This is a genomic window from Pseudonocardia lutea (assembly GCF_042658055.1).
GTDB lineage: Bacteria > Actinomycetota > Actinomycetes > Mycobacteriales > Pseudonocardiaceae > Pseudonocardia > Pseudonocardia lutea.
In genome coordinates this window covers 1-56,993 of the sequence record NZ_JBHSQK010000108.1, presented here as the reverse complement: position 1 = coordinate 56,993, position 56,993 = coordinate 1, and the positions used below count along the sequence as shown (strand labels likewise).

The window sequence follows — 56,993 nt, the reverse complement described above, 5'->3', positions numbered from 1 at the left end:
GCCGTCGTCGGACAGCCGGAAGCCGGGCAGGCGCCCGTAGAGGATGCCCTCGGGGTTGTGCACGGTCCCGTGCCGCAGCAGGTGGACCACGGTCCGGGGGCCGGTGGGGTCCGGCGAGGTGCGGTCCCCGCCCGGGAAGGGATCGGCGGGAACGGGGTCGCCGGGGTCGACCGGCGTGGGCTCGACGGGGGTGCTCACGCCGGCTGCACCGCGGCCGCCGCCGCCCGCGCCGCGTCGGGCAGCGCCTTCTCGATCACGGCGAAGGTGTCGTCGTCGAGCGCGGCCGAGACGAACCAGGCCTCGAAGTTGCTGGGCGGCGCGTAGACCCCGCGTTCCAGCAGGGCGTGGAAGAACGGCGGGAAGCGCCAGGTCTGCGCGGCCTTCGCGGTCTCGTAGTCCACGACCTCCTCCTCGGTGAAGAAGATCGAGAACATGTTCCCGGCCGTCTGGACCCGGTGCGGCACCCCGGCCTCGCGCAGCGCGCCGCCGATCATGCCGACCAGGCGCTCGGCGTTGGCGTCGAGCGCGTCGTAGACGGCCTCGTCGGCCTGGCGCAGGGTGGCGAGCCCGGCGGCGACGGCGACCGGGTTCCCGGACAGCGTGCCCGCCTGGTAGACCGGCCCGGCCGGGGCGAGGTAGGCCATGTGCGCGGCCGGCCCGCCGAAGGCCGCGGCCGGCAGCCCGCCGGACATGACCTTGCCGAAGGTGTAGAGGTCCCCGGCCACGCCCTCGAGCCCGAACCAGCCGGCGGGCGAGACGCGGAAGCCGGTCATCACCTCGTCGATCACCAGCAGGGCGCCGTGCTCGCGGGTGACCTCGCGCAGCCCCTGGTTGAAGCCCGGCTTCGGCGCGACCGCGCCCATGTTCCCCGCGGCGGCCTCGGTGATCACGCAGGCGATCTCGCTGCCCCGCTCGGCGAAGACCTGCCGGACCGCCTCGAGGTCGTTGTACGGCAGGACGACGGTGTCGCCGGCCTGCGCGCCCGTGACGCCCGGACTGGTCGGCAGGCCCAGGGTGGCGACGCCCGAGCCGGCCTGGGCGAGCAGCGCGTCGACGTGGCCGTGGTAGCACCCGGCGAACTTCACGACGACCGTGCGGCCGGTGATGCCGCGGGCCAGCCGGATGGCGCTCATCACGGCCTCGGTGCCCGAGTTCACCAGGCGCACCTGCTCGACCGGCGCGACCCGGTCGATGATCGCCTCGGCCAGCTCGATCTCCGCGGGCGTCGGCGCGCCGAAGGAGAGGCCGGACGCGGCGGCCGACTGCACGGCGTCGACGACGGCGGGGTGCGCGTGCCCGAGGATCATCGGGCCCCACGAGGAGACCAGGTCGACGTAGCGGAGGCCGTCGGCGTCGGTGAGCCAGGGGCCCTGCGCGGAGACCATGAAGCGCGGCGTGCCGCCGACCGAGTTGAACGCGCGGACCGGCGAGTTGACGCCGCCCGGGATCACCTCGGCGGCGCGGGCGAACAGACCCGCGGAGACCTCGGGCGTGATCGGGGTGAAGGGGGCACTCACGACCCCCAGTCTCACATCCGCGCCGCGATCCGGCCCGCGGGGTCGGCGCAGGACACGGGGAGCTCGCCGGTGCGTCGTCGGCGGCCGGCGGGGGCGGGGTCAGCGCCGGGCGGCGAACCAGTCCGCGGAGGGGCGCACGAACATCAGCACCACGCCGGCGACCGCGAGCACCACGGGCGCGACCACGATCAGCGACGACGCACCGCCACCGCCCAGGTTGAGCAGCAGGAACCCGCAGAACAGCACCGTCAGCGCGGTGGCGGCGACCCGGCCCCACGACTTGCCCGCGAAGGCCGCGACCGCGATGCCGATGTAGACCAGCGCCAGCACCGCCACCAGCGCGAGCAGCAGCCGCACGGCCTGCAGGAACTGGTCGAAGGAGACGTTGTACTGGGTGAGCATCGCGTCGAGCCCGAGCTCCGGCGGGAACATGTCCTGGCTGATCGGCACGAACAGCCCGAGCACGCCGAACACGAGGAACGGCACGGCGCTGAGCACCAGCAGGACCAGCGCGCCGACCATCGTGCCGGGCCGGCGGACCTCCCGCGGGCCTGCCTCCGACGGGGTGGGGGCCTGGGAGTACGGGCTGTAGGCGAACTGGCCGGTGTACCGGCCGCCGGTGCTCGGGCCGGCCTGCGGCTCACCGCCCGGCTGGACCCCCTGCGGGTACGGGTTCTGCGGGTACTGCGCGTACTGACCCGTCGAGGGTCCGCTCGGGTAGTAGCGGGGTCCCTCACCCTGGTTGCCGGTGCTCACGGTCACCACGGTACCGGTCAGCCGCGGCGGTGGACGTCCTCCGACAGACGGACCACCGCCGTCACGAACTCGAGGACGACCCGCAGCAGGAGCAGGGCGAACACCGCGACGACGCCGCCGGCGACGAGCGCCGCGACGCCGAGCCCGAAGCCCCGCACGAAGAACCCGATCACGCCCGCGACGTAGCAGAGCGCGGTCAGCACGACGCCCACGACGTAGACGAACCTGACCACCGAGGGCGTGGCGAACCGCTCGAAGTTCAGGTCGGTGAGGGCGCCGAGCACGCCGGGCTCCTGGTCGGTCCGCATGGGATCAGTCCAGCAGACCCGCGACCTCGGTCGCCCAGTAGGTCAGCACCACGTCCGCGCCGGCGCGGCGCAGCGAGGTCAGCGTCTCGACGATCGTCCGCTCGCGCTCCAGCCAGCCCTGCGCGGCGGCGGCCTCGATCATCGCGTACTCGCCGGAGACCTGGTACGCGGCGACCGGGACGTCGGCGGTGTCGGCGACGGTCCGCAGCACGTCCAGGTACGGGAGCGCGGGCTTGACCATCACCATGTCCGCGCCCTCCTCCAGGTCCAGCGCGAGCTCGCGCATCGCCTCGCGGAGGTTCGCGCCGTCCTGCTGGTAGGTCTTGCGGTCGCCCTTCAGCTGGCTCTCGACGGCCTCGCGGAACGGCCCGTAGAAGGCGCTGGCGTACTTGGCGGTGTAGGCGAGGATGCCGGTGTCGGCGAAGCCCGCCTCGTCGAGCGCCTCGCGGATCACCCCGACCTGCCCGTCCATCATGCCGCTGGGCGCCACGAGGTGGGCCCCGGACTCGGCCTGCACCACGCCCATCCGCGCGTAGATCTCGAGCGTGGCGTCGTTGTCGACGCAGCCCCGCTCGTCGACCACCCCGCAGTGCCCGTGGTCGGTGAACTCGTCCAGGCACAGGTCGGACATCAGCACCGTGGAGTCGCCCAGCTCGGCGCGCAGGTCCTTGAGCGCGACGTTCAGGATCCCCTCGGGGTCGGTCGCCCCGGACCCGACGGCGTCGTGGTGCTCGGGCACGCCGAACAGCATGATCCCGCCCACCCCCGCCTGCACGGCCTCGGTGGCCGCCTTGCGCAGGGTGTCGCGGGTGTGCTGGACGACCCCCGGCATCGACGAGATGGGCGTCGGCTCCGCGGCGCCCTCCTTCACGAACATCGGCAGGACCAGGTGCCGGGGCCGCAGCTCGGTCTCGGCCACCAGCCTGCGCAGCGCCGGGGTGGAACGCAGCCGGCGGGGACGCTGGGCGGGATAGGCCATGGGCCCAGGGTACGACCGGGATGGTGGGGTTGGTCGGGCGGCTCGGCCCTGATGACGGGTTGATCGGGAGGAGCGGAGCCGCAGCTCAGGAGGTGTGACCGGGATGGTGGGGTTGGTCGGGCGGCTCGGCCCTGATGACGGGTTGATCGGGAGGAGCGGAGCCGCAGCTCAGGAGGTGTGACCGGGTGGGGGGTGGCTCGGGTGCGCGGGTCGGGCTCGCGGTTCGGGCCGGGCGGGCTCCGTGTGGGCACACCCGCCGGGGCGCGGCACATCCTGTCGACCGGGTGTGGGAGCGAGCTCTCGGGTGTGGGACCAGGTCACAGCGGGTGTGTCGGGCACGACTGGCTGTGGGACCAGGTCGCAGCAGGGTGACGTGCACGGGCGGGTGTGGCCGCTGTCGGGCGGATGTGGGCCGGGCAGGCGGGTGTGTCGTGCACGGACGGGTGCGGAAGGGCGACGGGAGGAAGATCGACTGTTGCCGCAGGTCGAGTGCGGGGCGCCGGGCGGAGCAGCGGGGCGGACGGGCGCTCACGAGGGTGGGGTCGGTGACGGAGAGTGTCACCCGATACGGCATCCTGCGCGCGTGACCAAACCGGGACGCAGCGTCATCGCCCTCCTTCTCGATCGATCCAGCTCGCTCGGCCCGCTCCGCGACGACGTGCGTGCCGCGACCGCCGACCTCCTCGCGCACCAGGCCGGGCTGCCCGGCGAGGTCGAGGTCTACCCGACCACGACCGGGCGTCGCGCCGGGAAGCTGCGCGGCGGTGTCCGGGCCGCCGACGCCGCCGTGCCGAAGCTCCGCGGCCGGGGTACCGAGGCGGTCCGCGACTCGCTCGGCGCCCTGATCAGCGGCCTGGGCCGGTCGCTCGCCGGGATGCCGGAGCAGGAACGCCCCACGCGGGTGTTCGTGCTGGTGGTCACCGGCGGTGCCGACGAGGGCAGTGCCGTCTGGGGTCCCGACGCGCTGCGCGACCTCGTCGCCGCCCAGGAGCGGGACTACGCGTGGGAGGTCGTCACGGTCACCGTCGCGGAGCACGCCGGGCTCGCGCCGTGGGGCGCCGGGCACCGGTCCCTGGGGGTCGCGCCGCGGGGCGACTGCGTGCGGGCGGCGCTCGCCGCCGCGTCGGCCTACATCGGGCGGGCCCGCGCCGCCGGGCCGTGGGAGCCCGTCGCGGGGATCACGCAGGAGGAGCGCTGGGCGGCGTACCCGCCGGACTTCCACGCGGCTCCGGAGCCCGAGCCCGCCGCCGAGGCGCCGGTCCCGGCGGTCGCCCAGTCCCCCGTCGACAGTGCCCCCGTCGAGAGCGCCCCCGTCGAGAGCGCCCCCGTCGAGAGCGCCCCCGTCGAGAGCGGCCCCGTCGTACCGGTCGACGACACCCCCACCGAGGCCATCCCGGTCCTCACCGCGCAGCGCCTCGCCGAGGCCGACCGCGCCGCCGCGGCGGAGCGGCGCCGCTGGTGGGACCGCTTCCGCAAGCCCGCCACCGTCGGCTCCTGACGGCCCGGTTCGCGGGCGGGTCCCGCCCGCCCGCGAACCGCGTCCCGGCCGAGCGCTCGGCGGACGATCACGGGCCGATCACCTCGGGCGTGATCCGTCCGAGCGTCACGCGAGAGCTGCCGGAACGACGCTCCGGCACCTCCCGGCGGAGCTGATCGACCCGAGCGTCACGCAAGAGCTGCCGGAACGACGCTCCCGTGCCTCTCGGGCGAGCTGATCGACCCGAGCGTCACCCGACAGACGCCGCGCAGCACTCGCGTCCCACTCGGCACGATCACGAGCCGGACGACCGCGTGTGGCCGACACCGAACATCCCGCGCGGTCGTCACCCGCCACGGCACCACCCGGCCGACGGGCCCGCGCTCCGCACACACCGTCGGCCCCTCGCACCCATCGCGGAACGTGTGTGCGAGGGGCCGACCCTGTGTGCGACCCGAGAACGGCGGAGGGCCGCACCTCGGCGAGGTGCGGCCCTCCGGCACGAGCGGCGCGAGCGGCTCAGCGGCGGCGCGCCTTGACCTTCTTCGGCGGCGGCAGCGCACCCTCGGCGCGGAGCTTGGCGGCGTGCGCGGCCAGGGCGTCGACCAGGGTGGGCACCCGGGCCTCCTCCGGCTGGACGTCGACACGCAGGCCGAACTCCCGGGCCGTCTCCGCGGTGGCCGGGCCGATGCAGGCGACCAGCGTGCGCGCGTGCGGCTTGCCGGCGATGCCCACCAGGTTCCGGACGGTCGACGACGAGGTGAAGCACACCGCGTCGAACCCGCCGGTCTTGATGGCCTCGCGGATCGGCGCGGGCGGCGGGGCGGCCCGGACGGTCCGGTAGGCGGTGACGTCGTCGATCTCCCAGCCGCGCTCGGTCAGCCCGGCGGCGAGGGTCTCGGTGGCGATGTCGGCCCGCGGCAGCAGGACGCGGTCGACCGGGTCGAGGACGTCGTCGTGCGGCGGGAACAGCTCGAGCAGGCCCTCGGAGGTGGAGCTCTGCGCCTCGTTCACGTCCGGCACCAGCTCGGGCACGATGCCGAACTCGCGCACCTTCTCGGCGGTCGCCGTGCCGACGCAGGCGATCTTCACGCCGGAGAAGGCGCGGGCGTCGAGCCCGAACTCGGCGAACTTCTCCCAGATCGCGCGCACGGCGTTGGTCGAGGTGAACACGACCCAGGCGTAGCGGCCGTCGACCAGGCCCTTGACCGCGCGCTCCATCTGCGTGGGCGAGCGCGGCGGCTCGACGGCGATGGTCGGGACCTCCTCGGGGATGGCCCCGTGCATCCGCAGCCGGTCGCTCATCACGCCCGCCTGGTCCTTGGTGCGCGGCACCAGGACCCGCCAGCCGTACAGCGCGCGGGACTCCCACCAGGACAGGTCCGCCCGCGAGGCGACCTCGGCGCCGACGGTGAGGACCAGCTGGCCCTCGAGCTCGGCGGCGTCGGACGCCATCGACCCGATCGTCGTGGTGACGGTCTTCTGGGTGGACTCCGTGCCGTGCGCGGTGACGGCGACCGGGGTCTCGGCCGGGCGGCCCTGCCCGGTGAGCGCGGACGCGACCTCGGCGAGGTGCGCGGCGGCGGCCTGCAGGACGAGCGTGCCGGGCGCGCCGGCCAGGGCTGCCCAGTCGACGCCGGCCCGGACGTCCGCCTCGACGTGCGCGGACCCGAGCGGCACGCCCGCGTAGGCGGGGACGGCGGTGCCGGCCGGGACGCCGGGCACGACGTCGAACGCCACGCCCTCCGCAGCGACTGCGCGCGCCTCGGCCACCACGGCGTCGAGGGTCAGCGGGTCGCCGGCGACGAGCCGCACGACCGGCCGCCCGGCGCGGGCCTCGGTGAGGAGGTCGCCCGCGACGTCGGCGGGCTGCCCGACGGCCGGCCGGACCTCGGCGCCCTCGGCGACCAACGCGAGGACGGCCTCGGGCACGTCGGGGTCGTTCACGACCAGCGGCGCGGAGGCGAGCACCTCCTTCGCGCGCACGGTCAGCAGGCCCGGATCGCCCGGGCCGCTGCCCACGAAGGCGATCCGACCGGCGGTCGGCGGTGTGCGAGTCATTCTCCAGCTCCCGATCCAGCGGTTCCCGAGGCACCGCGCGCTGCCGGCCGCGGCAGGTCGTCGGCGCCCATGTCGAGCAGCTCGTGCGCGAGGTCCACCCCGAGCTTCTCGGCGTTCTCCATGTCTCCGGTGGCGGACGCACGCAGCAGCGCGCCCTCGGCCACCTCCCCGATCCCCACGACCGCGCGCAGCGACAGCCGCTCGATCACGCGGCCCGCGTCGTCGAGGTCCTCGACGACGTCCGCGTGCGCGGCCACCGGCGCGCTGCAGCCGGCCTCGAGGGCGGCGAGCACCGCGCGCTCGGCGGTGACCGCCGCGCGCACGCCCGCGTCGTCGAGCGTCGCGGCGAGGAAGCGGGCCAGCTCCTCGTCCTCGGCCCGGCACTCGATCGCCAGCGCGCCCTGTGCGGGGGCGGGCAGCATCTGCAGGGGGTCGAGCAGCTCGCTCGCCTCCTCCACGCGCCCGAGCCGGCGCAGCCCCGCCGCGGCGACGACGACGCCGTCGAGCTCACCCGAGGTCACCTTGCCGATCCGGGTGTCGACGTTGCCCCGGATCGGGACGACCTCCAGGCCCAGCCCGAGCGCGTTCAGCTGCACGGCCCGGCGCGGCGAGCCCGTGCCGATCCGCGAGCCCGCGGCCAGCTCGCCGAGCACCAGGCCGTTCCGGGCCACGAGCGCGTCCCGCGGGTCCTCCCGGGCCGGCACGGCGGCGAGGGTCAGCCGCGGGTCCGGCGCGGTGGGCAGGTCCTTGTAGGAGTGCACCGCGACGTCGACCTCGCCGGCCACCAGCGCCTCCCGCAGCTGCGAGACGAACACCCCGACGCCGAGCTGCGCGATCGGCGCGGCGGACCGGTCCCCGGTGGTGTGCACGTCGACCAGCTCGGCGGGCCGCCCGGCGGCCCGGATCAGGTCGGCGACCTGCCCGGACTGCGCGACGGCGAGCTTGCTGGGCCGGGTGCCGACGCGGAGGGTGCGACTGTCCACGGCGGTCACCGGTCGGCCTCGGCGTCGGCACGCCCGGCCTCGGGGCCCGCCCGGCGCACCGGCGCCTCGAGCGCCGCGGCGACCTCGTGGCCGTTGAGCGGCTGCTCCACGGTGCCGGCGACGGCGGCGGGCTTCTGCGGGTCGAGCTCGAACAGCGTGCGCAGCGCGGCCGCGTAGCTGTCCCCGTCCGGGCCCTCGGCCAGCTTCTTGACCTGCACCGTCGGCGTGTGCAGCAGCTTGTCGACGACGCGGCGGACCGTCCGGGTGAACTCGTCGCGGACCTCGTCGGACAGCTCCGGCAGCCGCGACGACAGCCGCAGCAGCTCGGCGTCGACCACCTCGGAGGCGCGCCGGCGCAGCGCGGTGACGGTCGGCGTGACCTCGGCCGAGCGCTGCGCGGCCAGGTAGTTCTGGGCCTCCTCGGCCACCAGCTCGCGGGCCGCGGAGACGGCGTCGGCGGCCCCCCCGAGATCCTCGCGGACGAGCCGGCGCTGCAGCGCGATGAGGTCGACGACGGTCACGCCCTCGATCTCCGCCACGGCCGGGTCGACGTCGCGGGGCAGCCCGAGGTCGCAGACGACGAACGGGCGGGTGCGGCCGGCCGTCCCGGCCTCGACCGCGGCGCGCTCGACGACGGTGCCGATCGCGCCGGTGCAGGCGACCATGAGGTCCGCGGCGGAGACGGCGGCGGGCAGCTCGTCGAGCAGGCCGGCCCGGGCGGGCACGCCCTGCTCGATGCTCTTCCGCGCGAGCCGCCGGGCCCGCTCGGCGGAGCGGTTGAGCACGATGATCTCGGCGGCGCCGGCGCGGCGGAGGTGGGCGGCGGCCAGCGCGCCCATGGCCCCGGCCCCGACGATCACGGCACGGGTGCCGGTCAGCTCGCCGTCCGCCTGGCCGAGGACGGCGGACGCGTCCCGCAGCGCCTCCGACACCACGGAGGCGCCGGCGGCGTCGATGCCGGTGCGGGCGTGCACCCGCTTGCCCACGCGCAGCGCCTGCTGGGCGAGCTCGTGCAGGACGCGGCCGACGGTGCCGGCCTCGTCCGCCGTCGCGTACGCCTGGCGCAGCTGGCCGAGGATCTGCGACTCGCCGACGACCATCGAGTCCAGCCCGGCGGCGACCGAGAACAGGTGCTGCACGGCCGAGCCGGCGTAGTGCACGAAGAAGTGCTCGGTGAGGTCCTGCAGCGGCAGGCCGGAGTGCCGCGCGAGGACCTCGGAGACGTCCGCGAGCCCGCCGTGGAAGGCGTCGACCACCGCGTAGACCTCGACCCGGTTGCAGGTCGAGAGCAGGGTCACCTCGCTCACGTGCGGGCACCGCACCATCTCGTCGAGGAGCTTGGGCACGTCGTCCGCGGACACCGCGACCTTCTCCAGGACGTCGACGGGCGCACTCCGGTGCGAGAGGCCCACGACGAGAACACTCATGAGAGCGGCACCGCCGATCCGTTGCGTCCGTTCACGACCCGGCTCACGGCCGGGGCGTCTGGGTCCACACCCGCCGCGGCGGCGTTGCCACGTCCGGCGACGTGGAAGGCCAGCACCTGCAGCTCGACGGCGAGGTCCACCTTGCGGACCTCCACCTCGTCGGGCACCTGCAGGACCGTGGGGGCGAAGTTGAGGATGGAGCGCACGCCCGCCGCGACCAGCTTGTCGCAGACGCCCTGCGCGGCCTGCGCCGGCGTCGCGATCATGCCGATCGTGACGCCCGCGGCGGGGCACTCCCGGGGAATGTCGCGCACGTGGTGCACGACGATCCCGTTGATCTTGATCCCGACCAGGTCGGGGTCGACGTCGAACAGCGCGGTCACGGGGAAGCCCCGGCCGCCGAAGCCGCCGTAGCCCGCCAGGGCGTGGCCGAGGTTGCCGACGCCGACCAACGCCACGGCCTGCGGGTGGTCGAGGCCGAGCACCCGCTCGAGCTCGTGCTGCAGCGAGGCCACGTCGTACCCGACCCCGCGGATGCCGTAGCTGCCGATGTGGCTGAGGTCCTTGCGCAGCTTCGCCGAGTTGACCCCGGCGACGGACGCGAGCTCCTCGCTGGAGACGGTCTCGGCGCCGCCCTCGGCGAGCTGGCCGAGCACTCGCAGGTAGACCGCGAGCCGGGCGACCGTCGCCTCGGGGATGGCGCGGACCACGCGGCCCGGGGCGGACCCGGTGGGGGTGCCGGGGGTGTCGGCGGTCGAGGAGCCGGCCTGCGGCGGCAGCGTCACGCGGCGGCTCCTCGGGCGTCGTACTCGTCGTGATGGGGCCGCGTCCGGGACGGCGGCGGCCTGCGCGACCGGCACTGCCCGGCCGGGCTGGAGCCGGTCGGGTCGTTCGGCGGCGACGCCCGTCCACGGTAGTCGCTCGTGAAGGCGTGCACAAAGTTGCGATCTTGGTCCGGGACGTGCTCCGGGCCCGGCCCGTGCACGGTCGGGGCATGCGGACCGGTGGTCGCCCCGGACCTGCCGCTCACCGCGTTTGCGTACCCCGCACGTGGCGTTCGACACGCGCGGGGCGCGGGCGGGTCGGGGACGGCCCGGAGCCGGACCCCGGAGCGATCAGGCCTGCGGGGTGAGGACCGTGTCGATCAGGAAGAGGGTCGCGTTGCCGGTCGGGATGTTCCCGCAGACGACGGTCGCGGTGGTGCCCGCGGCGTCGGCGACCGTCATCGTCGCGCCCGTGCCGCCGATCCGCACCTGGCCGCCGGCGAGCTCGGTCGAGGTGCCCGCGGTCCGCAGCTCCTCGGCGCTCGCCCGGGTCCCCGACACGTGGTACTGCAGCACGGTCGCGAGCCGGGCGGGGTCGGCCTCGAGGGCGGCGCGCTGCTCCGCCGGGAGCGTGGCGAAGGCGTTGTCGGTGGGAGCGAAGACCGTCAGCCCGGGTGCGGCGTTGAGCGCCTCGGTGAGGTTCGCCCGGCCGACCAGCGCGGCGAACGTGCGCAGCTGCGGGTTCGTCCCGGCGGCCGCGGCGACCGGGGCCTGCGACATGCTCGCGAGCGAACCGGGGTCGTCGCCGGTGGGGAGCCCGCCGCAGCCCGGCCCGAAGACCGCGGCCTCCGTGGTACTGCCCGGCACCTCGGGCGTCCGCGGCCCGGCCGCGGCGACGGTGGGCACCGGCGGCACGTCCGTCGCGGTGGACGGCTCCTGGCTGGGCGCGGAGCACGCCCCCAGCACGACGACGGCGGCCGCTGCCGCTCCGAGGGTGGCCAGACGCTGGATGCTGCGCACGACTTCTCTCCTTCCCGGGGCCTGCCCATGCCTAACGTGTCGGCCGCCGGCACGCCCGACCGAAGGGATCACGATCGGGTCTCGGCTCCGGGCGGGCCGGGGCTCAGGCGGCGGAGAAGATCATGGCGGGCCAGCCGGTGGCACCGTCCGGCAGGACGTCGGCGCGCTCCTCGGTCTGCAGGTTCCCCAGGCCGTCCGTGGCGCGGGCCCGCACGGTGTGGCTGCCCGGCCCGACCTCGACCGTGCCGCGCCACATCCGCCAGGTGTCCCCGCCGAGCTGCGCGGCGAGCTCGGCCCCGGCCCACGGGCCGCCGTCGACGCTGATCTCCACCCGCGAGATCCCGCGCGGCTGCGACCACGCGATCCCCGCGACGGTGACCCGGCCGGCCGGCACCTGCCCGAACCTGCGGGGCAGGTCGATCCGGCACTCCGTCTTGACCGGCCCGCGCTCGCCCCAGCCGCGCTGCGTCCAGTAGGAGTCGCGGGCGGCGAAGGAGGTCAGCTCGAGGTCGGTGACCCACTTGGTGGCCGAGACGTAACCGTAGAGCCCGGGCACGACCATGCGCACCGGGAAGCCGTGCTCGGCGGGCAGCGCCTCGCCGTTCATCCCCAGCGCCAGCAGCGCCCCGCGCCCGGGTTCGAGGACGACGTCGGTGGGGGTGCCGGCCGTCCAGCCGTCCGTGCTGGTGGAGAGGATCTGGTCGGCGCCGGGCAGCGGCCCCGCCTCCCGCACGACGTCGGCCAGCTCGACGCCGACGAACCGGGCCGTGGAGATGAGGTCACCGCCGACCTCGTTGGACACGCAGGTCATCGTGATCGTCCGCTCGACGAGCGGGCGGGCGAGCAGGTCGTCGACGGTCAGGGTGAGCTCCCGCGCCACCCGCCCGTGCACCCGCAGCCGCCAGTCCTCGGCGCGCAGCTGCGGCACCCGCAGGGCCGTGTCGATCCGGTAGAACTCCGGGTTCGGCGTGACGAAGCGGGTGGTGCCGAGCTCGGCGGCGAAGTCCGTGCCGGGCGGCAGCGGGGCCTCGCGGGCGACGGTCGCCGCGGCGAGGCGCTGGGTGAGGCGGGTGCGGGAGTCGACCGTCCCGCGCCCGAGCGCCGCACCGATCCCGCCGGCGGCCAGCGCCCCGAGCCCGACCGCCGCCGACGCGCCGAGCAGCACGGTGCGTCGGGGCAGGCCGCGCGGGCCCGGCGCCGCGGCCGCCGCCGCGTGGGCGAGGGCCAGCCCGTGCAGCGTGCGGACCGTCCACAGGCCCGCGGCCGTCGCGACGACCGGTGCGATCAGGTCGGCGGCCGTGAAGGCCGGGCCGAGCACGACGGCGGCGATCCCGGCCAGCCCCAGGATCCCGATCACGACCTGCGCCGGGACGACCGAGCGACGGGACGCCAGCCCGGCGGCCACCGCGACCAGGAGCAGCACCACGGCCATCCCGGCGAGCAGCACCGGCTTGTCCGCCGTGCCGAACGCCGACTTCGCGAACCCGACGACCGGCGGCGGCGCCGCGCGCACCACCGCGTCGCCGACCGCGAGGTAGGGCGACGACGTGGGCGACAGCAGCCCGGCGACGAGCTGGCCCGCGCCGAGCGCCGCGCCGACGGCGAGCACCGCGACCGCGGCGGCGTCGGGACGCGACAGCACGGGGGCGGCAGGACGGGCGAGGGTCCGGCTCACGTCCATGGTTCGCCTCCGGAGCCGCGGGGGTTCGCCCGCGTCATGGGTCCATACTGCGCCCGGGACCGGCTCCTGAAGCCGTGACGGATCCCTGCTGCGGACAGTGCGGGGCTCAGCCCTCGAGGGCCCTGCGGAACCGCTCCTCCTCGACCCGGTAGTAGCCGTGCTGCTTCCCGTCGATGAGGATCACCGGCACCATGTCGCCGTACTCGGCGCGCAGCTCCGGGTCCGCGTCGACGTCCTCGGTGCGCCACGCGACGCCCAGCTCGCGGCAGATCCGCGCGACGTCCGCCTCGGCGGCCTCGCACAGATGGCAGTTCGCCCTGCTCAGCAGGGTCACCGTCCGACTCATGCCGTCCCCGTCCCCGCCAGCACCCGCCGGGCGATCTTGCCGGTCGGCGTGCGCGGCAGCTCGTCGACGAACGCGATCACGGTGGGCCGCTTGAAGCGGGCCAGCCGGGTCGCGCAGTACTCCCGGACCGCGTCCTCGTCCGGGTCGGTCCCCGGCGCGGGCACGATCACGGCCTTGACCGCGGCGCCGGTCCGGTCGTCGGGCACCCCGACGACCGCCACCTCGGCCACCTCGTCCATCCCGGCGAGGACCTGTTCGACCTCACGGGGGTAGACGTTGAAGCCGTTGACGATCACCAGGTCGGTCGAGCGGTCCACGAGGTGGAGGTCGCCGTCCGCGTCGAGGTAGCCGACGTCCGCGGTGCGGAACCAGCCCTCGGCGTCCGGCCCGCCCTCGCCCGTCGGCCAGTAGCCGGAGAAGAGGTTGGGCCCGCGCAGCGCGACCAGCCCGGTGTCGTCCTCCGGGTCGGAGAAGACGTCGGCCGTGTCGCCCTCCTCGCCCTCCTCGGCGACCCGCCCGGCGAGCGGTTCACCCTCGGCGTCGACCAGCCGCAGCTCGACGCCGGGGATCGGGCGGCCGACCGAGCCCGGCTTGCTGCACCCCGGGAGGGTGCAGGTGACCACCGGGCCGGCCTCGGAGAGCCCGTAGCCCTCGAGCACCTCCATCCCGGTGGCCTCGCGGAAGGCGCTCAGCCAGGCGGGCGGCAGCGGGGCGCCGCCGGAGGTGCAGATCCGCACGCCCTCCAGGGCGCGCCGCAGCTCCGCGGCCGGCAGGTCGAGCAGCGCGCGGTAGAGCGACGGGACACCGGCCAGCGCGCTGACCCGGTGGTCGCGCAGGATGCCCGGCGTGGCCGCGGCGTCGAACCGCTCGGTGAGCACGGCGGTGGCCCCCGCCCAGCAGACCTGCAGCAGGCCCGCGGCCAGCCCGAAGCTGTGGAACAGCGGCAGCGCCAGCAGGACCCGGTCCGCCGGGGTGACCGGGGCCGGGCGCAGCGCGGCGGTCTGCTCGCGGTTGGCCAGCAGGGCGCGGTGGGAGAGCTGCACGCCGCGCGGCCGGCCGGTGGTGCCGGAGGTGTAGATGAGCAGCGCGATCGCCTCGCCGCCGGGCGGCTCCGCGACCGGGGTGGCGGGCGGCTCGGCCCGGACCGGTGGCCCGCCGAGCACCGGCACCCCGGCCTCCCGCGCGACGTCGGCCGCGACGCCGCCGTCCGCGACGACGGCGGCCGGGCGGGCGTCGTCGAGGACCACCGCGACCTCGCGGGCCACCGACCGCTGGCCGACCGGGACGGCGATCGCCCCGGCGCGCAGCACGCCGAACAGGGCCACGCAGAAGCCGGCGCCGTTGGGCAGGACCAGCACGACGCGGTCGCCGTGCCCGATCCCGGCGGCGGCGAGCCGGGCGGCCTCCGCGTCCGCGGCGGCGTCGAGCTCCCCCCAGGTCAGCGTGCGCCCGGCCGTGACGTCGACGACCGCGGGCTGACCGGGCTCGCGGCGCGCCGCCCGGCGGACCAGCTCACCCAGGTGCACGACCGCGTCGGACCCGGTGCCGGGGCTCTGGGGGAAAGGCTGCACGCGCCGAGTCTGGCAGACGGCCGGGCCCCGCAGACGCCCGGCGGAGGAGGAGAACCGCACCCGCGTGTGTGGAACGACCACCGGCCCAGAGCGCAACCCCCGTGCGCCCGACGGCAGGGCGACACGCCGCCACTCGGCGCGTCGACCGAACACGCTGCGCCACGACCACGTTGACCGCGCGTGACCGTCCGCTCACCGGATAAGGCATTCGGCGAGCGGTGGCACCCGTCCGGGTGCCGGGGGGCTGCCCTAGAGTCCGCCCCCACAACCTGCCAACGCCGGACCCGCGGGTTCGGCACGAGTTCTCACCCAAGGGAGTGGCATGCAGCCTGTTGCCAGCGCACCGCGGGTCCGCCCGCGCTGCCCTGTCCGACACCGGGTGCACCGGGCTTCATGACCTCCTCGATGCGTCCCGACGGGCTGCTCCCCACGGAGCGGTTCACGCCGTCGCACCCGACCGGTGCCGGCGCGACCCCGTCCTCCTGGTCGGACCTGCCCCGCCAGGCCCGGTCCGGCGGCTCGACCACCCACCCGCCGGCTCCCGACGCCGCTCCCCCGTCCGCGCCCGACCCGACCGCCCCGGCCCCCGGCCGGACCCCGGGCGGCCGGCCGATCCGACAGCAGGCGCCCGTGACAGCTCCCCCCGTCGCCCGTCCCCACGCCGTCCCGCCACCCGCGGGACCGCCGCCGTCCGGTCCCCCCGCGGGCCCGCCGCCCCGCTCCGCCGAGCCGGAGGCCGTCGAGCCCCGCCCGGAGGCCGAGGACGGCGGCGGCTCCTGGGTCCTGGTCAAGGCCTGCCAGGCGGGCGACCAGGACGCGTTCAAGGAGCTGTACGCGCGCTACCACGAGGTCGTCTTCCGGTACGTGCTGTTCCGGCTCGGCGACCGCACCCTGGCCGAGGACCTCACCCAGGAGACCTTCCTGCGCGCGCTGCGCCGGATCGGCTCGGTGAGCTACCAGGGCCGCGACATCGGGGCCTGGTTCGTCACGATCGCCCGGAACCTGATCTTCGACCACGTCAAGTCCAGCCGGTACCGCCTGGAGTCGACGACCGCGGACATGGTCGAGCACTCGCCCAGCACCCACGGGCCCGAGCAGCAGGTCATCGAGAACGCTACGAACTCCGAGCTGCTCAAGGCGATCGAGAAGCTCAACCCGGACCAGCAGGACTGCATCCGCATGCGGTTCCTGCAGGGCCTGTCGGTCGCCGAGACGGCGCAGCGGATGAACCGCGCGGAGGGGGCGGTCAAGGCGCTGCAGCACCGCGCCGTCCGCCGCCTGGCGCAACTGCTCCCCGAGGGGCTGCGGTGAACGGCGGGGCCTATATCGCGAACTACATGCTTGTCGTTACGGATGCGACGAGTGAGCCACACCAATCGGTGAACGGTCTCTGTGCCGTAACCGACGACCGCCCGTCTCGTTGTGTGGGTGAACGTCGGCAGAGCGCGAGGCCCCGATCGGGCCGGACGCTGACGAACAGTGCAGGGATGCAGTGAGGACGGCGAACATGCCCGCGGGACGATGGGGCTCGGACGACGAGTGGTGGGACGGGGAGCACCTCGACCCACTCTTCACGCCGGACGACGACCTGGAGCACGAGCTGGCCCTCGCGGCCGCGCTCGATCGCAGTCGTACCGACCTGAGCCCGGACGCCGAGACCTCCGAGCGCATGCGCGCGGACTTCTTCGCCGCCCTGGAGAAGGAATGGGGCGCGCCGGAGGAGTCCGCCACCGAGCGCACCACCCGGATCGAGCCGGTCCCGGCCGACGCGTTCGACCAGACGACCGACCTCACCGCCGCGCTGCGGCCGGAGGGCCCCGAGGGGGCGACCCGCTCCGGCTCCTCCGGAGAGCGCACCGTGGCGGCGACGAGCGGCGCGGCCGGCACCGGGTCCCGGCGGTCGAAGCGCGGCCCCCGACACGTGCTGCCCGCCGACCACCCGGACAACCCGGGGCGCGCCGGCGGCTCGCGCGGCCCCGGCGGGCGGCGGCCGAGCCTGCGCAAGCGGGTCGCCCTGGTCGGCGGCGCCGCGGCGCTCGCGCTGGTTGCCCTGACCGGCGGCACGGCGATGATGAGCGGCGACGCGCTGCCCGGCGACACGCTCTACGCCGTCAAGCTGGCCACCGAGTCCACCGGCACCGCCTTCACCTTCGGCGACGCGGCCAAGGCGCAGCGCCACCTCGACCTGGCCGCGACCCGGCTCGACGAGGTGCGCCGCCTGCAGCAGGCCGGTCGCACGCCGAGCGCCGACACCTACGAGACCGCGCTCACCGCGTTCGACGACGCGGCGAGCGAGGGCTCCCGGATGCTGCTCGCCGGCGCGCAGCCGCCGACCGACACCGGCCTCGACGACCTCGACGCGTGGGCGCAGAAGCAGGCCCGGGCCATCGAGGCCCTGCGCGCGTCCGGCGACGTGCCGGGCGCCGACCGTTCGGCGCGGCTGCTGGAGCGCATGTCGGATCGGGCCGCGGCCCTGCAGGCCCGCATGGGCTGCAGCGAGGTCAGCGACGGCGTCGACGACCTCGGTCCGATCCCGGCCACGAGCCCGTGCGTCCCGGTGGCCTCGAACGCCGGCCGGGGTGACGGCGCGGTCGACGCGCGGGTCCCGAACGGCAGCCCGCAGTCCGCGAGCACCAGCCCGGCCGCGCCGTCGGACAGCACCGGACCCCAGCCCTCGGGCGACCCGGCCACGGACGAGAACGGCGTGCTGTCGGACGTCCTGCCCGGAACCGGCGAGGCCGGGGCGACCAGCACCACTCCCAGCGGCTCGGCGAGGTCCAGCAGCACCGAGCGGAGCTCGTCGGACGCGCCCGGTGGCGGGAGTGGCGGCGGGGGCGGCCTCCTGCCCCCGATCCAGGTGCCGCCGCTGCTGCCCGGCCTCGGGCCGATCACCATCGGCTGAACGACGGGTCGTCGACACGACGACGGAGCGGGGCCGTGCGGTGACACACCGTGCGGCCCCGTTCCACGTCCGGACCGTTTCGCGTCGGTGCCAGCGGGGCCGTTCAGTAGGCTGGACGGGCGGTACCCGGCCGGTCACGGAGCGGGCGGGAGCCGGCGGATCGGCGAGGTGGGCGCGGACCGGTACGGACGGGACGGACCGGACGGCCCCAGGTGGTAGGACCCGAGGTGGTTGTGGAGCACGGTGAGCCGCAGGACGCGGACGCGCAGGGCCGGGAGGGCCCCGCGGACCCGCTTCGGAACGGCGCCGGCCGGCGGGCGGGCGTCACCGAGACGACGGACGTGATCGAGGAGGCCACCGCGGTCGACCGGGCGCAGCGCGCGGGTCAGGCCGCGGCGGGCGCCGCCGTGGCCGCGGGCGAGACACCGTCGCCGTCCGAGGCGGCCGACGTGGACCTCACCGCGGCCGCCTTCTTCGACGTCGACAACACGATGATGGTCGGCGCCTCGATCTTCCACTTCGCCCGCGGGCTGGCCGCCCGCAAGTTCTTCACCACCTCCGACCTCGCCGGCTTCGCCTGGCAGCAGCTCAAGTTCCGGATCGGCGGGCGCGAGGACTCCAGCGGCATCGCGGGGCACCGGGACACCGCGCTGTCGTTCGTCGCGGGCCGGCCCGTGGACGAGGTCGTCTCGTTGGGCGAGGAGATCTACGACGAGCTCATGGCCGACCGGATCTGGGCGGGCACCCGCGCGCTGGCGCAGATGCACCTCGACGCGGGGCAGCGGGTCTGGCTGGTCACGGCCACGCCCGTCGAGCTGGCCCTGATCATCGCCCGGCGGCTCGGCCTGACCGGGGCGCTCGGCACGGTCGCGGAGAGCGTCGACGGGCACTACACGGGGCGCCTGGTCGGCGAGATCCTGCACGGCCCGGCCAAGGCCCACGCGGTGCGGGCACTGGCCGCCACCGAGGGCCTGGACCTGCGCCGCTGCACCGCCTACTCGGACTCGGTGAACGACGTGCCGATGCTGTCCGCGGTGGGCACCGCCGTCGCCGTCAACCCGGACGCGGAGCTGCGGGACGTCGCCAAGGAGCGCGGCTGGCAGATCCGCGACTTCCGCACCGGGCGCAGGGCCGCCCGGATCGGGGTGCCCTCGGTGCTCGGCGCGGGCGCCGTTGCCGGGGCGGTCGCCGCCGGCGTGGCCTACCGGCGGCGCTGAGCGCCCGGTCCGGTCCCTCAGCCGAGGAACACGTTCCGCCGCTGGCTCAGCAGCCGGTACAGGGTGTGCTGGATGGTCTCGCGCACCTGGTCGGTCAGGTTGAACACGAGCATCGGGTCCTCGGCGTCCGCCGGGGTGTACGCGTCGAGCGAGATCGGCTCGCCGAACTCGATGTACCACTTCGACGGCAGCGGGACGAGACCCAGCGGGCCGAGCAGCGGGAAGGTCGGCGTGATCGGGAAGTACGGGGCGCCGAGCAGCCGGGCGAGCGGCGGGACGTCGCCGATCTTCGGGTAGATCTCCTCCGCGCCGACGATCGAGCACGGGATGATCGGCACGCCGGTGCGCAGGGCCGCCGAGACGAACCCGCCGCGGCCGAAGCGCTGCAGCTTGTAGCGGTCCTTGAACGGCTTGCCGATGCCCTTGAAGCCCTCGGGGAAGACCCCGACCAGCTCGCCGGAGGACATCAGCCGCTCCGCGTCGGCGTTGCAGGCAAGGGTGGCGCCGTTCTTGCGGGCCAGTTCGCCGATCAGGGGCAGCTTGAACATCAGGTCCGCGCCGAGCAGCCGCAGCCGGCGGCCGGCGGGGTGCTCGTCGTGCAGCGCCTGGATGGTCATCAGCGCGTCGAGCGGGAGCGTGCCCGAGTGGTTGGCGACGATGAGTGCGCCTCCGGTGTCCGGGACGTGCTGCAGGCCGATCGTCTCCACCCGGAACCAGCGCTCGTAGAGCGGGCGCAGCGCGGGCGCGAGCACCGAGTCGGCGAGGTCGCGGTCGAAGCCGAACTCGTCGACCGTGTAGTCGCCGGAGAGGCGGCGGCGCAGGAAGCGCAGCACCTCCTCCAGCGCGGCCTCCCAGGCCGGCGGCTCCGGGTCCGGCACAGCCGCGACCGGCGGCACCGCGGCGCTCCCGGCCTGCGCCTCCTCGGGCACCGGGCGGGGGCGCGGCGTGCCCGTGGCCGGGCGGCTGCGGGTCCGCGGGGTCTCCCGCGTCGGCTCGGTGCCCGCGCGGGTCCGCGCGCCCGGGCGGGTACCGCCGCGGTCGCCGCCCTCCCCGAGCCGCCACCGGGTACGCCCCCCGGTCTCGTCCGCCCGCAACGGGATGACGCGCGCTTCCGGCACCCGAACCCCCTCCGAACTCCCCTGCGACTGCTTCCCGTTCCCCGACCGCCGCACCATGCTTCCCCCCGGACGCGCGGGCCGCTAGTGCAGCATCCGCGCGGCCTGCAGCACCGTGCGCTCGGCCGCCTGGATCCGCTCGGCGCCGAGGACGGGCCGGAGTGCGCGACCGCGCACGTAGTCGTCGAAGGCCTGGACGGTGGTCCACCGGGGGTGGAAGCCGAAGCGTTCCTTCAACCGGGTCGTGTCCACCACGCGTCCGAAGTTGAGGAAGCGCATCTGCTCGGGCGAGTAGTCCACGACGCGCGCGCCGCGCAGGAACCGCCCGACCGGCCCGACCAGCGGCGCCGGGACCGTGACCTGCACCCGTCCGGCCCGGCGGACGGCCTGGGAGAGCATGAGCACGCCGTCCGCCGCGACGTTGTAGACCCCGGGGTGCTCCTCGACGGCGCCGCGCTCGAGCACGGCGAGCGCGTCCTCCTCGTGCAGGAACTGCAGCCGGGGGTCGAAGCCGAGGATCGTCGGGACGACCGGCAGGGCGAAGTAGCGGGTCAGCACCGTCTCGATGCGCGGGCCGACGTAGTTGCAGAAGCGCAGGACCGTGGTGGTGACGTCCGGCCGGCGGCGGGCGAAGCCGCGCAGGTAGCCCTCGATCTCGGCGGCGTCCTTGGCGTAGCCGCCGGTGGGGAGGTCCTTCGGCGTCATCGACTCGTCGAACAGCGCGGGGTCGCGCGAGCCGGAGCCGTAGACGGCGGTGGTGGACTTCAGGACGACGCGCCGCACCCGCTCCGACTTCTGGCAGGCGGCGAGGAGCTGCATCGTCCCGATGACGTTCATCTCCTTCATCGCCGTGCGGCCGCCGGACGAGCCGGGGCCGGCGGAGAGGGCGGCGTGCACCACGGTGTCGACGCCGGCGCCGGAGATGACCTTGGCGATGAGCGGGTTGCGGATGTCCGCGCGGACGAACTCCGCGCGACCCATGCGGCGCAACATGTCCCGGGACGGCGGCACGGTGTCCACCCCGAGCACGCGGTCGATCGCGGGGTTCGCGGCGAGCCGTGCGGCCAGGTTGCCGCCGAGGAAACGACTGACACCTGTCACCAGCACGACGGAGGGAGCGTCGCCGCCGCTGGTGCGGTCGGCGTCGCGGGGAGATCCCGTGCCAGTCACGGACCCGACCTCGTTCGTCGTGCGACCAGGGACCCCGGGTGCGACCCGGGCCGGCGGACCCCGGCCCGCCCCTCGACGGGACGGGCCGGGTCACACCTCACTTGCCGAGCTTGCGACGCTGCACGCGGGTCTTGCGGAGCAGCTTGCGGTGCTTCTTCTTGGACATGCGCTTGCGACGCTTCTTGATGACCGAGCCCATGCGCCGGTACCTCCTGTGCTCACTGCTTCGCTCGCGGCCGGGAGCCGGCCCGAGAGGGTGTGTCCCCGCCGCGCGGCGGTCGCGCGCACGCGGGTGCACACGGCGAGACGATGACCGGTGGCCGATCCTACCCGGCACCCGCCGGGCCGACCCGGCAGGGCGGGGTCGTAGCGGGTCGTGGACTGCTCCGGGGTGCGGGCCGTGGGCGCCGACGCTCCCCGCTCCGCGCGGCTCGGCTCAGCCCGCGTCGAAGTACGCGTGCCGCAGGTAGTCCTCGACGGCGCGCTTCGGGACGCGGAACGAACGACCCACCCGGGCCGCGGGCAGCTCCCCGCCGTGCACCAGGCGGTACACGGTCATCTTGGAGACCCGCATCATGGCGGCGACCTCCGCCACGGTCAGGAACTGCACCGCGGCGATGTTGTCGATGCGTTCGGGCTGCCCTGAATGCCCTGGCTGCTGCGTGGTCATCCGGACACCGCCTTCCCTGGAGAAGTCCACGGTCCCGCCGGGGTCCTCCCCCGCGCGGCGTGTTCCCCGTGAGGATAGCGGTGCCGGTGTGACGCCCTCGACACACCATGCCACTCGGGCAGGGAATTCAGCCGCGCGTCAGGGTGAGAGGCGGTCCTTCGTTCGGGTCAACGGTTCTGCACCGAGCGTCCCAGCTCCACCGAGCGGTCCCGCGCGGCCTCGATCGCGTCGATGAGGGCCGCCCGGACGCCGTGCCGCTCCAGCTCCCGGATGGCCGCGATGGTCGTGCCGGCCGGGGAGGTGACGGCCTCGCGGAGCAGCACCGGGTGGTCGTCGGACGCGCGCAGCATGGTCGCCGCGCCGAAGGCGGACTGGACGATGAGGTCCGCGGCGACGGCGCGCGGCAGGCCGAGCAGTATCCCGGCGTCGATCATCGCCTCGACCAGGTAGAAGAAGTAGGCGGGGCCGGAGCCGGAGAGCGCAGTGACCGCGTCCTGCTGGCTCTCGGGGACGCGGACCACGCGGCCCACGGAACCGAGCAGCTCCTCGGTGAGGGCGAGGTGCTCGGCGGAGGCGTGGCTGCCGCCCGAGACCGCGCTCATCGCCTCGCCGACGACCATCGGCGTGTTGGGCATGACCCGCACGACCGGCGTCCCCTCGGGCAGGCCGCCCTCGAACAGTGCGGTCGGCAGGCCGGCGCACAGCGAGACGACGAGCGTGCCCGGGGTCAGCGCCGCCTTCAGCTCGGTCAGCACCGGGGCGATGTCCTGCGGCTTCACCGCGACCACCACGACGTCCGCCTTGGCCGCGGCGCCCGCGACGTCGGTCGACTCCACCCCGAGACGCCCGGACAGCTCGGCCGCCCGCTCCGGGTGCCGCTCGGTGAACACCAGGTCCGCCGCGGGCCGGCCCGCCGCGAGCAGCCCCGACAGCAGCGCCTCGCCGATCTTGCCGGCGCCCAGAACCGCGATTCGTGTCATGGACCGACGGTAACCGCCGGGATCCGGGCAGGTCGGGGAGGGTGTGCGCGGACCGGCGCTACCTCGGGGGCAGCGGGGAGAGCGCGAGCTGGCGGGCCTGGCAGACCACCCGGCCCGTCGCGTCCCGGACGGTGCAGTCCTCGTCGAACCAGGTTCCGGCGATCATCTGCGAGCGCGACTCCAGGGCGAGCCAACCGGGCGCGGGCCGCGCCCGCAGCAGGGCGGTGAGCTGCACGGTGGGCGCCCAGCCGCGGCCGCCGCCGCGGTTGAACACGGTCGGCGGCAGCGCGTCCCCGGCGAGCAGCGCGAACAGCGGGTCCGGCTCCTCGCCGCGCGGGCGCATCCAGCCGCGGACGACCGGGTCCGCGGTCTCCTTGCGCAGGAACGCCATCGTCGCCGGGTCGTACCGCGCCTCGGTGGCGGCGGCCAGCCCCTCCCCGGGCGTGCGGACGTCCGGCACGAAGTCGATCGCGTCCGCGGGCGGCTCGAGCGGCATCGAAGACTCGGCGAGCCAGCTCGGGTCGGCCTCCGGCAGCGTGCCCGCCGTGACCGTGGCGGAGAGCAGCAGCCTGCCGTCCTGGGTCATCCGGGCCGCCGCGACCGACGCCTGCCGGCCCAGCTTGAGCACGTCCGTCTCGAGCTCGACCGTGCCCAGCTCCGGGGCCCGCAGGAACTCGGTGCCGACCACCACCGGGTCCAGCTCCGTCCCCGCGCCGTGCTCCGCGCCGAGCCGCGCGAGGGCGGCCTTGGTCAGCAGCACCATCAGCAGGCCGCCGTGGGCCTTCCCGCCGATGGAGAAGAGCGTGCCGAGCTCCGCGGTGAAGCGGCCCCCGCCCTGCTCGGTCAGCACGGTGGACGCCGCGAACGGTCGCTCGACGGTCACGTCGGTGGGAGCCATGAGACGGATGTATCACGCCGCGAGAGGTCCGGCGGTGTGATGCGCGCCGCTCAGGCCTGCGGCGCGGGCTCCGGGAGGGACGGCTGCTCCGGGATCGGGAGGACCGGCGGCAGCGGCGCGACCAGGTGCAGACGCGCGTAGACCAGGGCCTCCGCCAGCAGCGTCGACCGCTGCTCCCGGGTGCGGCACCGGCGGGTGCTGACCTCGAGGACCACGACCCCCTCGCGCGCGAACCGGCCCGTCGCCAGCCGCTCGCAGACCTCGGCGCAGGGCTGCGTGCCGCGGCCGGGGACCAGGTGCTCGTCCCGGGGGGCGCCGGTGCCGTCCGTGAGGTGCAGGTGGACCAGCCCGTCGCCCATCCGGTCCAGCATGGCCAGCGCGTCGGACCCGGCGGCGGCGGTGTGCGAGAGGTCGAGCGTGTAGAAGCGGTGGCCGACGGCGGTCGGGTCGAAGCCCGGCGCGTAGGGCACCGTGCGGATCCGGCCGCGCGCCACCGGGAACATGTTCTCGACGGCGAGCCGCACGTCCGCCCGCTCCCCGGCGCGCGCCACCTCGTCGGCGAAGACCGCGGCGTAGCGGCGCTGCCAGCGGAAGGGCGGGTGCAGCACCACGGTGCGCGCCCCGAACCGCTCCGCGGCCGCGACCGACCGGCGGATCCGCGTCACCGGGTCCGACCCCCACACCCGCTGCGTCACGGCCAGGCACGGCGCGTGCACGGCCAGCACGGGTACCCCGTACCGCTCGGCGAGCCGCTCGACGGCCCGCACGTCCTGCGACACCGGGTCCGTCCACACCATCAGCTCGACGCCGTCGTACCCCAGGTCCGCGGCCAACTCGAAGGCCGCCGCGGCGGGCTCCGGGTAGACCGAGGCGGTGGAGAGGGCGACCGGCGGGGCGGGGATCACCGTTCCAGCAGTACCAGGATCGCGGGTGAGACGGTCAGCAGCAGGCCCACGCCCACCGCGAAGGCGGTGGTGCGCAGGTCGTCGTTGCGCAGCAGGGCGCGGACGCCGAGCACCAGGCCCACCGTGATGATCACGGCGGCGGCGAGCGCGACCACCGGCAGGTTGAACCAGAGGTAGCGGAAACCGACCCAGACCGCGGCACCGACGAGCGCACCCGCGATCCACTGGCCGATGACGACGGCCCACCCCTGCGGCGTGCCCTCGTCCTCCTCCGGCTCCTCCTCGACCCGTTCCGGGGCACGACGGCCGAGGCCCGCGGGGGCCCGGTAGGTGTCGTCCCCGTACCCGCCGTCGTACCCGTCGTCGTGGTCGTCGTAGCGGTCGTCGTGGCGCTCGTCGAGGCGCTCGTCGAGGTCGTCCTCGTCGTGCAGGAGCGGGGCGCCCAGCTGGGTGGGCGGGCCGGCCTCGTCCTCGTCGTCGTCGATCGGCGGGGCGCCGAACTGCGTGGGCGGGCCGGCGTCGTCCTCGTCCGCGCGCGCGGGCGGGGCGCCGAAGCGGGTCGGCGGGCCGCCCGCGTGGACGGAGCCGAACGGGGCGGTCAGCGGGTCGTCCTGCGGGGTCCGGACGCGGCCGAGCTGCTCGGTCCCGGGCTCGCCCGGCCGTGCGGGGCGCCCGTTCGGCGGCTGCCCACCCGGGGGTCGGGGTGCGCCGGTCGTCGAAGGCCCGGCCCACGCGTCGGCGCCCGGTGCCTCGGGGCGACCGGGCTGCGGACGGCCGAAGGGCGCGGGCCCGTTCGGGGCGGGTGCGGTGCCGTTCCGGCCGGGGGCGTTCGGGCCGACGCCGTTCCGCCCGGCGCCGCTGCCGAAGCCGTTGCGGCCGCTCGCGCCGCTGCTCGGGGCGGCACCGTTCGGGGCGAACCCGTTCGGGCCGCCGTTCGGCCCGCCGTTCGGTGCGAAGCCGTTGTGGCCGCCCCCGTTCTGCGGGGCACCGTTCGGGCCGAAGCCGTTCGGTACGGCACCGCTGCGGCCGGCGCCGTTCTGCCCGGGGCGCACCTGTGTCGCCTCGGCCCCGGCCCACGGGCCGAAGCCGGTCGGCGCGGCACCCGTCGGGCCACCGCTCCGGTCGCCGTCCGGGCGGGCGTCGTCCGCGCCGCGGCGGCCGGGCGCGGGAGGTCCGAAGCCGAGGGCGGCGTTGCTCGGCGCGGCGGGCCCCGGACCGAACCCGGTACCACGCTCGTCGCCGGGCTCCTCCTCGGTCTCGCGCTCGAGGCGGGGGCCGCCGCGGCCGCCGCGCTCCCAGGGGGACGCGGGGTCCGGGGCCTCCGCGGTGCGCCAGGGCTCGGGGGCCACCGCGGGAGCAGGCTCGGGCCGCCAGGTCTGCGTGCCGCCGTGCCGGCCGGGGACGCCCGGGCCCTCCGCGGCGGGGGGAGCGCCGACCGGCTCGCCGTCGTCGACCTCGCGGCGCCGTCGACGCCGCCCGGACGCCGCCGTCCCGCCGTTCTCGGCGAGCAGCTCGGCGACCGTGCGCTGTCTCGGCTGGTCGGTCTCTGGGCTCATCCGCTACACCGTGCCTCGTACGACGTCAAGCGTCCAAGTGATGTGGGCGCGTCCTGCGCCGAGCGGTCGTCCCTGGTCGACCCGTCGAGGGTGTCGAGCCGCCGCAGGATCACTCCCTCGCGCAACGCCCACGGGCAGATGTCGAGTTCCGTCACCTTCAGGGCCCGCATCGCGGCCTCCGCCACGACGGCACCGGCGACGAGCTGGTGCGCACGGCTGGCGCTCACGCCCTCGAGCTCCGCGAGGTCGCCCGACGACATCCGGCTGATGAACGACCCCAGCTGCCGCAACCCGGCGTGGGTCAGCACCCGCCGCGCGCGCATGCCCGCGCCGGAGGGCGCCGCCCCTGTCAGCCGGGCCAGCGAGCGGAAGGTCTTCGAGGTGCCGACGGCGAGGTCCGGCTCTCCCAGCTTGCGCAGCTCGCGCGCGACCGGCGCGAGATCGGCGTCGACCTTCTCCCGCAGCGCCTCGAGCTCGCGGCGCGAGGGCGGGTCGCCCGTGAACCACTCGCGGGTGAGCCGGCCGGCCCCGAGCGGCAACGACGCGGCCGCCGCCGGGTGCTCGTCACGGCCGGCGGCGAGCTCCAGGGAACCCCCGCCGATGTCGAGGCACAGCAACCGCCCGGCCGACCAGCCGTACCAGCGGCGGACGGCGAGGAAGGTGTAGCGCGCCTCGTCCTCGCCCGGCAGCACCTCGAGCGCGACGCCGGTGTCGGCCCGCACCTTCGCGAGGACGGCGGCGGAGTTCGTGGCGTCCCGCAGCGCGGAGGTGGCGAAGGCCAGCAGGTCGTCGCACCCCAGCTCGGCGGCGGAGTCGCGCGCGGTGTGCACGGCGGCGATCAACGAGTCGACACCGACCCGGCTCAGCGCGCCGTCCGGCTCCAGGTGCTCCGCCAGCCGCAGCTCCGCCTTCTGCGAGGTCGCGGGGGTGGGGTGGCCGCCCCGCCGGGCGTCCACCACCAGCAGGTGCACGGTGTTGGAGCCGACGTCGAGCACACCCAGTCGCACGCGATCAGGTTAACCAATCCGTGCCTCCCCCGTACCCGCACCGTGATCGGGGCCGCCGGGTGGTGGCGGCACCGGATGCCGCGCTCGTGGGAGTGCCGGGGGTGCGACCACGGGCGGTGGGCGCGGTCGCCGGGTGGGGCCCGTGGGCGGGGTCGCCGGGCAGTCGGGCGCGGGCAGTCGGGCGCGGGCAGCGCGGGCAGTCGGGCCCGGACAGTGGAGCGCGGGCAGTCGGACGCGGGCAGGGGAGCGGCGGGGGCGGTGCGGTGCGTCCGCCCCCGCCGCCGGACCTCAGGCGTCCCGGACCTCAGGCGTCGGCCGCGCCCACCTTCCCGCGCCGGCGCGCGGTCCTCGACCGTCTCGTCGATCCCGCGGGGTCGGCGGACGTCCCGTCGCCGCCGCTGTCCGCGTCGTCCGCGGAGCCGGGTGTCCCGGCGTGGGCGGAGTCCCCGGACTCGTCGTCCGTGTCGTCCTCCGCCTCGTCCTCCGCCTCGTCCTCCGCCTCATCGGCCGCCTCGTCCTGTGCCTCGTCCTGTGCCTCGCCCGTCGCGGACTCGGCCGACTCCTCCTCGGCGGAGTCGTCGGAGTCGGCGGAGTCGGCGGAGTCGGCGGAGTCGGCGGAATCGGCGGGCGCCGGGTCCCCGTCCTCGTCGCCGCTCCGGTCGTCGAGGCCGCCCGAGGACCCCTCCTCCGCCGCGGCCGCGTTCAGCGCCTCGACCATCGCCTGGGCCGCCAGGCGGACCTCCTCGTCGGACAGCGCGTCGGGATCCCCGTCACCGGCGTCGTCCCGGTCCGCCTCGGCGTCCAGCTCCACCTCGCCCTCGGCCTCGTCGCCGGCGCCCTCGTCGGCCTCGTCGCCAACGCCCTCATCGGCCTCGTCGTCGACGGCCTCATCGGCCTCGTCGTCGACGGCCGAATCGGCCTCGGCAGCGGGACCCTCGTCGCCCTCGGCCGCGGCCTCGTCGGCCTCGGCCTCCGCACCCTCGTCGGCAAGGCCCTCGACCTCGTCCTCGCCGCCCTCGTCGGCCCGGGCCTCGGCACCTTCCTCGGCGTCGAGGTCCTCGTCCGCCTCCGCGCTCTCGGCGAGCGTGTCGTCCGCGGGCTCGTCGTCCGCGGACCCGTCGGCCTGCGCCGCGGCTCCCCCGTCGGTCTCGGGACCGGCATCGGCGTCGTCGCCCTCGGACCGGGCCTCGGCGTCCTCGGAAGCCTCGGCCTCCTGGGAGTCCTCGCGGTCGAGGGCCTGGTCACTTTCGGTACCCTCCTCGCTCTCGTCGCCCTCGACGTCCTCGTCGTCGACGGCTCCGGAGGCCTCGGCGTCGAGCACCCAGTCGGCGTCGCGCGGTGCCGGGGCCTCGGCCTTCGCGTCGCCGGACCCGGCGCTGCCGGCGTCCGCACCCTCGCCGGCCTCCTGCTCCGAGGCCTCGGTGTCCTCCGCGGCCGCGCCGTCGGGGGCCTCCGCCACGGTGTCGAGCGGGAAGATGACCTCGGACTCCGCCTCGGCGGTGTCGTCGGCGCCGCTCGCCGGCCGAGCCGGCTCCGCCTGCCCGTTCTCGTCCGCCTCGGGCGCCGAAGCGGCCCCGATGACGGCCCGCACCAGCTCCTGCTGGGCCTTCAACAACTTCTGCAGGGTCTCGAAGACCTCGTCGTTGAACGCGATCATCGCGTCCTGGAGCCGGGACGAACCTGACGGGTCCGATCCGGAGCCGGCGGCCGATTCTGCTGACGACATCGTCGCCTCCTCGGGTGCGGGGGTCCTGTGGGCGCCCGGATCCCCCACCACGCGCCCGCGCCAATCCCGATCGCGGCCGTCCCGGAAAAGTGACTCCGGTCGTCCTACGGCGACCCCGCCGATCGGACCGGCACCGAAGGCCGATCGGCCGGTCGACGCCGGGGGCGTCAGCGCCAGGGCCGGTCGACCTGACCGCGCGTGTAGCGCCGGGTCCGCCGGTAGGAGAGCAGGTCGCCGTCGGCCTGCACGAGCACCTCGTAGATCGCGAGGATGTCGGCCGAGTCCGGGATGCGGTGCGTCTCGACGACCTCGATCCCGACGCACCAGTCGCCGTCGCGCGGCTCGATCGAGACGACGGTCTCCGGGCGCCGGCCGGTCAGCACCCGGACGTGCTCCGCCGCCCGCCGGGCCACCCGGACGATCGAGCCGGCCGGCCGGTCGCCCGCGGACCCGTCGCCGCGCCCGTCCCGCTCCGCGCCGTCCTCCCCGCCGGTCCCCTCGGCGTCCTCCCCGGTGGTGTCGTCGGTGGTGTCCTCCGTGGGCTCCCCCGCGCTGTCCTCGGCGGCGCCGCCCTCACCGGTCTCCTCGGCCTCCTCCGGCGCCCGGGCGGTCTTCTCCTCGGCGCCGGCGGGCCTCGCGCGTGCGCTCCGCCGACGGCGCGGGGTCTTCGGGCTCTCGTCGTCGGCCATCCCACTCACCCCTCGTCCTCGGCGTCCCCGCCCCCGGCGGGCAGGCGCCTCTCCCGCGTCGTGCCGTACAGGTACAGCCTGTCCGTCGCCTCCGCGTACTGCAGGAACGTGTCGACGCTCGCCACCACGATCCGGATGTCGATGGTGAGGATCTCGAGCCCGAGCAGGGAGACCCGCACGAACACGTCGATCACCAGGCCCCGGTCCAGGATGAGGTCGACGACGTCCGCGAGGTTCGAGTCGTGGCGGTGCCGGGTGACCGGCGGGCCGGACGAGCGCGTGGTCGTCACGGACACGGGCCACCTCCGATCCGGGACGTGCGGACGCCGGGCCGCGCCCGGTTCGTGATCGCACCTGCCGCTGACCGCACCACGGCTCTCCCTTCGCCGCCGGAGGCGCCGGACGCCCCTCCGGGACCCGGTCGGGTACCTCGGTGCGACCACGATGCCCCCGGACCGGCGTCGTGTCGGGCGAATTGCGACGATCGGCGCCCACCGGTCGCGCGACGGGCGGCACCCGGTGTCCGCAGGACGACGGCGCCGCCGCGCGTCGCGCTCAGGCCGGTGCGGAGTGCGGCCGGCCCCCGCCCAGCAGTGCGACGACCTCCTCCTGGTCCCGGCGCGACGGCAGACCCCAGCCGGGCTCGTAGCCGTACACCTCCCGCAGGCCCCTGGCCACGGTCTGGCCGTCGAGGATCTCGATGTCGTCGGTGCGGATCAGCCCGGGGTGCTCGACGCCCGCCGCCTCGGCGACCTTGCCCAGGTCGCGCCGCAGGGTCAGGACGTAGTTGGCCAGCCGCGCCGACTTCAGCGTCGGGTCGAGGCCGTGCGCGAGCCAGCGGTTCTGCGTGGCGACCCCGGTGGGGCAGGTGTCCGTGTGGCACTTCTGCGCCTGGATGCAGCCGATGGCCAGCATCGCCTCGCGCGCCACGTTCACCATGTCGACGCCGAGGGCGAACGCGACGACGGCGTTGTCCGGCAGCCCGAGCTTCCCCGCCCCGACGAAGACCACCTGCTCGTGCAGGCCGCGCAGGGCGAACTCCCGGTAGACGCGGCTGAACCCGAGCCGGAACGGCAGGGCGACCGAGTCGGTGAACACCAGCGGCGACGCGCCGGTCCCGCCCTCGCCGCCGTCGACGGTCACGAAGTCGACCCCGCGTCCGGTCCGGGCCATCAGGTCGGTGAGCTCGGTCCAGAACTCCAGGTCGCCGACGGCCGACTTGATGCCCACCGGCAGCCCGGTCTCGTCCGCCAGCAGCTCGACCCAGTCCAGCAGCTCGTCCGCGTCCCGGAACGCGGTGTGCCGCGACGGGCTCACGCAGTCCTTCCCGACCGGGATGCCGCGGACCGCGGCGATCTCCTCGGTGACCTTCACCCCGGGCAGCAGGCCGCCCAGGCCCGGTTTGGCGCCCTGGCTCAGCTTGATCTCCAGCGCGCGCACCGGCGCCGACGCGACGCCCTCCTTCAGGCGCCGCAGGTCGAAGCGGCCCTGCTCGTCCCGGCAGCCGAAGTAGGCGGTGCCGATCTGCCACACGAGCTCGCCGCCGCACCGGTGGTGCGCCGAGATGCCGCCCTCGCCCGTGTTCTGCAGGCATCCCGCGGCCGCCGCGCCCCGGTTGAGGGCCTCGATCGCCCGGCCGGACAGCGACCCGTAGCTCATCCCGGAGATGTTGACCACCGAGTCGGGCCGGAACGCGGCGCGCCGGCCGCGCGCCCCGCCGAGCACCTTGGCGCACGGCAGCCACACCGAGTCCTCGCCCTGCGGGTGCGGGTGCGCGGGGGCGGTCCGGCCGAACGTCCGGTGCTTGATGATCACGTAGCCGGGGGTGTGCTCGACGTCGTTGTCGGTGCCGAACCCGAAGTAGTTGTTCTCGCGCTTGGCCGAGGCGTAGACCCAGCGGCGCTGGTCGCGGCTGAAGGGGCGCTCCTCGTCGTTGCCCGCCACGACGTACTGGCGCAGCTCCGGCCCGATCGCCTCGAGCAGGTACCGGCCGTGGCCGAGCACGGGGAAGTTCCGCAGCAGCGCATGGCGGCGCTGGATCAGGTCGTGCGCCGCGACGCCCAGCCCGGCCGCCCACGGAACCCACCGGCCCCATCCCACGGCGGCAGTGTGCCCCGTCGGCGCGCGGCCCACACCTCCCGCGGCGCGCGGACGCTCAGCTCTCGAACTTGTAGCCGAGCCCGCGCACGGTGACCAGGTGCTGCGGGGCGCTGGGGTCCTTCTCGACCTTGGCGCGCAGGCGCTTGACGTGCACGTCGAGGGTCTTGGTGTCGCCGACGTAGTCCGCGCCCCACACCCGGTCGATGAGCTGGCCGCGGGTGAGCACCCGGCCCGCGTTGCGCAGCAGGTACTCGAGCAGGTCGAACTCCTTGAGCGGCAGGGCGACGTCCGTGCCGTCGACCGACACCACGTGCCGCTCCACGTCCATGCGCACCGGGCCCGCCTCGAGCACTCCGGCGCCGTCGGCGTCGCCGGTGCCGTTCTCGCCGCCGCGCCGCAGCACGGCGCGCACCCGGGCGATCAGCTCGCGGGCGGAGTAGGGCTTGGTCACGTAGTCGTCGGCGCCCAGCTCCAGCCCGACGACCTTGTCGATCTCGCTGTCCCGCGCGGTCACCATGATCACCGGGACGGTCGAGCGGGAGCGCAGGGCCTTGCAGACGTCCGTGCCGCTCATCCCCGGGAGCATGAGGTCGAGCAGGACGATGTCGGCGCCGTTGCGGTCGAACTCCTCCAGCGCCTCCTGGCCGGTCGTCGCGACCGCTGCGGTGAAGCCCTCCTTGCGCAGCAGGAAGGCGAGCGGGTCGGCGAAGGACTCCTCGTCCTCGACGATCAGCACTCTGGTCATCTCATCCTCCAGCTCGGCCGGTCGCTCCGGCCGGGTCTCGGTCGGGGGCCCGGACCGCCGCGGGGTCCTCGAGGGAGGGGTCCGGCGCGGCGGCACCGGTGGCGGGGAGCCGCATGGTGAAGGTCGATCCGGTGCCGGGGCGGCTCCACAGCCGCACCTCGCCACCGTGGTTCGCGAGGACGTGCTTGACGATCGCCAGCCCGAGGCCGGTGCCGCCGGTCGCGCGGGAGCGGGCCGGGTCCACCCGGAAGAACCGCTCGAACACGCGCACCTGGTGCTCCGGCGCGATGCCGATGCCGCGGTCGGTCACCGCGATCTCCACCCAGCCGTCCTCGAGCCGGCGGGAGACCGAGACCGACGCGTCGGGCGGTGAATAGGCGATGGCGTTCTCGAGCAGGTTCGACAGCGCCGTGACCAGCAGCGTCCGGTCACCGGCCACCACCAGGCCGGAGGGGGCGTCGACGGTGATGTCGATGCCGGCCGACTCGGCGGAGAGCCGGGAGCGGCCGAGCGCCTCGTCGACGACCTCGTCGACCTCGACCTCCTCGAGGTCGGGCAGCGCCTCGGCCCCGGTCAGCCGGGACAGCGCGATCAGCTCGGTGACGAGCGCGCCGAGCCGGGTCGACTCGCGCAGGATCTTCCCGGCGAAGCGGTGCACGGACTCGGGGTCGTCGGCCGCGTCGAGCACGGCCTCGGCGAGCAGCCCGACCGCGCCGACGGGCGTCTTGAGCTCGTGGCTCACGTTGGCCACGAAGTCCCGCCGGGTGGCCTCCAGGCGCACCGCGTCGGACATGTCCGCGGCCTCGACGAGGGTGAACCCGTCGCCGAGCGGCCGCACCACGGCGACGACGGCAGCGGGCTGGCGGCCGCGCACCTCCAGCGGGGCGAGGTCCACCTCCACGTCCGTGGAGCCCTCGAGCACCTTCTGGCAGGCCGCCCAGGCGCGCGGATCGGGCCGGCCGGCCCGGACCACGCCGAGCTCGGCGGCCCGCCGGTTGTGCAGGACGACGTCGCCGGTGCCGGAGAGCACGGCCAGTCCGGACCCGGTGGACCGGAACACGCGCTGGAGGAGCTCGGCCAGCGTCGGCACCCGCCGGCGCTCCGGGCGGGGCCGGGCGGGGCGGGCGTGGCGGCGGCCGATCAGGACGCCGGCCCACAGCCCGGCGCCGAGGACGACGGCGACCAGCACCACGGACGCCACTGCGTTCACGAGGCCATCGTAGGCAGCCCTACCAGGGCCGACGCCAGCTCCATCGGCCCCGAGTGAGCCGCCTGACTCGCCGCGCGAGGAGTTTTCCGCCCCCGTTCACGGACCGTTCACCCGGCGGGGGCGGGACGGCTCAGCTCCGACGGTCGCTCCGCTCAGCGCCCCTGGTTCGCCACGCCCTTGATGGCCTCCTCGGCCGCGGCCGGGTCGAGGTACTCGCCGCCGGGCACGGTGGGCCTCAGGTCGTCGTCGAGCTCGTAGCGCAGCGGGATGCCGGTGGGGATGTTGAGCCCGGCGATGTCGGTGTCGGAGATGCCGTCGAGCTCCTTCACCAGCGCGCGCAGCGAGTTGCCGTGCGCGGCGACGAGCACGACCTTGCCGGCGCGCAGGTCGGGGACGATCGCGTCGTCCCAGTACGGCAGCATCCGCTGCACGACGTCGGCCAGGCACTCGGTCAGCGGCGCCTGGATGCCGGAGTAGCGGGCGTCGCCGTCCTGCGACCACTCCGAGCCCTTCTCGATCGGCGGCGGCGGCACGTCGTAGCTGCGCCGCCAGACCATGAACTGCTCGTCGCCGAACTCGTCGCGGATCTGCTTCTTGTCCTTGCCCTGCAGCGCGCCGTAGTGGCGCTCGTTGAGCCGCCAGTCGCGGCGCACCGGGATCCAGTGCCGGTCGGCGACGTCGAGCGCGAGGTTCGCGGTGTTGATCGCCCGGCGCAGCACCGAGGTGTGGACGACGTCCGGGAGCAGGCCCTTCTCCTTCATCAGCTCGCCGCCGCGGCGCGCCTCGGCCTCGCCGACCTCCGAGAGCGGGACGTCGACCCAGCCCGTGAAGAGGTTCCTCAGGTTCCAGTCGCTCTGACCGTGACGCAGCAGCACGAGTGTGGGCATGCGCGACAGCTTGCCAAACGGGTGCGGGCGGCGCTGTCGGTCAGCGCTGTCGCTCCGGGCACACCCCGGGCGGCGGCACGGCCTCCGGGTCGCGGGTGAGCCGGCCGAGCATCGCGCGGGCGATCTCCTCGAGCTGGGTGACCTGCTCCGGGGTCAGCGCGTCGAAGAGGTTCTCGCGGACGGTCCGGACGTGCCCGGGCGCCGCCGCGCGCAGCGCCGCGTAGCCCTCCTCGGTCAGGGTGCAGAAGGTGCTGCGCCGGTCGTCCGGGCAGGGCCGCCGGCAGACCCAGCCCTTCCGTTCCAGCCGGGTGACGGCGTGGCTGAGCCGGCTCTGGCTGCTCTGCGTGGCCGAGGCCAGCTCGCTCATCCGCAGCGTGTGCTCCGGGGCGTCGGAGAGCATGGCGAGGATCAGGTAGTACGCGTGCGGCATACCGGAATCCTGTTGCAGCTGCCGGTCGAGGGCCCCGTCGAGCAGCGTGGTGGCCGCGACGAACGCCAGCCACGCCCGCAGCTCGGCGGGGGTGAGCCAGCGGGTGTCGTCCATGTGGGCCAGCCTACGCCGGATCTGTTGAACATTCATCTGTCGCGGTCTACGGTGTGGTTGAACTTTCACAGAGAGGCAGGCCCATGCCCGTCCAGCGCCTGAACCACGCCGTGCTCTACGTCCGCGACGTCGACCGCAGCACCGCCTTCTACACCGAGGCCCTCGGGTTCCGGGTCGTGGCCTCCGTACCCGGGAGGGCGGCGTTCCTGCAGGCGGAGGGTTCGTCGAACGACCACGACCTCGGCCTGTTCGGGATCGGCGACACCGCCGGGGACACCACCGCCGGGCGCGGGACCGTCGGCCTCTACCACCTGGCGTGGGAGGTCGACACCCTCGCCGAGCTCGACCGGATCCGCGGTGTGCTGAGCGCGCACGGCGCGCTCGTCGGCGCCTCCGACCACGGCAGCACCAAGGCGCTCTACGCGAAGGACCCGGACGGGCTGGAGTTCGAGGTCAGCTGGCTGGTCCCGGCCGAGCTGCTCGGCCCGGACACCGGGATGCGCACCGCGCCGCTGGACCTGGAGGCCGAGATCGCGCGCTACGGCGCCGGGACCCGGGGAGGGATCGGCGTCTCCGTCCCCTGACGGCCCTCAGCTCGCCGGCGCCCCGACGAGATAGCCGTCCCGGGCGCTGAACTGGGCGGTCAGCGTGAAGCGGTCGCCGCGCACGAGCGTGTGCCGCCACTCCACGGCCCGCCCGCCGGAGCTGCCGAGCCGCTCGATGGCCAGCGCGGCCACGCCCGCGTCGACCCCCAGCAGGCGGCGCTCCTCGGCGGTCGGCACGACCGCCCGGATGTTCTCCCGGCCGCCCGCCACCCGGATGCCGCACAGCCGCTCGAGCTCGGGGTAGACGCCGGTGTGCGTGAAGTCGACATCGAGCAGCGGGGCCGCGACCTCCTCCGGCAGCCAGACCCGGTCGACGGCCAGCGGCTCGCCCTCCGCGAGCCGGAGCCGCTCGAGGTGCACCAGCGGGGTGGACTCCTCCAGCCCGAGCCGGGCCGCGACGACCCCGTCCGCGCGGACGTCGAGCGTGCGGACCACGCTGCGCTGCTCCCGGCCGGTGGACTCGACGGCCGAGAAGAGGCTGTAGAGCGAGCCGAGCTGCTGCTCGATCTCCATCGGCGCGGCCAGCCGGGGTGCCCGGCCCCGCCCGGCGACGACGACGCCCTCCTCGCGCAGCCGCCGCAGCGCCTCCCGCACGGTGTGCCGGCTGACCCCGTACTCGCCGACGAGGGCGAGCTCACCGGGGAAGGAGCGGTCGAACTCGTGCGCGTCGAGCCGCGCCCGGAGGTCCGCCAGCAGCTGCGCCCACAGCGGCTCGGCACCCTTGCGCACCAGGGGGCGCGCGGCCATCGCGTCCTCCCGGGATCGACCGTCGGCGTTCGACCGAGGGTATCTCGCGCGGTCGGCGCCCCGGGCCGAGAGGCGCCCGCTCTCACACCGGTCCGGGCGCGTCCGCCGGTGGTTGCGGCGTCCGGCGGCGCGCCCGGTACACCCGCCGGCCGATCAGGACGAGCCCGCCCAGCACCGCGACGACCGGCAGCATCGGCACCACGAACCCGAGCGCGGCGAGCGCGGCCCGCCCGAGGGCGCGCAGCCCCTCCCAGCCGACGGCGAGCCCGCCGAGGAAGCCCGACGGACCGGGCCCGGCCACGGGCGGGGCCGGCAGCAGCGCGACCTCGACGGTCGCCAGCGCGACGGAGTCCTGCAGCACCGCGAGCCGGCGCTGCAACGACTCCAGGTCGGCCTCGCGGGCGGCCAGCTCGGACTCGATCGAGACGATCTCGCCGATCGTCGTCGCCCGGTCCAGCAGCGCCCGGACCCGCGCCACGCTCGCGCGCTGGGCCGCGACGCGACCGTCGAGGTCGGCGACGGGCGCGCTGACGTCCTCCGCCCGGCTCGTGCGGGAGGTGACCGTGCCGAGCCCGGCGAGCCGCCCGGTGAGGGCGTCGAGCCGCTCGGCCGGCACCCGCAGGGTGAACCCGGCGGAGCCGCCGGCCCCGGTCCCGGCGCGCTCGTCGGCCACGAACCCGCCCACCGCCGCGACCGCGGTCCGGACCTCCGCCGCGGCGGCCGCGGGGTCGCCGACCTGCACGGTCAGCTCCGCGGTGCGGACGACGTCCCGGCCCGGCGCGACGTCGGTGAGCGGGGCACCGCCCGGCGCCCCGGCAGGGCCGGTCGCCGGGGCAGACCGCGCGGAGTCGGCGTGGGGGGCGGGAAGAGCCGGGTCGGGCGCGACCACCCCGGCCTCGGCCGACGGCGCCCCGTCCGGCGCGATCCCGGGCCCCACGGCCCCGGGCCGCACCGTCGAGACCGCCACACCCGAGGAACCACCGGTCCCCCGCAGCGCCACCCCCGTCACGACCGACGCCGACGCCAGCACCACCACGCCGACCGTCACCCGGACCGCCCACCTGCGCATCTCCCACCCTCCTCCGTCGTCGGGGGAAGGACGGCGGAAGGCCCCGATCCGGTTGCACGGGGAGGGGACGCACCATGGATCCACACCGCGTTTGAGGAGCGGGCGCCGTCGACGTTATGGATCCACGACGCGTCCACGAGCGGGCACCGTCAGCGTTGTGGATCCACAACGCGGTCCAGTGCGCGAGTCAGTCGAAGAGGTGCTCGAAGGCCTTGAGGTTGGCGATCGACTCCCCGCGCTCCGTGCGCCAGGCGTACTCGCGGCGGATCGAGGTGGCGAAGCCGAGCTCGAGGAAGGTGTTGAAGTCGCCGTCGGCGGCCTCGAGGACCTGGCCGAGGACCCGGTCGAGCTCCTCCGCACTCACCGAGACGAAGGGGATCCGGCCGACGAGATGGATGTCGCCGACCCGGTCGAGGGCGTAGTGCACGCCGTAGAGCCGCGCGTTCCGCTGCAGCATGAAGCGGTACACGCCCTCGTGGTTCTCGTCGGGCTGACGACAGACGAAGGCCTGCACGAACACCGTCTGCTCGCGGACCACCAGCCAGGTCGGCGTGTTGAGCCGGTTCGTGCCCTCGAGGGTGACGAGGTACTGGCCCGCCTCCCGCCGGTGGTACCCGACCTCCAGCTCGTCGAGCGCCTCCCCGACCGCGGCGTCGATCCGTTCCGGGTCGAGCGCCGCGGCGTCGGTGTCGATCTTCTCCTGCGTCACGCCTCGATGATGCCCGCGACCAGCCGGTCCCGCAGCCGGGCCCGGTGCTCCCGGGTGGCGTCGGCGTAGGTGGCGAGCAGGGCGTCGGTGGTGCGCTCCCAGGAGAACTCGCGGGCGTGCGTCACGGCGCCCCGGGCGAGCCGCTCGCGGCGCGCCGGGTCCAGGGCGACGGCGGCCAGCGCGGAGGCCCACTGCCCGGCCCCGTGCCCCGGGACCAGCAGCCCCGAGCGCCCGTCGGCGACGGCGACGGGCAGGCCGCCGACGTCGGCCGCGACGACCGGCGTCCCGCAGGCCTGCGCCTCCAGCGCCACCAGGCCGAACGACTCGTTGTGGCTCGGCACGGCGATCACGTCCGCGGCCCGGTAGACCCGCGCGAGCGCGGCCCCGCCCTGCGGCGGCAGGAACCGCACGACGTCCGTGATGCCCAGGTGCGCGGCCAGCTCCTGCAGCGCGGTCGGCTCGGTCAGCCCGCTGCCCGAGGGACCGCCGGCGACCAGCACGACCAGCCGCGCGCGCAGCGCGGGATCGCGGCGAAGCATCTCGGCGGCGGCGCGAAGCAGCACGTCCGGCGCCTTGAGCGGCTGGATGCGCCCGACGAACCCCAGCACGACGGCGTCGTGCCGCAGCCCGAGCGCCTCCCGCGCCTCGCAGCGGGACGCGGGCCGGAACCGCTCGAGGTCGACGCCCGGCGGGATGGCGACCGTGCGCAGCGGGTCCGCCTCGCACAGCTCGACGAGCTGGCGGACCTCGATGTCGGTGTTCGCGACGAGCCGGTCGGCCTCCGCCACCACCTGGTCCTCGCCGATCACGCGGACCATCGGCTCGGGCTGGTCCCCCGCCGCGAGGGCGGCGTTCTTGACCCGGGCGAGGGTGTGCGCGGAGTGCACCAGCGGCACGCCCCAGCGGTCCCGGGCGAGCCAGCCGACCTGGCCGGAGAGCCAGTAGTGCGAGTGGATCACGCCGTACCAGCCGGGCTCGTGGTGCGCCTCGGTGCGCAGCACCCCGGCGGTGAAGGCGCAGAGCTGGCCGGGCAGGTCGTGCTTGCCGAGCCCCTCGAAGGGCCCGGCGGCGATGTGCCGGACGAGCACCCCGGGGGCGAGCTCCGCGACCGGCGGCTGCTCCGACGAGGTGGCCCGGGTGAAGATCTCCACCGGGACGCCGCGGCGCGCCATGCGGGTGGCGGTCTCGGAGATGTAGACGTTCATCCCGCCGGCGTCGCCCGTGCCGGGCTGCTCCAGCGGCGAGGTGTGGACCGAGAGGATCGCGACGCGGCCACGGACCGGTGGGGGCGTGTCCGTGTCGGCTCGGTTTCTCACATGCTTCTTCCTAGCACGAGGCCTCCGAGGTCACCCGTCGTCGTCGGTGCGTCCGGGCAGGGCCAGCAGGGCCCGCACGGGGTCCGCGGCGTGCACCCGTCCGACCGCATCGACCCAGGTCGGGACGCTGCACCGGCCCGCCTCCGGCCGGGTGAGATCGACCTCGAGGGTGTCGTGCAGCCGCACCTCGCCCGTGGGCACCGGCAGACCCGTTGTGCGGCAGGCCACGACCACCTCGGGCAGGGCCGCCCAGCGCACCGCCCGGCCGGTGCCGACGACCTCCCCCGCCACGACGTCGGAGGCGAGCGGCAGGTCCAGGATCGCGGCGAGCGCGTGCGGCTCCCCGCCGACGACGAGGTCGGCCGCCGGCAGGACCGCCGCGGCCCACGGGGCGTCGAGCACCACCGCGTCGTCGACGCTCACGACCGTGCCCGCGAGCGAGCGGACCCGGTCCGGCAGGTCGAGGTCGTCGACCTCCGCGAGCCCGTCGGCGACGGCGGCGGCCAGCGCGGCGTGGGCGTCGGCCGCGAGCGCCGCGTCGACGGTGCGGGCGGGGTCGGCGAGCCGGTCGAGCAGGTCCCCGGCCTCCCCCGCCGAGCCGACGGTCAGCTCCGCCCGGACGCCGATCGCGCCGAGCAGGCGCTCGTCGAGCTCCACCGGGACCGGGTCGTAGAGGCCGACGAGCCGCTCGGCGCCGGGCAGCCGCCAGTGCCCGGGCTCGTGCCCGCCGAGCAGGGCGTTGCGTGCGAGCCACCAGCCCGCGTACCCGCCCGGCTCCAGCACCGCGGACCGGGTCTCCGGCCGGCCGGCGAGCAGGGCGAGTGCGGCGGGCCAGGCCTCGTCCGCGACGAGGTCCAGATCGCGGATCCCGACGACCCGGGTGGGCTCCGCGCCCTCGTCCCACCACAGGTCCTCGTCGTGCAGGTCGTGGTCCGGCCCGGCCGGCTCCTCGTCGACGACGACGGCGAACCCGTCGAGCACCCCGGCCGCGACCAGCGCCTCCCGCGGGATCCGCGCGGCCCACGCGGGGTCGAGGACGCCGATCGGCGCCTCCGGGTCGAACAGCGGCCGGACCGCGGCGTCGGGGAGCATCAGCTCGTCGGCGCGCGAGGGCAGGCCGTCCGCGTCGGGCAGTGCGAGCCCGCCGAACCCGGGGGCGGCCGTGACCGCGAGCAGGCCGAGGACGGCCTCGGCGAGGGGCGTGGTGTCCAGGCCGGCGTCGGCGTCGTCGAGGGAGCGGTCGACGGCCTCGCGCAACGCGGGATGGTCGAGCAGCGCCCCGGGGTCGGTCGCGGTCGCCCCGAGCCGCTCCAGCAGCGGGTGGACCACACCCGGGTCGGCCACGTGCAGGCCGGGAAGGGCGAGCTCGGCGACGGCGCGCGTGCCGGCGTCGAGGTCGGCTCCCGGCAGCAGGACGCTCGGCGGCCCCGCGACCAGCCGGCCGTCGAGCAGCGGGACGGGGAGGGCGCGCAGCTCCTCGGCCAGCCCGGGCACCGTCTCGACGGCGGGTTCCAGCGCCGCGTACAGCCCCCGCCACCAGCCCGGATCGCGCTCCACGCCGTGCAGCCGCTCCGCCAGCCCGGCCGCGCCGACGCGGCGCACGCCGAGCTCCCCGAGCGCCGCGCCGTGTCGCGGCTCGACGGCGGCGAGCCGGGCGAAGGCCGGATCGGCGGCCGCGAGGAGCCCGGGCAGGTCGGGCGTCCCGGGCAGGTCGAGCCACTCGGCGCGGCGCGGGACGAGGTCCCCGGCATCGGGTGCCGCGCCGGGCAGCCAGGCGCCCTCGGCCAGGGCGTCGACGACGGCGGCGCGGAGCCGACCGTCGAGCTCGGAGAGCGGGAAACCGGGCGCGGGGACGAGGTCGAGCCGGTGCTCCGGCGCGACGGCCCGGACCAGGTCGAGGTAGGCGGCCGCGGCCGCGGCGAGCAACGCGTCGGCGGTCGGGCCGCCGCGGACCCGGCGGCGGTCCGGGTCGAGGGGCAGGTCGGCGATCAGCCGGGCGGGCAGCCCGAGCCGCTCGACGGCGGCCGTCGGCGCGTGCAGGACCTCGCCGGAGTCGGGGCCGAGCGGGGCGGGCCCGCCCCGGACGTCGACCGGCAGCGCCCAGCAGACACCACGCTCGCGGCGGTGCCGCTCCTCGATCGCCGCGCCCGGCTCCGTCGTGACACTCGTGCGGACCACGCGGTAGTGCCGCTCGCCCACGGTGGTGATCCCGTCGGCCTCGGTGCGGCGCAGCACGGCGGGCTCCGCGTCCGGCGGCGCGACGACGACCTCGGCGAGGTCCGGCAGGGCGAGCAGCAGGTCGGGAGCCCCGGCCCGGGCACGTTCGAGCAGGTCGGCGGGGTCGAGCCCGGGCCGCACCGGGAGCCGGACCTCGGTGGCGAACCCCTGCGGCGGGGCCGGCTCGTCCGGCTCGACGGGCCACACCAGGCGCAGGACGGGCACCTGGCCGCCGCGCCGGGTCAGCTCCGCGGCGGGGCCGGGCAGCTCGCGGACCGCCGCGGCGGTGTCGGCCGCGGAGAACCGCACCCCGGTGCCGGGCCCGGTGACCAGGCGCGGGGCGTCGGAGACCGGCAGCACCGCGGCGAACCCGACGCCGAAGCGGCCGGCCGAGCCCGGGTCGTCCCGCTTGGCCGAGGCGCGCAGGGAGGCGAGCGCGGCCACGCCCGCGGCGTCGAGCGGGGCGCCGGTGTTGGCGACGCGCAGCTCACCCGCGACCGCGGTCAGCTGCAGGCGACCGGGGACGCCGGCGGCGCGGGCGGCGTCGGCGGCGTTCTGGGCGAGCTCGACGAACCAGGTCTCGGCGTAGCCGCCGAGGACCAGGTCCTCCTCCGCGTTCGCGTCCTCCCGGAAGCGGGTGGGCGAGTCCGCCCACGCCACGAGCAGCGCGGTGCGGAGCGCGGCCGTGCCGAAGGGGTCCGTGCCGGGGAGGTGGGGCGGGGCCCCGGTCAGGAGGTCACGCCCTCGTCGCCGCGCGCGGCCTCGGCCTCGGCGGGGCCGTCGACCGGCTCGTCCGGCGCGGCGACCTCCTCCACCGCCTCGTCCGAGTCGGTCACGGCGGCCGGGGCGGTGGGCGCGTCCGCGGCGTCGGCGACCGCGGCGGGCGCGTCCTCGGCCGCCGGGGAGAGCACGGCCTCCCGGCCGGACTCCTCACCGGCCGGCTCCTCGACGACCACCCCGGAGTCGGCGGCCTGCGCGGTCGCGGCCTCGGTGGCGGGCGCCTCGCTCGGCGGGGCCTCGGCGGGCCCCGCGCCGGCCTCCCCCTCGGCATCGGAACCCTCGGCGGACACGGGCGCGGGCTCTGCCTCGCGTCCTGCCCCGGGCTCGGTGGCCGGGTCCTTCCCGACCCCGCCCACGCGGCCGGTGGGCACGCGCTCCAGGTCCACCCCGTCGTCGTAGACCAGCGCGGCGACGTGCACCGGCGAGCCCTGCTCCACCCGCAGCTCCGAGTGCGCCCCGCACCCGAACTCCACGGAGACGGCCGAGCCGTCCGCGGGCGAGTACTCGTTGGCGCACACCCCGAACCCGGCGCGCAGCGAACCGGCGAGCGGGGTGAAGAACCCGCAGGTCCCGCACACCTCGGTGACGGCGCGGGCCAGGTCCGAGCCGGGGCCGCGGGCCTCCCGCCAGCGCTCGGCGGCCTCGAGCCGGCCCTCGCGGCTGAGCACCCGGGTGCGGCCGAGCCCGACCTCGACGGCGACCTCCTCGACCGCCGGGTCGTCCGACTCCACGTAGGCGGGCACGAGGCGCGAGTCGTCCGGGTCGGTGGGCAGCAGGTCGCCGGGGCCGAGGTCGCCGGGGCGGATCCGCTCCTGCCACGGCACCCAGGCCGGGGCGACCAGCGCCTCCCTGCCCGGCAGCAGCACGACCTCGCTGACGGTCACCGGCCCGTCCCCGACGGCCGCGAGCGTGACCGACCAGCGCCAGCCCCGGTACCCGGCGAGGTCGGCGGCGAAGTGGTGGCTCACCGAGACCTCGTCCTCGACCACGAACCCGAGGTGCTCGCCGACGGCGGCGGCACCCGCACGCTCACCGATGTCCGCCGAGGCCTCCTCGACGGCGGCGGTGCGGGCGTGCTCGACCGCCCCGGCCAGGGCGCCGGGCACGGCAGGGGCGTCCGCCGGGCTGGTCTCGGGGTCGATCCCGGTGATCGCGCTCATCGGGTCGATTGTGCCACCCGGGCGCGGCGCGCCGGTGGGCCGTCCCGGCCGCCTGGGGCAGGATCGGGCGGTGCGCCGGGTGCTGCTGGGACTGGTCGCGGCGGTGGCCGCGGTGACCACGGGCGCCGCCGCCTGCGCCGCCGCGACCCCGCCCGCCCCGCCCGGGCCCGCGGACGCCGTCCGCCCCGTCGTGCTGGCCGAGGAACCGCACGACCCGGCGGCCTTCACCCAGGGCCTGGAGCTCTCTCCCGACGACCCGGGCACCCTCTACGAGGGCACCGGCCTCGCCGGCCGCTCGCAGCTGCGCGAGCTCGACGCGTCGACCGGCGCCGTGCGCCGCGCGGTCCCGCTGCCCGGTGACCTCTTCGGCGAGGGGATCACCGTCGTCGGCTCCTCGATCTGGCAGCTGACCTGGCAGGACGGGGTGGCGCTGGAGTGGGACCGGGCCACGTTCACGCTGCGCCGGCAGGTCCCGCTGGAGGGCGAGGGCTGGGGCCTGTGCGCCGAGCCGGACCGCCTCGTCCGCTCGGACGGCACCGACCGCCTGCGCTTCCACGACCCCGGCACCTTCGCCGAGACCGGCTCGGTCGCGGTCACCCTCGACGGCGCCCCCGTGCCGGAGCTCAACGAGCTGGAGTGCGTCGACGGCGCGGTGTGGGCGAACGTGTGGCGCACCGACCGGGTCGTCCGGATCGACCCGGCGACGGGCGCGGTGACCGCCGTGGTGGACGCGTCCGGGCTGCTCGACCCGGCCCGCCGGGCGGACACGGACGTGCTCAACGGCATCGCCCACCTCACCGGCGACGAGTACCTCCTCACGGGCAAGCTCTGGCCCGCCGCGTTCCGCGTCCGGCTACCCGGGTGACGTGATCACCGCGTCGGACGCCCGCGCGGGCCCGCTCCGGCGGGCAGAATGAGCGCATGGCGCGCGATCACCGGACCGGTCGGTGGGGCGGTCGCGCGCGCCGCTGGGCCGTCGCCGACGGCGCCCCCCACCGGCGCCCCGAGCCGCAGCCGGAGCCGCAGCCGGGGTCGCGGCCGGACCCGCCGCCCTACGTCCCGACCGTGCGCCGCCGCTACCCCTGGCACGACGACCCCGACTACGACCCCGCGCAGTACCGCCGCGAGCCGGGTCCGGAGCAGCCGAGCCGCTTCGCCGAGTGGATCGAGCAGGCCCCGTCCGCCCCGTCCCCGGGGCCCGATCCCCGCACGGGTGCCGCGGCCGGGCCGACCCCGGGCCCCACCCCGGAGCCCGAGGAGCGTGAGCGGACCGAGCGGTCGCAGGCCCCGCCGCCGCGGATGCCCAAGAAGCTGACGGTCACCCGGGTCGCCGCACTGCGCAGCCGTCAGCTCACCGGGGCGGCGGTGAACACGTTCCGGCGCGCGGCCACGGCCGACGGCGCGGACCGCTCCGGCCTGACCTCGCTGACCTACGCCTCGATGATGGACTACGCGGTCGACGCCGCCGTGGCCGTCGCGCTGGCCAACACCCTCTTCTTCGCCGCCGCGTCGGCGGAGAGCAAGACCAACGTCGCGCTGTACCTGCTGATCACCGTGGCCCCGTTCGCCGTGGTCGCCCCGGTGATCGGGCCGCTGCTCGACCGGCTGCAGCGCGGCCGGCGGGCCGCGCTGGGTGTGGCCATGCTCGGCCGCGCCGTGCTCGCCGTGGTCATGGCACTGAACTACGACAACTGGGTCCTCTACCCCGCCGCGCTCGGCGCGATGGTGCTCAGCAAGTCCTTCACCGTGCTGAAGGCCGCGGTGACCCCGCGCGTGCTGCCCGAGGGCATCACGCTGGCCACCACCAACTCCCGATTGACCACCTTCGGGCTGATCGCCGGGGCGGTGTTCGGCGGCATCGCCAGCGGGGTGGCCTACCTGTTCGGCTCGCCGGGGGCGCTCTACTACACCGCCGGGCTGGGGGTGGTGGGCGCGCTGTTGTGCACCCGGATCCCGCGGTGGGTGGAGGTGACGGCGGGCGAGGTGCCGGCCCGGCTGCGCAGCACGCGCCGCCCGCGCCGCCGCCCGGTGGGGCGCTCGGTCGTCGTCGCGCTGTGGGGCAACGGCGCCGCGCGCGTGGTGACCGGGTTCCTCACGCTGTTCGTGGCGTTCGTCGTCAAGGAGCAGGCGCAGGGCGACGCGGCGCAGCAGCTCTACCTGATCGGCATCGTCGGCGCGGCGGCCGGTGCCGGGTCCTTCCTGGGCAACGGCGTGGGCTCGCGCATCCACTTCGGGCGGGCCGAGGCGATGGTGCTCGGTTGTGTGACGGCGGCCTGTGCCGCGGCCGCTGTCGCCGCCGTGCTCCCCGGCATCCTCACGGCCGCGATCGTCGGTCTCGTCGGTGCCACGGGCAGTGCGCTTGCCAAGGTCTGCCTCGACGCGGTGATCCAGCGCGACCTGCCCGAGGAGTCCCGGGCGTCGGCCTTCGGCCGGTCCGAGACCGTGCTGCAGCTGTCCTGGGTGTCCGGCGGCGCGCTCGGGGTGCTGCTCCCCCACACCGGCTTCCGGCTCGGGTTCGGCGTCGTGGCCGCGGTGGTCGCCGTCGTCGGGATCCAGGCGGCGCTCGTCTGGCGCGGCCGCACGCTCGTGCCGGGCCTCGGCCTGCGCGAGCCGCTGCCCGAGCGGCGCGGCGCCGCCGCGTCGGGCACCCGGTCGCAGGCCGGGTCGACGACGGCGTCGCAGGCGGGGTCGCAGGCGGGGTCGCAGGCGGGGTCGCAGGCGGGGTCGCAGGCGGGGTCGCAGGCGGGCTCGGAGGCGGGCTCGGGCGCCGCGCCCGGACCTCCGTAGGCTGGACGGCGTGTCCCGGACCCGCCGGAGCCTGCGCGCCGCCCTTCCCCTCGCCGCCGCCCTGAGCGCCACGCTCGCGCTCGCCGGGTGCGGGAGCGACGCGAAACCGCAGGTCACCTGGTCCGCGGGCGCGGCCAGCCAGACGATCGGACCCGCGCAGTTCTGCGACCTCCGGATGAAGGACTGCAGCAACGACGAGGCCGCCCAGGCCCGGCTCACCGTCCCGGCCGGCACCCCCGTCGAGGTGACCGTGCCGGACGAGGTCTCCGAGGCGCCGTGGTCGGTGGTCTTCTCCTACACCGGCCCGGACGGCCAGCGCACGGACGGGCGCAGCCCGGTCTTCGCGCCCAAGGCGCAGACGAGCTACACCCTCACGCTGCCCGAGCCGGGCGACGTGCTGGGCACGGCGCAGGTGCAGCTGCTCGGGGCCGCGCCCGTGGCCAACCCCGACACCGGCGAGCTGGACTACCCCGCCCGCGCGACCTGGGTGCTCGTCGCCGGGCAGTGACCCCGGGGCGGACCGGCGCTCAGGCCCCGTACCGCGCGGCGGCGGTCGTCACGACGCGTCGGCGATCTGCGCGGCGCGCGGCCGGCGGGCGACGAGCACGGCCGCCGGGGGCAGGTTGCGCCACACCGTCGGCAACGTCGTGACCTCGACGAACCGCGCCTCGAAGGCGCTGCGCAGCTCGCGCACGCGGCCGGGCAGGGCGGTCCGGGTGACGATGGCCGTCGCGAACCCGTCGGGCGTGAGGGCGCCGGCGACCGCGTCCAGGAGGGCGTCCCGCCGGCGCCCGGGCAGCAGCGTCCACGGCAGCGACGTGACGACGGTGTCGGCGCGCGCGATGCCGGCCTCGGCGAGCAGGGCCGGGAGCCGCTCGGCGTCGCCCTGCCGCACGTCGACCGCGGGCAGGTGGGCGGCCAGGTGCGCGGCGAGCACCTCGTCCAGCTCGATCGCCAGCAGCCGCGACCCCGCGGGCAGCCGCTGGTGGATGCGCGAGGTGAGCGCGCCGGTGCCCGCCCCGAGCTCGACGACGACGGTGGGCGTGCCGGAGTCGGGCAGCAGGTTCGCGACCTGCGTGCCGAGGGGCGCGCCGGAGGGTGCCGGTGAGCCGAAGAGGTGCGGGCGGCGGACCGCCCGGCAGAGGAACGCCCGGCCGTCCGCACGGTCGCGGGAACGGGCCGGCCTGGTCCCGGAGGTCATGGTCGGACGATCCCTCACCCGCGCCGATCGCGCAGCATGGAGCGGATTTCTCGCGCGAAAGCGACGGACCACGGTCGATCCTGCGCCGGACGCCTGCACCTGCGCGGCCCGGATGGCCGTACTCCCTGACTCCGCTCGGTCTTCTACTGCATCAACCGGCCTACAACTAAACCCCGGACGGACGTACCTGAAATCCAAGTCGTAACAGAGCGCGCGTAGCGCCCGATGGGGATAGAGAGGGCTGAACCGGTTGAAAGGCATATACCGGACAGCCGAGTCGAGCGACCCGGGGGGGATTCGTGGCCGCGAGTACGCGTGCGGTGGTGGTGGGTGGAGCCGGTTTCATCGGCTCGTCGGTCGTGGAGCGCCTCGCGTCGGGGGGCGCCGAGGTCCTCGTCGTCGACGACCTCAGCCGGGGCCGCCTGGAGAACCTGAAGGGCCCGGGCGCCGCCGCCGAGCTCGCCGAGATCGACATCCGGGACGCCGACGCGCTGCACCGCGCCGTGACCGCCTTCCGGCCCGAGGTCGTGTTCCACCTCGCCGCGCAGATCGACGTGCGGGCCTCCATGGCCGATCCGGGCGAGGACGCCTGGCGCAACGTCGTCGGCTCGGTCAACGTCTTCTCCGCCGCGCACGCGGCCGGCGCCCGCCGGGTGGTCAACACCTCGACCGGCGGCGCGATCTACGGCCCGGACGCCCCGGTCCCGACGCCCGAGACCGCCCCGACCGAGCCGCTGTCGGCCTACGGGCTCAGCAAGCGCACCGTCGAGACCTACGCCGACTGGTTCCGCCGCGCCAAGGGCCTCGACGTGGTGACGCTGCGCTACGGCAACGTCTACGGCGAGCGGCAGGACCCGAAGGGCGACGCCGGGGTGATCGCGATCTTCTGCGACGCCGTGCTGGAGGGCCGCCGCCCGACGGTCTTCGGCGACGGCTCGCAGACCCGCGACTTCGTCTACGTCGGCGACGTCGCCGCGGCCAACCTGGCGGCGGCCGCGGCCGAGGGCCCGCTCCGGCCGGTCTACAACGTCGGCACCGGGCGCGAGGTGAGCATCCGCGAGCTGCTCGCGGCCGTGGCCCGCGCGGCCGGGGCGGACCCCGCGCTCGCCGAGCCGGTCCTCGCACCGGCCCGGGCCGGCGAGGTCCCGCGCAGCTGCCTCGACGTGCGGGAGGCCCGGCGGGACCTCGGCCTGCCGGAGCCGACCCCGCTCGAGGAGGGCCTGCGCCACACCCTCGACTGGATGCGGAGCCTGTAGACCGGTGTTCCTCGCAGCGAAGCGGCGGCCGCTCGGCCTCGCCGTCTCCGTCCTGCTGCTCGTGGCCGCCCTGCTGGTCACGGGCCTCACCCCGGCCGCCGCCCGGCCCGCGGCCACCGGCGCCCGGATCGACCTGCAGGTCCTCGTCGTCACCGACGGGTCCCGCGAGGTCGAGGCCTTCCACGACGCGCTCGACACGACCGGGGTGCCGGTGCAGGTCGTCGACCTGGCCGATCCCGCCCGCCCGCGGATCGACGCCGCCTTCCTGGCCGACCGGGTCGACGGCCGGCCGCGCGCGAAGTTCCAGGGCGTCGTGCTGCCCGGTCCGGCGCCGAGGCAGCTGTCCGCGGCGGAGCTCGCCGCGCTGCACGCCTTCGAGCGCCGCTTCGACGTCCGGCAGATCTCCGCGCTCGCGGGCGGTGGCCCCGCCGCCGGGACCACCGGGCCCGAGTTCAGCGGCGCGCTCGACGGCCTGTCCGGCCGGCTGACGCCCGACGCGCTGGGCGCCGAGTTCGGCTACGCCCGCGGGCCCGTCCCGTTCGAGGACCCGAGCCCGCACCCGGACAGCTGGGCCGAGGCCGGCCGGGCCTTGCCGGGTGTCCGGCCCCTGGTCACCGTGAACGCGCCGGGCGCACCGCGCGGGCTCACCGTCGCCGGCATCCGCTCCGACGGCGGCCGCGAGGAGCTCGTGCTGACGGCCGGCTACCGGACGGGCGCGTCGCAGTTCCAGGTGCTCGCCCCGGGCATGATCCGCTGGCTGACCCGCGGCGTCCACCTGGGTCTCGAGCGCGCGTGGTTCGCGGTGCACATCGACGACGTGCTGCTGCCCAACGCGCGCTGGGTCCCCGAGGCGAACTGCACCTCCGGCTCGGACTGCCCGCCGGAGATCGGCCCGCGCCCGCTGATCCGGATGACCGCGGAGGACGTCGCGTACGCGGTCGACTGGCAGCGCCGGCACGGCTTCCGCATGGACATGGCCTACAACGGCAGCGGCAGCGTCGCCGCGGCGCCCGGTGCCGCGGACCCGCTCACCGAGGCCCTGGTCGCCGCCAAGGACGAGTTCGGCTGGATCAACCACACCTGGTCGCACCTGTACCTCGGGTGCATCCGGGACTTCTCCGTCACCCCGTGGGAGTGCGACGAGGTGCCGCTGTTCGGCTGGACGCGGTTCGTCGGCGAGCGCACGATCGCCGACGAGGTCCGGCTCAACATCGACTTCGCCCGCCGGCACGGGCTGCCGATCGACGAGGCCGAGCTGGTCACCGGTGAGCACGGCGGGCTGGCCAAGCCGCCGCGGATGCCGGAGGACAACCCGAACCTCTCCGGGGCGCTCGACGAGACCGGCATCCTCACCCTGGCCTCCGACGCCTCCTCCGAGCCCGAGCAGCGGATGGTCGGCGGCGCGAACACCGTGCCGCGGCACCCGATCAACCTGGACTTCAACACCGCCACCGAGGCCGAGACCGTCGACCAGTACAACTTCATCTCCACCTCGCGGGCCGACGGCGGCGACGGCACCTGCGAGGCCGACGGCAGCTGCATCCCGCCGGCCGACCCGGTCACCGGGTTCCGGGACGTCGTGGTGCCCGCCGAGGCGGACCTCGCCCTGCGCCACGTCCTGGCGAACGACCCGCGCCCGCACTACGTCCACCAGCCGCAGCTCACCGAGGACCGCACGCTCTACCCGATCCTCGAGCGCGTCCTCGGCGACTACCGCGCGCTGTTCACCGAGGACCGGCCGCTGCTGGTCCCGACCATGACCGCGACCCGGGACGTGCTCAACGGCCGGGCGGCGTTCGCCCGGGCCGTCACGGAGGGCCGGGTCGCCGCCTACGTGCTCGACGGCGTGGTCACCGTCGCGACGGACGGCCACGTGGACGTCCCGCTGACCGCCCCGCCCGGCACCCGCCTCGAGGGCGCCCCCGCCGAGTTCGGCGACGCCTACGGCACGGTCCGCTCCGGCTGGTTCCCGGTGGACGGCGCCCGGACCCTCACCCTTCCCGGCCCCGGTACGGGCCCCACCACGAGCGAGGAGCAGCGATGAGGGTCTCCCTCGTCACCGAAGGCACCTACCCGATCCAGTCCGGCGGCGTGAGCGGCTGGTGCGAACAGCTGATCCGCGGGCTGCCCGAGGTCTCGTTCGAGGTCGTGGCGCTGTCCGGGTCCGGGCGCGAGCCGGCGGTCTTCACCGTGCCGGACAACGTGACCGCGGTCCGCCGCATCGGCCTGTGGGCGCCCCCGCCGCGCGCCCGCCGGGTGCCGCGGGCGCTCGCGTCGCGCTTCGCCATCGCCTACGAGGAGCTGCTCGAGGCGATGCTGGGCGACGACGGCCCGCACGCCGCGGCCGGCTTCGAGTCGGCCGTGCGCGCCCTGCACGCCCTCGCCGCCGAGACGCCGCTGGTCCCGCTGCTGCGCGGGCAGCGGGCCGTCGACCTGTTCGTCGACGTCTGGGCCCGGCACCGGGGCGGGGCCGACACCGGACCGCTGTCGGTCGGCGACGCCCTGGCCGTCACCGAGCTGATGGAGCACTTCCTGCGCCCGCTCGGCATGCCGGTGCTGGAGACCGACCTGGTGCACGCGACCGCCAACGGGCCGGGCGCGCTGATGGGACTGCTGGCCAAGTGGGCCCACGGCACGCCCGTGCTGCTCTCCGAGCACGGCGTCTACCTGCGGGAGCGGATGCTGGCGATCCGCCGCAGCGGCGACTCGCGGGCGGCCCGGGCCGCGCAGATCCGGTTCTTCCTGCGGCTGACCGAGCTCTGCTACCGCCACGCCGACCTCGTCGCCCCGGTCAGCGGCTTCAACGGCCGCTGGGCCCGGCAGGGCGGCGCGGCACCCGAGCGGGTCCGCACCCTGCACAACGGCGTGGACCCCGAGGCGCTGCCGGTGCTCACCGAGGAGCCGGCCGAGCCCACCGTCGCGTTCGTCGGCCGGATCGACCCGCTCAAGGACGTCGAGCTGCTGGTGACGGCGTTCGCGCAGGTCCGGCGGGCGATCCCGGCGGCGCGGCTGCGGCTGTTCGGCGGCGTCCCGGCCGGGAACGAGGACTACGCGCGGCGCTGCGAGGCCCGGGTCGCCGAGCTCGGCCTCGGGGACGCGGTCACCTTCGAGGGCCCCGTCTCGCCGGTGTCCGAGGCGTTCCGCCGCGGGCACCTCGTGGTGCTGTCGAGCAGGTCCGAGGGGCTGCCGCTCACGATCATCGAGGCGGCGATGTCCGGGCGCGCCACGGTGGCGACGGACGTCGGGGGGATGGCCGAGGCGGTCGGCGACGGCGGGCTGGTCGTCCCCGCGGGCGACGCGCCGGCCTTCGCCGCCGCCTGCGTCCGGCTGCTGCGCGACCACGAGCTCCGCCACGAGCTCGCCGCGCGCGGCCGCCGGCGCGCGCTCGAGCTGTTCACCCTGGAGAAGTTCGCGGAGGGCTTCCGGTCCGTCTACGTCTCGCTGGCGCAGCGCCGGCCGCTCCCGGCCGTGGCCCCCGAGCCCGCCGTGCCGGCCACGGCCGAGCCCGTCGAGGTCCCCACCACCCGGATCGCCGCGGTCCCGCGGGCCGCCCGCTCCGAGCCCGTGGAGGTCCCGACCTCCCGGATCGCGGCGGTCGGCGCGCACGAGCCCGTCGACCCGCCCACCTCGCGCCTCGCCCGGGTCCCGGAGCAGCTCGACCCGCCGACCGCGCGGATCAGCCCGGTCGCGCCGCGGCCCCGGATCCCCGCGCAGGCCCAGCGCCCGGCCGGGAAGCCGCGCGGGCCGGTGCGGCCGCCGGCGCCCCGGCCCTCCGAGGAGCGGGTCCGGGTCGGTGAGGCCGGATGAGCCGCACCCCCTTCGTGCCCGGTCCGCGACGGGCCGGCCGCCTCGCGCCCGAGCTCGCCGAGGCCGCCACGAGCGCGACCCACCCGGCCGAGGTCGCCGTGACCCTGGAGAGCGTCGGGATCAACGACCGCGTCGCCCGGGAGCGCTACGGCGCGCGGGACGTGTTCGCCCTCGCCGAGTACGCCGGCGTCGCCACCGCGGGGCGGCCGCGGACCGAGCCGGAGGCGGACCCGCCGCCGGCCTTCGCGCTCGCGCACGGGCCCGGCGCGAGCCGCTGGTTCCACGTCCGCGGGCTGCTGTACGCGATTCCCGCGCTGGTCGCGCTGGCCCTGCTCCCGGCCGGCGACCACGTCGAGTCCGGTCTGCTCCTCGGCGGCCTCGCGCTGAGCTGGGCGCTCGGCTACGGCGTCAGCTACCTCGCCTGGTCCTACCTCGGTGCGCTCGACGTGCCCGCCGCGCACCGCTTCCTGCGCCGCGCGATCCTCGCCGGGGCCGCCGCGGCGACCGTGGTCGCCGTCGTCGCGGTCTTCGGGTCCCTGGTCTGGACGATGACCATGCAGGTCACGCTCGGCACGGTGGCCCTGCTCGTCGGTCAGACGATCTACCTGCTGTCCGCGGCCACCCTGCTGATGACCGGCAACGAGGCGCGGCTGCTGATCGCCCTCGTGCCCGCCGGCGTCGGCGCGGTGGTCGGGACGGTCGACGGCGAGATCGCGGCCCCGCTCGCCGGACCGGCCGAGCCGGGGCGGGGCTGGGAGCTCGGCTGGCTGGCGGCCACCGTGGTGCTGGCCCTGGTGTTCGCCGTGCTCGCCACCCGCCGGGCCGCCCGCCCGAAGCAGCCGCTGCCGCGCACCACCTACGTCGACGCGGTCCTGCAGGTCGCCTACGGGCTGATGATCGCGGTCCTGGTGCTGTACCCGGCGCTGTTCGAGCTGGTGGTCAGCAACTACGACTCACTGCCGCTGTCGGTCACGCTCGCCGCGCTGCCGCTGGTGCTGGGCATGGGCGTGGCGGAGACCCTGCTGCACGACCACCGGGCGGCCGCGGCGCGGCTGCTCGCCGCCTCCGGTACCACCGCGGAGTTCGCCCGCCGGATGCGCCGGGCCATGCTGCGGGCCCACCTCCAGTTCACCGCGGCGCTGGCGGCGATCACCGTGGCGCTGGGCGGGCTGAGCGCGGCGCTGTTCGACCTCGACGACATCCGGTACGTCGTCCTCGGCGTCGACTACCTGATCCTGGGCACCGCGGTCTTCTCCGGCATGGTGCTCAACCTGCTCGGCCGGATCGAGACGGTGCTCAGGACCGCCGGCGGTGCGGTCGCGGCGCTGCTCGCCTTCCAGCTCCTCGCCGACCACGACGTCCGCGACGTCACGGCGATCCTCTGGCAGGCGGCCGTCGCGACGGTCCTGCTGGTGGTGCACGCGGTCCTGGTGCGCCGGCACGCGGGCACGCCGGTGCACCACCGATGAGGGACGGGGTTCCGGCGTACTTCCACCCCGACCGGGAGGCGGCGGACTGGGCCGCGCTGAGCGCGGCGGCGCGGGCCGGGACGGTCGGGATCGTGGTGATCAACCCGGCGTCCGGCGCCGGCACCGGCACGGACCCGGCGTACCGGCGGGTGTGCGACGCGCTGGCCGAGGTCCCCGGTGTGGTCGTGGCCGGGTACGTGGACACGGCGTACGGCACCCGGCCCGCCGGGGAGATCGTCGCGGAGGCCCGCGCGTACACCGCGCGGTACGGCGTCCGGGGCGTCTTCGCCGACCAGGTGCCCTCCGGGCGCGACCACCTGCCCGCCTACACCGCGCTGGCGGCCGAGCTGCGCGCCGCCGGACTCGGGCCGCTGCTGCTCAACCCCGGCGTGCGCCCGGACGAGGGGTACCTGGAGATCGCCGACGTCGTCGTGACCTTCGAGGGATCGTGGGAGACCTACCGCGCGCAGCGGCCGGTCGAGCGCGGCACGCGCCGGGCCCGCACCTGGCACCTCGTGCACGGGGCACCGGTCGGGATGATCGAGGACACCCGGTCGTGGATGCGCCGCGCCGGAGTCGACCACGGCTATGTCACCGACCGTAGGCTCCCCAACCCGTGGGACGGGATGCCGCGCCCCGCCGCGGCGGCGGTGGTCGCGTGAACGCGCCCGGCCCCGGTGGAGGAGGGGCGGCGGTCGTGCGGATGCTGCGCAGGCTGGCGGGCGTCGCGGCGTCGATCGCGGTGTCCGCGGCGTGCTCGATCGGGTCGGGGCCCGCCCCCGAGGCGACCCCGGAGTCGGCCCCGGAGTCGGCCCCGGAGTCGGCGGCGAGCGGCGACACCCGGTGGCAGTACCAGCTGCAGGGCCGCGTCGACACCTCCGTGCCGGCGAAGACCTTCGTCGTCGACCTCTTCGACACGCCCGAGTCGGTGGTCGAGGAGCTGAAGGCGCGCGGTCGGACCGTGATCTGCTACGTCAACGTCGGCGCCTCGGAGGACTGGCGCGCCGACTCCGCCGCGCTGCCCGCCGAGGTCCGCGGCACCGAGCTCGAGGACTGGCCCGGCGAGTTCTGGTACGACGTCCGCCGCACGGACCTGCTCGCACCGTTCCTCGCGAGCCGCTTCGACCTGTGCCGGGAGAAGGGCTTCGACGGCATCGAGGCCGACAACGTCGACGGCTGGACCAACGACTCGGGCTTCGACCTCACGTCCGAGGACCAGCTGACCTACAACCGGCTCGTCGCCCGGCTCGCGCACGAGCGGTCGCTGACGATCGGGCTGAAGAACGACCTCGACCAGGTCGCCGACCTGGAGCCGGACTTCGACTTCGCCGTCAACGAGCAGTGCGCCCAGTACGACGAGTGCGCCAAGCTCGAGCCGTTCGTCCGGGCCGGCAAGCCGGTGCTGCACGTGGAGTACGGGCTGGGCACGTCGGCCTTCTGCGCGGAGACCACGGCGAGGGGCTTCGAGTCGATCCGCAAGCCCCGCGACCTCACCGTCCCCCGCGAACCCTGCCCGTGACGCCGAACGTCTGTTAAGCAGGGGGCATGTACACCCTCTACGCGTTCTGGTCGGCACCGCAGCCGCAGGACGAGGCGGCCTTCGAGGACTACTACGCGGCCACCCATGTGCCGCGCGCCTCCGCCGTCCCCCACCTGTCCTCGATCGTCACGACCCGCACGTCCGACGGGCTGGAGGGCGCGGAACCCGCGACCTACCGGATCGCGATCATGTCCTTCCCGGACAAGGAGGCGTACGAGAAGAGCACGCAGTCGCCGGAGTGGGCCGCGATGCGGCAGTGCGCCGGCGACATCATCGAGCGGTTCGGGGTGAACCTCACCGTGGCGCTCGGTGAGCCGGTGGAGGGCTGAGCCCTGCCCGCCCGTGCGCGGTGGGTTGGCGCTCCGGCACCTCCCACCGCGCACGACGATCAGCCGGCTCGGCCGGCTCGGCCGGCTCGGCCGGCTCGGCCGGCTCAGCCGTCCAGGTCCCGGGCCACCGCCCGCACCACCTCCGCCGCGAGCTTGCACGTCTTGCGGTCGGGGTAGCGGCCGCGGCGCAGGTCCGGCTGCACCCGCGCGTCGAGCAGCTTGATCATGTCCTCGATCAGGCCGTGCAGCTCCTCGGCCGGGCGCCGCTTGGCCTCGACGACGGAGTGCTGCGCCTCGACCAGGCGCACGGACAGCGCCTGGGGCCCGCGCCGGCCCTCGGCCATGCCGAACTCGACCCGCTGCCCGGCCTTGAGCGCGTCGACACCCGCAGGCAACGAGGCCTTGCGGACGTAGACGTCCTCGCCCCCGTCCTGGGAGAGGAAACCGAAGCCCTTCTCGGCGTCGTACCACTTGACCCTGCCGGTCGGCACCCTGCTCACCCGTTCCTCGTTCGGCACCGCACATCCCGCCGTACGCCCCGCGCACGACGAACGCGCCCCGGGTTCCCTGGTCCGCCGCACACGGGTGGTGGGCTCGCCGAGCGACACCGGGACGCGCTGTCCCCCAGCCTAGTCGCGTCGCCCCGCCCGCGCACCGTCCTTCGTCGCTACCCGCGCGCGGCGCGCCCGTGCGCTCCACCGTCACCGGGAGTGCGAAGGCGCTCCGACGGCCACGGCCACGTGCGAGGGGTCTGGCGGGGTCAGGCGTTGCGGACGGCGGCGGCCTGGTG

The 56,993-nt window shown here is 76.0% G+C and carries 52 protein-coding genes and 1 pseudogene (1 of these 53 running past the window's edge); 15 read left to right on the top strand and 38 right to left on the bottom strand.

Annotation, left to right across the window (positions count from 1 at the left end; translation table 11 throughout):
• The 5 genes from ACFQH9_RS30110 to hemB form a co-directional block, all read right to left on the bottom strand.
• Positions 1-90, bottom strand: partial view of a histidine phosphatase family protein gene (locus tag ACFQH9_RS30110; RefSeq protein ID WP_379571549.1) — the start only. The gene continues 528 nt to the left of window position 1, outside the view; only the first 90 of its 618 coding nucleotides appear in the window; its start codon is at positions 88-90; the stop codon falls past the left edge of the window.
• A 104-nt stretch (positions 91-194) separates the two neighbouring features.
• Positions 195-1,517, bottom strand: coding sequence for a glutamate-1-semialdehyde 2,1-aminomutase (gene hemL / locus ACFQH9_RS30105; RefSeq protein ID WP_379571486.1), 1,323 nt, complete (start codon positions 1,515-1,517; stop codon positions 195-197).
• A gap of 99 nt (positions 1,518-1,616) precedes the next feature.
• On the bottom strand, positions 1,617-2,273 hold the full coding sequence (locus ACFQH9_RS30100) for a hypothetical protein (protein WP_379571484.1): 657 nt from the start codon (positions 2,271-2,273) through the stop codon (positions 1,617-1,619).
• Positions 2,274-2,290: 17 nt separating this feature from the next.
• Positions 2,291-2,581 (bottom strand): DUF4282 domain-containing protein, encoded by a 291-nt coding sequence (locus tag ACFQH9_RS30095; RefSeq protein ID WP_379571482.1) that lies wholly within the window; start codon positions 2,579-2,581, stop codon positions 2,291-2,293.
• A gap of 4 nt (positions 2,582-2,585) precedes the next feature.
• On the bottom strand, positions 2,586-3,560 hold the full coding sequence (gene hemB / locus ACFQH9_RS30090; protein ID WP_379571480.1) for a porphobilinogen synthase: 975 nt from the start codon (positions 3,558-3,560) through the stop codon (positions 2,586-2,588).
• Positions 3,561-4,143: 583 nt separating this feature from the next.
• Between hemB and ACFQH9_RS30085 the strand changes: the two genes are divergently transcribed.
• Positions 4,144-5,058, top strand: coding sequence for a hypothetical protein (locus tag ACFQH9_RS30085; protein WP_379571478.1), 915 nt, complete (start codon positions 4,144-4,146; stop codon positions 5,056-5,058).
• Positions 5,059-5,556: 498 nt separating this feature from the next.
• Here the strand turns inward: ACFQH9_RS30085 and ACFQH9_RS30080 are convergent, their stop codons facing one another.
• From ACFQH9_RS30080 to ACFQH9_RS30045, 8 genes are all read right to left on the bottom strand, one after another.
• Positions 5,557-7,098, bottom strand: coding sequence for a bifunctional uroporphyrinogen-III C-methyltransferase/uroporphyrinogen-III synthase (locus tag ACFQH9_RS30080; RefSeq protein WP_379571476.1), 1,542 nt, complete (start codon positions 7,096-7,098; stop codon positions 5,557-5,559).
• Positions 7,095-8,081 carry a hydroxymethylbilane synthase gene (hemC, locus tag ACFQH9_RS30075; protein WP_379571474.1) on the bottom strand — a complete coding sequence of 329 codons (987 nt, stop codon included), beginning with the start codon at positions 8,079-8,081 and terminating at the stop codon, positions 7,095-7,097. Before hemC ends, ACFQH9_RS30080 begins: the two co-directional genes overlap by 4 nt.
• 5 nt (positions 8,082-8,086) lie before the next feature.
• Positions 8,087-9,508, bottom strand: coding sequence for a glutamyl-tRNA reductase (locus ACFQH9_RS30070; protein WP_379571472.1), 1,422 nt, complete (start codon positions 9,506-9,508; stop codon positions 8,087-8,089).
• Positions 9,505-10,293, bottom strand: a complete 789-nt coding sequence (locus ACFQH9_RS30065; RefSeq protein WP_379571470.1) for a redox-sensing transcriptional repressor Rex — start codon at positions 10,291-10,293, stop codon at positions 9,505-9,507. The genes ACFQH9_RS30070 and ACFQH9_RS30065 overlap by 4 nt, the downstream gene beginning before the upstream one ends.
• A 330-nt stretch (positions 10,294-10,623) precedes the next feature.
• Positions 10,624-11,292, bottom strand: coding sequence for a fasciclin domain-containing protein (locus tag ACFQH9_RS30060; RefSeq protein WP_379571468.1), 669 nt, complete (start codon positions 11,290-11,292; stop codon positions 10,624-10,626).
• A 103-nt stretch (positions 11,293-11,395) separates the two neighbouring features.
• Positions 11,396-12,973, bottom strand: coding sequence for a molybdopterin-dependent oxidoreductase (locus ACFQH9_RS30055; protein WP_379571466.1), 1,578 nt, complete (start codon positions 12,971-12,973; stop codon positions 11,396-11,398).
• Between the two features lie 106 nt (positions 12,974-13,079).
• Positions 13,080-13,319, bottom strand: coding sequence for a glutaredoxin family protein (locus tag ACFQH9_RS30050; RefSeq protein WP_379571464.1), 240 nt, complete (start codon positions 13,317-13,319; stop codon positions 13,080-13,082).
• On the bottom strand, positions 13,316-14,890 hold the full coding sequence (locus tag ACFQH9_RS30045; protein WP_379571462.1) for an AMP-binding protein: 1,575 nt from the start codon (positions 14,888-14,890) through the stop codon (positions 13,316-13,318). The genes ACFQH9_RS30050 and ACFQH9_RS30045 overlap by 4 nt, the downstream gene beginning before the upstream one ends.
• A 630-nt stretch (positions 14,891-15,520) precedes the next feature.
• Here ACFQH9_RS30045 and ACFQH9_RS30040 point away from each other — a divergent pair.
• The 3 genes from ACFQH9_RS30040 (at position 15,521) to ACFQH9_RS30030 (ending at position 19,009) form a co-directional block, all read left to right on the top strand.
• Complete coding sequence (locus tag ACFQH9_RS30040) at positions 15,521-16,201, top strand: sigma-70 family RNA polymerase sigma factor (protein WP_379571460.1); 681 nt, start codon at positions 15,521-15,523, stop codon at positions 16,199-16,201.
• Positions 16,202-16,397: 196 nt separating this feature from the next.
• On the top strand, positions 16,398-17,792 hold the full coding sequence (locus ACFQH9_RS30035; RefSeq protein ID WP_379571458.1) for a DUF5667 domain-containing protein: 1,395 nt from the start codon (positions 16,398-16,400) through the stop codon (positions 17,790-17,792).
• A gap of 341 nt (positions 17,793-18,133) precedes the next feature.
• Complete coding sequence (locus ACFQH9_RS30030; protein ID WP_379571547.1) at positions 18,134-19,009, top strand: HAD family hydrolase; 876 nt, start codon at positions 18,134-18,136, stop codon at positions 19,007-19,009.
• Positions 19,010-19,026: 17 nt separating this feature from the next.
• Here ACFQH9_RS30030 and ACFQH9_RS30025 read toward each other — a convergent pair whose 3' ends face one another.
• The 17 genes and pseudogenes from ACFQH9_RS30025 to ACFQH9_RS29945 all read right to left on the bottom strand — a co-directional run bounded on the left by ACFQH9_RS30025 (position 19,027) and on the right by ACFQH9_RS29945 (position 35,211).
• Entirely contained in the window at positions 19,027-20,127 is a 1,101-nt protein-coding gene (locus ACFQH9_RS30025) for a lysophospholipid acyltransferase family protein (protein ID WP_379571456.1), read from the bottom strand.
• Between the two features lie 81 nt (positions 20,128-20,208).
• Positions 20,209-21,225, bottom strand: coding sequence for an NAD-dependent epimerase/dehydratase family protein (locus tag ACFQH9_RS30020; RefSeq protein ID WP_379571454.1), 1,017 nt, complete (start codon positions 21,223-21,225; stop codon positions 20,209-20,211).
• Positions 21,226-21,391: 166 nt separating this feature from the next.
• A complete protein-coding gene (locus tag ACFQH9_RS30015) occupies positions 21,392-21,493 on the bottom strand; it encodes a 30S ribosomal protein bS22 (protein ID WP_010241351.1) in 102 nt (33 codons plus the stop codon).
• 237 nt (positions 21,494-21,730) lie between these two features.
• A complete protein-coding gene (locus ACFQH9_RS30010) occupies positions 21,731-21,964 on the bottom strand; it encodes a helix-turn-helix domain-containing protein (RefSeq protein WP_379571452.1) in 234 nt (77 codons plus the stop codon).
• Positions 21,965-22,131: 167 nt separating this feature from the next.
• Positions 22,132-22,944: a pyrroline-5-carboxylate reductase gene (gene proC / locus ACFQH9_RS30005; RefSeq protein WP_379571450.1), complete on the bottom strand. Its 813-nt coding sequence runs from the start codon at positions 22,942-22,944 to the stop codon at positions 22,132-22,134.
• A 58-nt stretch (positions 22,945-23,002) separates the two neighbouring features.
• The gene (locus ACFQH9_RS30000; protein WP_379571448.1) at positions 23,003-23,842 is read right to left on the bottom strand and encodes a thioesterase family protein; all 840 of its coding nucleotides are present in this window, start codon (positions 23,840-23,842) and stop codon (positions 23,003-23,005) included.
• A 50-nt stretch (positions 23,843-23,892) separates the two neighbouring features.
• On the bottom strand, positions 23,893-24,744 hold the full coding sequence (locus ACFQH9_RS29995; RefSeq protein WP_379571545.1) for a sugar phosphate isomerase/epimerase family protein: 852 nt from the start codon (positions 24,742-24,744) through the stop codon (positions 23,893-23,895).
• On the bottom strand, positions 24,744-26,303 hold the full coding sequence (locus ACFQH9_RS29990; protein WP_379571446.1) for a hypothetical protein: 1,560 nt from the start codon (positions 26,301-26,303) through the stop codon (positions 24,744-24,746). Before ACFQH9_RS29990 ends, ACFQH9_RS29995 begins: the two co-directional genes overlap by 1 nt.
• Positions 26,300-27,310, bottom strand: coding sequence for a Ppx/GppA family phosphatase (locus tag ACFQH9_RS29985; protein WP_379571444.1), 1,011 nt, complete (start codon positions 27,308-27,310; stop codon positions 26,300-26,302). The genes ACFQH9_RS29990 and ACFQH9_RS29985 overlap by 4 nt, the downstream gene beginning before the upstream one ends.
• A gap of 304 nt (positions 27,311-27,614) precedes the next feature.
• Positions 27,615-29,036, bottom strand: a complete 1,422-nt coding sequence (locus tag ACFQH9_RS29980; protein WP_379571442.1) for a putative sodium/potassium/calcium exchanger — start codon at positions 29,034-29,036, stop codon at positions 27,615-27,617.
• A 167-nt stretch (positions 29,037-29,203) separates the two neighbouring features.
• Positions 29,204-29,725, bottom strand: coding sequence for a gas vesicle protein GvpO (gvpO, locus tag ACFQH9_RS29975; RefSeq protein WP_379571440.1), 522 nt, complete (start codon positions 29,723-29,725; stop codon positions 29,204-29,206).
• A gap of 67 nt (positions 29,726-29,792) precedes the next feature.
• Positions 29,793-30,015: pseudogene (gvpJ, locus tag ACFQH9_RS32290) on the bottom strand (gas vesicle protein GvpJ); the annotation flags it as partial.
• Positions 30,016-30,280: 265 nt separating this feature from the next.
• Positions 30,281-31,825 (bottom strand): FMN-binding glutamate synthase family protein, encoded by a 1,545-nt coding sequence (locus ACFQH9_RS29965; RefSeq protein WP_379571438.1) that lies wholly within the window; start codon positions 31,823-31,825, stop codon positions 30,281-30,283.
• A gap of 55 nt (positions 31,826-31,880) precedes the next feature.
• On the bottom strand, positions 31,881-32,570 hold the full coding sequence (locus ACFQH9_RS29960; RefSeq protein WP_379571436.1) for a response regulator: 690 nt from the start codon (positions 32,568-32,570) through the stop codon (positions 31,881-31,883).
• 1 nt (position 32,571) lies between these two features.
• Positions 32,572-33,771, bottom strand: a complete 1,200-nt coding sequence (locus ACFQH9_RS29955) for a sensor histidine kinase (protein WP_379571543.1) — start codon at positions 33,769-33,771, stop codon at positions 32,572-32,574.
• A gap of 161 nt (positions 33,772-33,932) precedes the next feature.
• Positions 33,933-34,667 carry a phosphoglyceromutase gene (locus ACFQH9_RS29950; protein WP_379571434.1) on the bottom strand — a complete coding sequence of 245 codons (735 nt, stop codon included), beginning with the start codon at positions 34,665-34,667 and terminating at the stop codon, positions 33,933-33,935.
• 40 nt (positions 34,668-34,707) lie between these two features.
• Positions 34,708-35,211 carry a MarR family winged helix-turn-helix transcriptional regulator gene (locus ACFQH9_RS29945; RefSeq protein WP_379571432.1) on the bottom strand — a complete coding sequence of 168 codons (504 nt, stop codon included), beginning with the start codon at positions 35,209-35,211 and terminating at the stop codon, positions 34,708-34,710.
• Between the two features lie 83 nt (positions 35,212-35,294).
• Between ACFQH9_RS29945 and ACFQH9_RS29940 the strand changes: the two genes are divergently transcribed.
• A complete protein-coding gene (locus ACFQH9_RS29940; protein ID WP_379571430.1) occupies positions 35,295-35,795 on the top strand; it encodes a VOC family protein in 501 nt (166 codons plus the stop codon).
• A gap of 6 nt (positions 35,796-35,801) precedes the next feature.
• On the opposite strand, the gene ACFQH9_RS29935 is transcribed toward ACFQH9_RS29940, so the two are convergent.
• The 6 genes from ACFQH9_RS29935 to ACFQH9_RS29910 all read right to left on the bottom strand — a co-directional run bounded on the left by ACFQH9_RS29935 (position 35,802) and on the right by ACFQH9_RS29910 (position 43,814).
• The gene (locus tag ACFQH9_RS29935; RefSeq protein WP_379571428.1) at positions 35,802-36,563 is read right to left on the bottom strand and encodes a GntR family transcriptional regulator; all 762 of its coding nucleotides are present in this window, start codon (positions 36,561-36,563) and stop codon (positions 35,802-35,804) included.
• Positions 36,564-36,645: 82 nt separating this feature from the next.
• On the bottom strand, positions 36,646-37,632 hold the full coding sequence (locus ACFQH9_RS29930) for a DUF4349 domain-containing protein (RefSeq protein WP_379571426.1): 987 nt from the start codon (positions 37,630-37,632) through the stop codon (positions 36,646-36,648).
• A gap of 187 nt (positions 37,633-37,819) precedes the next feature.
• Positions 37,820-38,290, bottom strand: coding sequence for a type III secretion system chaperone family protein (locus tag ACFQH9_RS29925; protein ID WP_379571542.1), 471 nt, complete (start codon positions 38,288-38,290; stop codon positions 37,820-37,822).
• 47 nt (positions 38,291-38,337) lie between these two features.
• Positions 38,338-39,657 (bottom strand): D-inositol-3-phosphate glycosyltransferase, encoded by a 1,320-nt coding sequence (mshA, locus tag ACFQH9_RS29920; RefSeq protein WP_379571424.1) that lies wholly within the window; start codon positions 39,655-39,657, stop codon positions 38,338-38,340.
• A 30-nt stretch (positions 39,658-39,687) separates the two neighbouring features.
• Positions 39,688-42,534 (bottom strand): sacsin N-terminal ATP-binding-like domain-containing protein, encoded by a 2,847-nt coding sequence (locus ACFQH9_RS29915; RefSeq protein WP_379571422.1) that lies wholly within the window; start codon positions 42,532-42,534, stop codon positions 39,688-39,690.
• A gap of 68 nt (positions 42,535-42,602) precedes the next feature.
• Positions 42,603-43,814: a DUF3027 domain-containing protein gene (locus tag ACFQH9_RS29910; protein ID WP_379571420.1), complete on the bottom strand. Its 1,212-nt coding sequence runs from the start codon at positions 43,812-43,814 to the stop codon at positions 42,603-42,605.
• A 70-nt stretch (positions 43,815-43,884) separates the two neighbouring features.
• On the opposite strand from ACFQH9_RS29910, the gene ACFQH9_RS29905 reads away from it, so the two are divergent.
• From ACFQH9_RS29905 to ACFQH9_RS29895, 3 genes are read left to right on the top strand one after another with little or no spacing between them, the layout of a single operon-like run.
• Positions 43,885-44,679 (top strand): glutaminyl-peptide cyclotransferase, encoded by a 795-nt coding sequence (locus ACFQH9_RS29905; protein ID WP_379571418.1) that lies wholly within the window; start codon positions 43,885-43,887, stop codon positions 44,677-44,679.
• 56 nt (positions 44,680-44,735) lie between these two features.
• The gene (locus ACFQH9_RS29900) at positions 44,736-46,601 is read left to right on the top strand and encodes an MFS transporter (protein ID WP_379571416.1); all 1,866 of its coding nucleotides are present in this window, start codon (positions 44,736-44,738) and stop codon (positions 46,599-46,601) included.
• Between the two features lie 10 nt (positions 46,602-46,611).
• Positions 46,612-47,109 (top strand): DUF2771 family protein, encoded by a 498-nt coding sequence (locus tag ACFQH9_RS29895; protein WP_379571414.1) that lies wholly within the window; start codon positions 46,612-46,614, stop codon positions 47,107-47,109.
• Positions 47,110-47,157: 48 nt separating this feature from the next.
• Here ACFQH9_RS29895 and ACFQH9_RS29890 read toward each other — a convergent pair whose 3' ends face one another.
• Complete coding sequence (locus ACFQH9_RS29890; protein ID WP_379571412.1) at positions 47,158-47,802, bottom strand: class I SAM-dependent methyltransferase; 645 nt, start codon at positions 47,800-47,802, stop codon at positions 47,158-47,160.
• Positions 47,803-48,101: 299 nt separating this feature from the next.
• Here ACFQH9_RS29890 and ACFQH9_RS29885 point away from each other — a divergent pair, with 299 nt between their 5' ends.
• Genes ACFQH9_RS29885 through ACFQH9_RS29855 form a run of 7 tightly spaced genes read left to right on the top strand, consistent with a single transcriptional unit; the run spans position 48,102 to position 56,203 of the window.
• Positions 48,102-49,058, top strand: coding sequence for an NAD-dependent epimerase/dehydratase family protein (locus tag ACFQH9_RS29885; RefSeq protein ID WP_379571410.1), 957 nt, complete (start codon positions 48,102-48,104; stop codon positions 49,056-49,058).
• Positions 49,059-49,062: 4 nt separating this feature from the next.
• Positions 49,063-51,102, top strand: a complete 2,040-nt coding sequence (locus ACFQH9_RS29880) for a hypothetical protein (protein ID WP_379571408.1) — start codon at positions 49,063-49,065, stop codon at positions 51,100-51,102.
• A complete protein-coding gene (gene pelF, locus ACFQH9_RS29875) occupies positions 51,099-52,865 on the top strand; it encodes a GT4 family glycosyltransferase PelF (RefSeq protein ID WP_379571406.1) in 1,767 nt (588 codons plus the stop codon). Before ACFQH9_RS29880 ends, pelF begins: the two co-directional genes overlap by 4 nt.
• Positions 52,862-54,334, top strand: a complete 1,473-nt coding sequence (locus ACFQH9_RS29870; protein ID WP_379571404.1) for a hypothetical protein — start codon at positions 52,862-52,864, stop codon at positions 54,332-54,334. Before pelF ends, ACFQH9_RS29870 begins: the two co-directional genes overlap by 4 nt.
• The gene (locus ACFQH9_RS29865) at positions 54,331-54,996 is read left to right on the top strand and encodes a spherulation-specific family 4 protein (protein ID WP_379571402.1); all 666 of its coding nucleotides are present in this window, start codon (positions 54,331-54,333) and stop codon (positions 54,994-54,996) included. The genes ACFQH9_RS29870 and ACFQH9_RS29865 overlap by 4 nt, the downstream gene beginning before the upstream one ends.
• Positions 54,993-55,853 (top strand): endo alpha-1,4 polygalactosaminidase, encoded by an 861-nt coding sequence (locus ACFQH9_RS29860; RefSeq protein WP_379571400.1) that lies wholly within the window; start codon positions 54,993-54,995, stop codon positions 55,851-55,853. The genes ACFQH9_RS29865 and ACFQH9_RS29860 overlap by 4 nt, the downstream gene beginning before the upstream one ends.
• Before the next feature lie 26 nt (positions 55,854-55,879).
• Positions 55,880-56,203 (top strand): EthD family reductase, encoded by a 324-nt coding sequence (locus ACFQH9_RS29855; RefSeq protein ID WP_379571398.1) that lies wholly within the window; start codon positions 55,880-55,882, stop codon positions 56,201-56,203.
• Positions 56,204-56,307: 104 nt separating this feature from the next.
• On the opposite strand, the gene ACFQH9_RS29850 is transcribed toward ACFQH9_RS29855, so the two are convergent.
• Positions 56,308-56,694, bottom strand: coding sequence for a cold-shock protein (locus ACFQH9_RS29850; protein ID WP_379571541.1), 387 nt, complete (start codon positions 56,692-56,694; stop codon positions 56,308-56,310).
• Positions 56,695-56,993: the final 299 nt, after the last annotated feature.

Coding starts and splice junctions, on each gene's coding strand:
- ACFQH9_RS30080 (WP_379571476.1), bottom strand. CDS start 7,098: ATGACTCGCACACCGCCGACCGCCGGTCGGATCGCCTTCGTGGGCAGC.
- ACFQH9_RS29930 (WP_379571426.1), bottom strand. CDS start 37,632: ATGCGCAGGTGGGCGGTCCGGGTGACGGTCGGCGTGGTGGTGCTGGCG.
- ACFQH9_RS30050 (WP_379571464.1), bottom strand. CDS start 13,319: ATGAGTCGGACGGTGACCCTGCTGAGCAGGGCGAACTGCCATCTGTGC.
- ACFQH9_RS29890 (WP_379571412.1), bottom strand. CDS start 47,802: ATGACCTCCGGGACCAGGCCGGCCCGTTCCCGCGACCGTGCGGACGGC.
- ACFQH9_RS30010 (WP_379571452.1), bottom strand. CDS start 21,964: ATGACCACGCAGCAGCCAGGGCATTCAGGGCAGCCCGAACGCATCGAC.
- ACFQH9_RS29910 (WP_379571420.1), bottom strand. CDS start 43,814: ATGAGCGCGATCACCGGGATCGACCCCGAGACCAGCCCGGCGGACGCC.
- ACFQH9_RS29900 (WP_379571416.1), top strand. CDS start 44,736: ATGGCGCGCGATCACCGGACCGGTCGGTGGGGCGGTCGCGCGCGCCGC.
- ACFQH9_RS29940 (WP_379571430.1), top strand. CDS start 35,295: ATGCCCGTCCAGCGCCTGAACCACGCCGTGCTCTACGTCCGCGACGTC.
- ACFQH9_RS30070 (WP_379571472.1), bottom strand. CDS start 9,508: ATGAGTGTTCTCGTCGTGGGCCTCTCGCACCGGAGTGCGCCCGTCGAC.
- ACFQH9_RS29855 (WP_379571398.1), top strand. CDS start 55,880: ATGTACACCCTCTACGCGTTCTGGTCGGCACCGCAGCCGCAGGACGAG.
- ACFQH9_RS29945 (WP_379571432.1), bottom strand. CDS start 35,211: ATGGACGACACCCGCTGGCTCACCCCCGCCGAGCTGCGGGCGTGGCTG.
- ACFQH9_RS30035 (WP_379571458.1), top strand. CDS start 16,398: ATGCCCGCGGGACGATGGGGCTCGGACGACGAGTGGTGGGACGGGGAG.
- ACFQH9_RS29950 (WP_379571434.1), bottom strand. CDS start 34,667: ATGCCCACACTCGTGCTGCTGCGTCACGGTCAGAGCGACTGGAACCTG.
- ACFQH9_RS29960 (WP_379571436.1), bottom strand. CDS start 32,570: ATGACCAGAGTGCTGATCGTCGAGGACGAGGAGTCCTTCGCCGACCCG.
- ACFQH9_RS30095 (WP_379571482.1), bottom strand. CDS start 2,581: ATGCGGACCGACCAGGAGCCCGGCGTGCTCGGCGCCCTCACCGACCTG.
- ACFQH9_RS29870 (WP_379571404.1), top strand. CDS start 52,862: ATGAGCCGCACCCCCTTCGTGCCCGGTCCGCGACGGGCCGGCCGCCTC.
- ACFQH9_RS29980 (WP_379571442.1), bottom strand. CDS start 29,036: ATGTCGTCAGCAGAATCGGCCGCCGGCTCCGGATCGGACCCGTCAGGT.
- ACFQH9_RS30000 (WP_379571448.1), bottom strand. CDS start 23,842: ATGGCTCCCACCGACGTGACCGTCGAGCGACCGTTCGCGGCGTCCACC.
- gvpO (WP_379571440.1), bottom strand. CDS start 29,725: ATGGCCGACGACGAGAGCCCGAAGACCCCGCGCCGTCGGCGGAGCGCA.
- hemB (WP_379571480.1), bottom strand. CDS start 3,560: ATGGCCTATCCCGCCCAGCGTCCCCGCCGGCTGCGTTCCACCCCGGCG.
- ACFQH9_RS30015 (WP_010241351.1), bottom strand. CDS start 21,493: ATGGGCTCGGTCATCAAGAAGCGTCGCAAGCGCATGTCCAAGAAGAAG.
- ACFQH9_RS29865 (WP_379571402.1), top strand. CDS start 54,331: ATGAGGGACGGGGTTCCGGCGTACTTCCACCCCGACCGGGAGGCGGCG.
- ACFQH9_RS29935 (WP_379571428.1), bottom strand. CDS start 36,563: ATGGCCGCGCGCCCCCTGGTGCGCAAGGGTGCCGAGCCGCTGTGGGCG.
- pelF (WP_379571406.1), top strand. CDS start 51,099: ATGAGGGTCTCCCTCGTCACCGAAGGCACCTACCCGATCCAGTCCGGC.
- proC (WP_379571450.1), bottom strand. CDS start 22,944: ATGACACGAATCGCGGTTCTGGGCGCCGGCAAGATCGGCGAGGCGCTG.
- ACFQH9_RS30055 (WP_379571466.1), bottom strand. CDS start 12,973: ATGGACGTGAGCCGGACCCTCGCCCGTCCTGCCGCCCCCGTGCTGTCG.
- ACFQH9_RS29990 (WP_379571446.1), bottom strand. CDS start 26,303: ATGAGCCCAGAGACCGACCAGCCGAGACAGCGCACGGTCGCCGAGCTG.